Here is a 42,402-nt window from a genome sequence, read left to right as displayed (position 1 = left end):
CTGACCCCATGCCGAACTCAGAAGTGAAACGCTGTAGCGCCGATGGTAGTGTGGCATTCGCCATGCGAGAGTAGGACACTGCCAGGCACCCAATTTTAGATTACGCATTGAGCGTGGTCTTTACCGGTTAGTGTGCTGATATGGCTCAGTCGGTAGAGCGCATCCTTGGTAAGGATGAGGTCCCCAGTTCGATTCTGGGTATCAGCACCATTAAATAAGAAAGCCTCCCAATCGGGAGGCTTTTTTGTATCTGCCTTTCGGCCATCCATCGCAAATTGCAGTTCTGCAATGTCACACCTTCTTGTTGCTGAGATATCTTCCCTTTCTATCCCGTATGCTTTCCGGGCGGCGCTTCTCTCTTAAAGGGATCCGGGCTAAGTTGTGGATTGGCAAAGACAACTACGCTTTTGAAGGGGAAGAACATGCTGATTAGGAATGTGCGTCTGGCGGGCAGGGCAGGGATGTGGCAAATCCTCTGTCAGGGAGGCGTGATCCGCGCCATTGAGCCCATGAGCACTCAGCTGCTCTCTGCTCGCGAGCTTGATGGTGAGCAAGGCCTTGTCATACCCCCCTTTATCGAACCGCACATTCACCTCGATACCACCCAGACGGCTGGCGAGCCGAGTTGGAACCTCTCCGGTACCCTGTTCGAGGGGATCGAGCGTTGGGCCGAGCGCAAGGCGCTGCTGACCCATGAGGATGTGAAACAGCGAGCCATCCAGACACTGAAATGGCAGATTGCCAACGGCATTCAGTTTGTACGGACTCACGTGGATGTTTCCGACCCCAATCTGGTCGCCTTGAAGGCGATGCTGGAGGTGCGGGAGGAGATGAAGGAGTGGGTGGAGCTGCAGATCGTCGCTTTTCCGCAGGAGGGGATCCTCTCCTACCCCAACGGCAAGGCATTGCTGGAAGAGGCTCTCAAGCTGGGGGCCGACGTGATCGGTGCCATCCCCCATTTCGAGTTTACCCGGGAGTACGGGGTCGAAAGTCTGCACTACGTCTTCGATCTTGCGGAGAAGTATCAGGTTCTGGTGGATGTGCATTGCGACGAAATCGATGACGAACAGTCCCGTTTTATCGAGACGCTGGCAACCCTGGCCTACGAGCGCGGTATTGGCCATAGGGTGACCGCCAGCCACACCACCGCCATGCATTCCTATAACGGTGCCTATGCGTCGCGACTGTTCAGGCTGCTGAAGATGGCGGACATCAACTTCGTCGCCAATCCGCTGGTGAACATTCACCTGCAGGGGCGCTTCGACGGCTATCCCAAGCGTCGTGGCATCACCCGGGTGAAGGAGATGCTGGAGGCGAACATCAACGTCTGCTTCGGCCACGACGACGTGTTCGATCCCTGGTATCCCATGGGCACGGCCAACATGTTGCAGGTGCTGCACATGGGGCTGCATGTCTGCCAGATCATGGGCTACGAACAGATCAACGACAGTCTCAAGCTGATCGGCAGCCACAGCGCCCGCACCCTGAACGTGCAGGATCGCTACGGCATCGAGGTGGGCAAGCCCGCCAACCTGCTGATCCTTCCTGCAGAGAATGGTTTCGATGCGGTGCGCCGCCAGGTGCCGGTACGTTATTCCATCCGTCATGGCAGAGTCATCGCCGATACTCGCCCGGCCGAGACGACCCTCCATCTTGTGAATCCAGAACCGGTAGACTTTCGCCGCTAGGGTCTAGCCGGGTCGATTAATTGCCCGGCTGTCCCCTGCTGCCGACATTATTGCATAATGCCAATCTGACACTCTTGGAGCCTGCTTGATGCAAACCTGGTTATTTGTCGCTGCCGGAGGCGCCTTCGGTGCCTGCCTGCGTTTTGGCATCGCCGAACTGATGGCCTGGCTGCTGGGACGCCACTTTCCCTATGGCACCCTGGTGGTCAACGTGGTGGGTTCCTTCATCATGGGGATTGCCTATGCCCTGATCAGCCATGGTCACGTGGTGGAACACCCGATGAAGCCATTGCTGATGGTGGGTATCCTCGGCGCCCTGACCACCTTCTCCTCCTTTGCCCTCGATACGGTCGTGCTGGCCCAGCAAGGGGCCTATCTGAAGGCGCTGCTCAATATCGGTCTCAATCTGTTCCTCTGTCTGGCCATGGTCGTGCTGGGGATGCAGTTGGTCGCAAGCCGGGTTTGAGGTGTCCGCACGCCATCGGCTCTGGTAAACTGGCGGCCATTCTTTGCTCTATGGGTATTTGAGGGATGTCGGAACAGACTACTACTACGCATTTTGGCTATAAAACCGTGGCAGCGACCGAGAAGGAAACCCTGGTCGCCGGTGTCTTTCATTCGGTAGCGGCCAAGTATGATCTGATGAACGATCTGATGTCGTTCGGCATCCATCGCCTCTGGAAGCGCTTTACCATCGACTGCTCCGGTGTCCGCAAGGGCCAGAAGGTGCTGGATCTGGCTGGCGGCACAGGGGATCTGACCGCCAAGTTCTCCCGCATCGTGGGTGAGACCGGCCAGGTGGTCCTGGCAGACATCAACGACTCCATGCTGAAAGTGGGCCGCGACAAACTGCGCAACCTGGGGGTGGCCAACAACGTCTCCTACGTGCAGGCCAACGCCGAGGCGCTCCCGTTCCCGGACAACCACTTCGACGTCATCACCATCGGCTTCGGCCTGCGCAACGTCACCGACAAGGACAAGGCGCTCGCCTCCATGTTCCGGGTGCTCAAACCGGGTGGCCGCCTGCTGGTGCTGGAGTTCTCCAAACCGGTGAGCGAAGTGATCGCCAAGCTGTATGATCTCTACTCCTTCAAATTGCTGCCGAAAATGGGCGAAATCGTCGCAAACGACAGCGAAAGCTACAAATACCTGGCGGAATCCATCCGCATGCACCCGGATCAGCAGACCCTGGCAGGCATGATGGAGCAGGTCGGGTTCGAACAGGTTGAGTTCTACAACCTGACCCAGGGCGTGGTCGCCCTGCACCGCGGTTACAAGTTTTAAGGTCGCCTATGCCGATGGATGCCATGGTCACCGCGATGATCGAAACCAGCCTCAACCAGTTGCTGGCCCTGGACAAACAGAGCCCGGAGCGCTTGCGCAAGCTGACGGGCAAGGTACTCAAACTGGAGCTGCGCGAGCTCAAGCCGCTCTGGTTTGTCTTCTCGGAGCGCCGTCTGGATGTGCTGGCCAGGTTTGAAGGGGAGGCGGATGCGGTGCTGAGCCTCTCCCTGACCGCCCTCGGTTTGCTCAAGGAGCCTTCCGCCCTGACCCGCTACATCCGCGAGGAGAAGCTGGACCTGAGCGGTGACCCCCAGCTGGTGCAGGCATTCAGCGCCCTGCTTGGCGAGCTCGATATCGACTGGGAAGAGGAGCTGTCCCGCTACACCGGCGATGTGGTGGCCCACACCCTGTGCAGTGGTGCCCGTCAGGCTCGCCGTTTTGTGGGGCGAGAGTTGTGCCGTTCCCAGCGTCAAGTGGCCGAGTATCTGACCGAGGAGGCGAGGCTTGCCCCGGGTCCGCTGGAAGTGGCGAGCTTCAATGACGATGTCGAAGAGCTGGCCCAACAGATGAAGGCGATCGAGTTGCGGCTTGCCCGCCTCGAACAGCAGGTGAGCTGATGACCCCGAAGGAGTTCAAACGCCTCTATCGCATCGTCAGCATCCTGCTGGAACAGGGCATCGACGAGCTGGTGCCCGCCCGTTATCAGCCCTGGCCTGGCCGTCTGGCCCGTCGCAGTCTGTTCTGGCTCAAGAACAAGCAACAAGGCATGAGCCGTGGCGCCCGTATTCGCCTCGCCTTCGAGGCGCTTGGTCCCATCTTCATCAAGTTCGGCCAGATGCTCTCGACCCGCCGAGACCTGCTGCCCCCTGACATTGCCGAAGAGCTGGCCCTGCTGCAGGACAGGGTGCCTCCCTTCTGTGGTCAGGCCGCCCGTCGCCAGATAGAAGAGAGCCTGGGTTGCCCCGTCGAGACCCTGTTCGATGAGTTCGACGAGACGCCGCTGGCATCCGCCTCCATCGCCCAGGTGCACACCGCCCGGTTGAAGGAGAACGGCCGCGAGATCGTCATCAAGGTGATCCGTCCCGATATCGAGCCGGTCATCGAGGCCGACCTGCGCCTGATGCAGGCCCTGGCCCGTCTGGTGGCCCGTTTCGTGCCCCAGAGCGGACGACTGCGCCCCGTCGAGGTGGTGGAGGAGTATCGCAAGACCATACTCGACGAGCTCAACCTGATGCGCGAAGCGGCCAACGCCATCCAGCTGCGCCGCAACTTCACCGGTTCCGAGGCGCTCTACGTGCCCGAGGTGTTCACCGAGCACTGCCGCGAGCAGGTGCTGGTGATGGAGCGGATCTACGGCATTCCGGTCTCCGACATTGCGGCGTTGGAAGCCAACGGCACCAACATGAAGCTGCTGGCCGAGCGCGGAGTGGAGGTGTTCTTCACCCAGGTGTTCCGCGACAGCTTCTTCCACGCCGACATGCACCCGGGCAACATCTTCGTCTCTTTCGAACACCCCGAGAATCCGCTCTGGATCGGCATCGACTGCGGCATCGTCGGCACCCTCAACCGGGAAGACAAGCGCTACCTGGCGGAGAACTTCCTCGCCTTCTTCAACCGCGACTACCGCCGTGTGGCCGAGCTGCACGTGGAGTCCGGCTGGGTGCCACCCGATACCAAGGTGGACGAGTTCGAGTTCGCCATCCGCACCGTGCTGGAGCCCATCTTCGAGAAACCGCTCTCCGAGATCTCCTTCGGCCACGTGCTGCTCAATCTGTTCAACACCGCCCGTCGATTCAACATGCAGGTGCAGCCGCAGCTGGTGCTGCTGCAAAAGACCCTGCTCTATGTGGAAGGGCTGGGTCGCCAGCTCTATCCCCAGCTGGATTTGTGGCAGACCGCCAAGCCCTATCTGGAGAACTGGATGCACGAGCAGGTCGGCCCCAAGGCGGTGTGGAATGCCATCAAGGAGAAGGCGCCGTTCTGGGCGGAGAAACTGCCGGAGCTGCCGGAGCTGGTCTATGAGACCCTGCGTCAGGCCCGCCATCAGCAGCACCACTTCGACCAGATGTTTGCCGATTTCCGTCGCCACAGTCGCCGTCAGGGGCAGGCTCGCTACCTCTTAGGGGTTGGAGCCAGCCTGCTGCTCGCGGGTGTATTCTTGCTGACCCAGAAACAACACATTGAGTGGGGACAAATCAGCCTCGCCGGCGCCGGGTTATGCTGGCTGCTGGGTTGGTTGCGAACCCGTTCCCATTAAATAACCTGCGCCATCGGGCGCCTATCCGGAGAGAAAATCATGGGTGGTATCAGTATTTGGCAGTTGTTGATCATCGCAGTCATCGTCGTGCTGTTGTTTGGCACCAAAAAATTGCGCGGTATCGGTGGCGATCTGGGCGCGGCGGTCAAGGGGTTCAAGAAGGCGCTCTCCGATGAGCCGGCCGACACCAAACCCGAGCAGAAAGATGCCGAGTTCCCTACCAAGCAGTTGAACGAGACGGCCAGCAACGCCGAAGCCGCCAAGCAGAAAGACAAAGATCAGGCCTAAGCCATGTTCGACATCGGTTTTTGGGAACTGGTCGTCATCGGCGTCGTCGCCCTGGTGGTGCTGGGTCCCGAGCGGTTGCCGGTCGCGATCCGCACCGCCAGCCACTGGATAAGGCTGATCCGCAGCACCGCCAACTCGGTCAAGGCCGAGCTGGAGCAGGAGCTCAAGTTGCAGGATCTGCACAACGACCTGAAGAAGGCCGAACGGTTGCAGATGAACAACCTGAGCCCCGAGCTGCAGGAGTCCATCGAGCAGTTGAAAGCGGCCGCCCAGTCGGTGAATCGTCCCTATCAGGGGGAGAACGAGATCCGCCCGCCTCGGGAGCCCGCCCAGGCTGAGCCAGCCACTCCGGTGGCGGCCTCGGTGCCCGCGACTCCAGAGGTGCCACCGGTCAACAGCCAGCGAGAGAGCGAGCCTGTGCCCGCCAGCGAGTCCGCAGCCAAAGGGGAGGGTAAGCCATGAGTCAGGCAGAACAACCCCTCATCAGCCATCTGGTGGAGCTGAGAACCCGTCTGCTGCGCGCCATCTCCGCCATTCTGCTGGTGTTCATCGCGCTCATCTACTTCTCCAACAACATCTACGACTTCGTGGCCCAGCCGCTGCTCAGCCAGTTGCCGGCAGGCACCAGCATGATAGCGACGGATGTGGCGACGCCCTTCATCACGCCCATCAAGCTGACCCTGGTGGTCTCCTTCTTCGTGGCGATCCCCTATCTGCTCTACCAGGCCTGGGCTTTCATCGCCCCTGGTCTGTACCAGCATGAACGGCGTCTCATCATGCCGCTGGTCGCCTCCAGTGCCGTGTTGTTCTACGCCGGCATGGCGTTTGCCTACTACGTGGTGTTCCCCCTGGTGTTCGGTTTCTTCACCAGTACCGCCCCCGCCGGGGTGACGGTGGCGACCGACATCGCCAGCTACCTGGACTTCGTGCTGACCCTGTTCTTCGCGTTCGGGGTGGCGTTCGAGATCCCGGTGGCCACCATACTGCTCTGCTGGACCGGGGTGACCACCCCCAGGAGCCTGAAGGAGAAGCGCCCCTACGTCATCGTCGGGGTCTTCGTGGTCGGCATGCTTCTGACGCCGCCCGATGTCTTTTCCCAGACCCTGCTCGCGATCCCCATGTGGGGCCTGTGGGAGATAGGTCTGTTCTTCGCCCGCTTCTACGTGAAGAAAGAGGACGAAGAGCAGCAACAAACGGAAGAGGGGAGCTGAGGCTCCCTTCCTCTTTTCATGCATCCGTTCGAGGCGTATGGTAAGGCCCCATCGAGTAGATGGTTTTCAAATGCCTGATATGCACCTCGTTTGTCCGGAACCCCTGACTCCATGATCGACATCGGTTTGAACCTGACCAGCAGCCAGTTCGCAGGCGAACAGGCCGACCTGGTGGAACGCGCGCGCGCCGCCGGGGTGGAAGCCCTGATCCTGACGGGCACCGATCTGGCCGGCAGCCGCGAGAGCGCCGCATTGGCCGCCCGCTGGCCCGGTTACTGCTTCTCCACCGCCGGGGTGCATCCCCACGATGCCAAAAGCGTCGATGAGGCGACCCTGCCCGCCCTGCGCGAACTGGCGGCCCTGCCCCAGGTGGTGGCCATCGGCGAATGCGGTCTCGACTACAACCGGGACTTCTCCCCCCGTCCGGTGCAGGACGCGGTGTTTGACGCCCAGCTTGCGATCGCCGCCGAGCTCGGGATGCCGGTGTTTCTCCACTGCCGCGATGCCCATGACAAATTCGTCGAAATCCTGCGCCCCTGGTTGCCCCGCCTGCCGGGGGCCGTGCTGCACTGCTTCACCGGCTCCGACGCCGAGCTGGACGAGTGCCTGGCGCTGGGGCTGCATATCGGGGTGACCGGCTGGCTCTGTGACGAGCGCCGTGGCCAGCTGCTGCGCGAGCAGGTGGCCCGCATTCCAGCGGGTCGCCTGATGATAGAGACGGACGCTCCCTACCTGGTGCCGCGGGATCTGAAACCCAGGCCCAAACGCAACGAACCCGCTTTTTTGCCGCACATCGCCCAGGTGGTGGCGGCCTGCCGTGGTGAAGCGCCCGAGGCCTTGCTGGCCCATACCCGGGCCACCTCCGCCGCATTCTTCCAACTTCCGCTTTTGGAGTGATTCATGGCCACAACTCTTCCGGGGGCCTTCCCGGGCCGTCGCCTGCGCCGGGTGCGCAAACATGACTTCAGCCGCCGCCTGGTGCGCGAAAACGTACTGACCGTCGACGATCTCATCTATCCCGTGTTCGTGCTGGAGGGGGAGGGTCAGCGAGAGGCCGTTGCCTCCATGCCGGGGGTGGACAGGCTCTCCATCGATCTGCTGCTCGAAGAGGCCGCCGAACTGGTAGCCCTGGGGGTGCCGGCGGTGGCCCTGTTCCCGGTGACGCCGCTGGAGAGAAAGAGTCTGATGGCGGAAGAGGCCTACAACCCGGAGGCCCTGGCCCAGCGGGCGACCCGTGCCCTCAAGGCTCGCTTACCGGAGCTCGGGGTTATCACCGATGTGGCGCTCGACCCCTTCACCACCCATGGCCAGGACGGCATCATCGATGACGAAGGCTATGTGCAGAACGACATCACCACCGAGATCCTGGTGAAGCAGGCGCTCTCCCATGCGGCCGCCGGGGCCGACATGGTGGCCCCGTCCGACATGATGGACGGCCGCATCGGTGCCATCCGCGCGGCGCTGGAGGAGAACGGCTTCGTCAACGTGCAGATCATGGCCTACTCCGCCAAGTACGCCTCCCACTACTACGGCCCGTTCCGCGATGCGGTGGGCTCCGCCGCCAACCTCGGCAAGAGCAACAAGGCCACCTACCAGATGGATCCGGCCAACGGCAACGAAGCCCTGCACGAGGTGGCCCTCGACATCGCCGAAGGGGCGGACAGCGTCATGGTCAAGCCGGGCATGCCCTACTTGGACATCATCCGCCGGGTGAAGGATCAGTTCGGCGTGCCGACCTTCGCCTATCAGGTGAGCGGCGAGTACGCCATGCACATGGCGGCGATCCAGAATGGCTGGCTCAAGGAGAAGGAGTGCGTGATGGAATCCCTGCTCTGCTTCAAGCGGGCCGGGGCCGATGGCATCCTCACCTACTTCGCCAAGCGGGTCGCCCAGTGGTTGAAAGAGGACGCCCGACGCTGAGGCGGGGAGTGTCCATGCCCTCACAATGCCGGCCCTCGGGCCGGCATTGTCGTCTCTGGCAGATGGAATGCTGGTTTTATGAACAAAATGCCTGAAAAAGTGGGCAACATGCCCGTCTCTTGGCGGCAAAGGCTTGATAAATGGGGTTTCTGCCTACATCTTAGATGGTCCAAGCAGGCTTCTGGACGGCAGGGGCTGCAGAGCATTTAGAGGTACCGCAGATGACTAACCCTTTGCTGACAATGGACTCGCTGCCTCCCTTCAGCCAGATCCAGCCCGATCAGGTGCAACCTGCCGTGACGCAGGCCATCGCCGATTGCAAACAGAAGATTGAGGATGTGCTGGCCCAGAAGGAGCCTCACACCTGGGACAGCCTGATCGCCCCGCTGGAAGAGGTCAACGACCGCCTCTCCCGGATCTGGTCCCCCATCAGCCACCTCAACGCCGTGCAGAACAGCGAGGCGCTGCGAGCGGCTCACGATGCCTGCCTGCCGCTGCTTTCCGAATTCCAGACCTATGTCGGTCAGCATGAAGGGCTCTATCAAGCCTATCTGGCCCTCTCCGAGAGCGATGACTTCCCCCGGCTGGATGATGCCCAGCGCAAGGAGATCCTGAACACCCTGCGCGATTTCCGCCTCTCCGGCATCGGTCTGCCTGCCGAGGCGCAGCAGCGCTACGGCGAGATCCAGGCCCGCCTCTCGGAGCTCGCCTCCCGTTTCAGCAACAACGTGCTGGACGCGACCCAGGGCTGGCACAAGCTGGTGACCGACGAGGCCGAGCTGGCCGGTCTGCCCGCGAGCGCCCAGGCTGCCGCGCGCCAGATGGCCGAACTCAAGGGCAAGGAGGGGTGGCTGTTCACCCTGGACATCCCCTCCTACCTGCCGGTGATGATGTATGCCGACAGCCGCGCCCTGCGTGCCGAGCTGTATGAGGCCTTCACCACCCGCGCCTCCGACCAGGGCCCCAACGCCGGCAAGTGGGACAACTCCGCCATCATGACCGAGTTGCTCACCCTGCGCCGGGAGCTGGCCCGACTGCTGGGCTTTGCCAACTATGCCGAGCTCTCCCTCGCGACCAAGATGGCGGACAAGCCGGAGCAGGTGGTGGACTTCCTCACCGACCTGGCTGCCAAGTCCCTGCCCCAAGGCAAGGCGGAGCTGGAGGAGATCCGCGCCTTTGCCGCCGAGCAGCACGGTCAGGACGAACTGGCGGCCTGGGATCTTGCCTATTACGCAGAAAAGCTCAAACAGCACAAGTTTTCGGTCTCTGATGAGCAGTTGCGTCCCTACTTCCCCGCCGGTCGGGTCGTGAAGGGGCTGTTCGAGGTGGTCAAGCGGGTGTTCGGCATGAAGGTGCGCGAGCGTCTCGGCATCGACACCTGGCACCCGGACGTGCGCTTCTACGACATCTTTGACGCCGATGACGAGCTGCGCGGCAGCTTCTACCTGGATCTCTACGCCCGCGAGCACAAGCAGGGCGGCGCCTGGATGGATGTCTGCCTGGGTCGCCGCTACCGTCAGGACGGCTCCCTGCAAAAGCCGGTGGCCTACCTGACCTGCAACTTCAACGGCCCGGTGGACGGCAAGCCGGCCCTGTTCACCCACAACGAAGTGGTCACCCTGTTCCACGAGTTCGGCCACGGCATTCACCACATGCTGACCCGCATCGATGTGGCCGGCGTGGCCGGCATCAACGGCGTGGCCTGGGATGCGGTGGAGCTACCGAGCCAGTTCCTCGAGAACTGGTGCTGGGAATCCGAGGCGCTGGCCTTCATCTCCGGCCATTACGAGACCGGGGAGCCGCTGCCCGCCGATCTGCTGGAGAAGATGCTGACCGCCCGCAACTTCCAGGCGGCGATGCAGATGCTGCGCCAGCTGGAGTTCGCCCTGTTCGACTTCCGTCTGCACCAGACCTTTGACCCGACCAGAGCGGATCAGATCCCTGCGCTGCTGGCTGAGGTGCGCAGCCAGGTCGCCGTGATGACGCCTCCGGCGTTCAACCGCTTCCAGCACAGCTTCTCCCACATCTTCGCGGGCGGCTACGCGGCGGGCTACTACAGCTACAAGTGGGCCGAGGTACTCTCTGCCGACGCCTTCTCCCGCTTCGAGGAGGAGGGGATCTTCAACCCGGCCACGGGCCACTCCTTCCTGAAGAACATTCTGGAAAAGGGCGGCTCCAGGGAGCCGATGGAGCTGTTCCGTGCCTTCCGTGGCCGGGAGCCCCAGGTGGATGCGCTGCTGCGTCACAGCGGTATCGCCGCGTGAGGTCCCGCCGCCACAGTGAGCCTCGATTGGATGAGCTGCCGCGCCACTGCGGGAGCTTCAAGCAGGTACACATTTGCTGCATAGTGGGATCGAAACGTGATTTTTGATAGAAAAAGGGACCTTTTGGTCCCTTTTTCCAAGCCTTTTTAATATCTTGCGGAGTGCATGTTTGCACTGTCCCCGCCTCTTCAGTAGAGTCGGGTTCTACCTTCCAGGGAGAGAAAGAACCTTGCCATGAGGCGAGCACTCGAGTCTGTCTATCAAATCATCTCCAGCCTGTCTCATTCGAGTGGTCAGGGATATTTTGATGCCTTTGTGAGTGAAATCGCCAACGCGGTGGGGGCTGACTTCGTCCTGGTGTCCGGCAAGGATCAGGCGGGTCTGTTCTTTACCGTGCATGCCGCCTATCCCGCCTCCCTCGACATCAACGCCTACAGCTTCCCCCTCGCCGACACTCCGGGGGAGATCGCCATGCAGCAGGGTGAAGCCTGGTTCAGTGATCGCACCCGCCAGCTGTTCCCCCACGCCGCCGTGCTGGAGCGCTGCGAGGTGAGAGCCTATGCCGGCGTCGCGCTCAAGAACGCCGAGGGAGAGACCATCGGCCTGTGCAGCGTCATGTTCAAGCGGGCCATGCCGAGAATGGAGAAGATAGTGGGCCTGCTGCGTCTGCTGGCCCCGCTCGCCGGTCGTGAACTGGCGCTGATGTATCAGCAGCGCCAGAGCCAGGAGCAGCCGGCGCAACCGGAACATCACCACTTCCTGGACACCATGATGTCCCATGCGCCCGTGGGCATCGGCAAGGTGGATCTGGGCGGCAAGATCCTCTGGGCGAACCCGGCCATCGAGAAGATGCTCGGCTACAGCCAGGAGGAGCTGCAACAGCTCACCGTCGCCGAAATCAACCATCCGGACGACTGGCAGACCAGCATTGCGCTCTACGACGCCCTCAAGCGGGGAGAGCGTCCCGCGTTTACCCAGGAGAAGCGTTATCTCCATCGGGATGGGACTGTCCTGTGGGGACGGGTGACGGTGACCCTGATCCGCAACGAGCAGATGTACCCCGACTATCTCATGGTGGTGCTGGAGAACATCGATCCCATCAGGCGCCATGCGGAGCAGCTCAAGCTCTCCCACCGGGTCTATGACAACCTCTCCGAAGCCATTCTGGTGTGCGATGCCGACAGTCGCATCATCTCGGTCAATCCGGCCTTCGAGAAGATCACCGGTTACAGCGAGGAGGAGGCGTGCGGCCAGCGGCCCAGCATGCTCAAGTCCGGACTGCACGATCAGACCTTCTATGCGGACATGTACCACGCCCTGGAGCGGGTGGGGATCTGGCGTGGGGAGGTGTGGAACAAGCGCAAGAACGGCAAGCTCTATCCCCAGCAGCTGATGATCAGCGCCGTGCGGGAAGGGGGCAAGATCAGTCAGTACATCGCCATCTTCAGCGATCTTTCCCAGACCAAGCTGGCGGAGCAGAAGATCGCCGCCCAGGCCAACTACGACAACCTCACCGGCCTGCCCAACCGCTGGCTGTTCGGTCGCTGTCTGGCCCGCTTCTGCGAGCGGGGGGAGCGCTTCGCCCTCATGGTGCTCGACCTCAACAACTTCAAGGCGGTCAACAACAGCATGGATCACCATGTGGGCGACGCCCTGCTGCGGGAGGTATCGGATCGGCTGGTGAGCCGGGTACGCACCGAGGACCTGGTGGCCCGCATCGGCGGCGACGAGTTTGCCTTCCTGGTGCCCGGCATCGTCAACCGCCGTCAGGCCGAGGTATTTGCCAAGCAGGTGATCGGCGGCTTTGCCCGTCCCTTCATGTTGGCCAACCAGCACCTCTATGTGACCGCCACCCTGGGGATCACCCTCTGTCCCAATGACGGCGGCGACAGCGACGAGCTCTTGCGCAATGCCGAGCAGGCCCTGTTCGTCGCCAAGCGCCAGGGACGCCCCCTCGGCACCTACAACGCCTCCATGCGGGAAGAGGTGAGCCAGCGCCACCAGATGCAGCACGATCTGGCGGAGGCCATCAAGCTGGGCCAGCTGACCATGGCCTACCAGCCCATCTGGGACAACCGCAGCGGCCGGGTCGCCAAGCTGGAGGCCCTGGTGCGCTGGTATCACCCCCACTGGGGTCAGGTCTCACCGGCGGATTTCATCCCGTTGGCGGAAGAGGCGGGACTCATCCAGGGGCTGGGTGCCCTGGTGCTGTGGCAGTCTTGCCGGGATCTGGCCAGATTGCAGCAGTCCGGCTTCCCGGATCTGCAGATGTCCATCAACCGCTCCACCCTGGAGTTCCAGACCATAGACCCGGAGGCCAACGAGTGGCTCAGGGTGATCCGCCACTTCGAGCTGGATCCGGCGGACATCATCATCGAGATCACCGAGTCCCTGCTGATGGAGACCAGCGATCAGCACAGGGTGCGGATCGATGCCCTGCGCGAGGCGGGCTGCAAGCTGGCCATCGACGACTTCGGCACCGGCTACTCGGCACTGAACTACCTGCGTACCTTCCCGGTGGATCTGGTGAAGATCGATCGCTCTTTCGTACGCCATATTCCCTTCAACGAGCAGGACCGCCTGCTGCTCGACGGCATCATCAACATCGTGCACAACCTCGGCATGCAGGTGGTGATCGAAGGGGTGGAGACCCGGGAGCAGCTCAACTTCCTCTGCCAGAAGGGGTGCGCCTTCACCCAGGGGTATCTGCTCAGCCGCCCGCTGCCCTTCGACGATCTGACCGAGTACCTGAGCCTCAACCGTCAGGGAATGAACCTGGCGAATCTGACCACGGTGAGCTGACCCCCTGCTTCTGCTATCATGCCGGCTTCTGCGCCGTGATGAGTCCATGTTATGCCCCATATTCAGGTTTTCAGTGAAGTGCCCGCCCGCGATGGCGAGCTCGACGCCCTGCGCCAGCGCCTTGCCGACGTGGCGTTTCCCGCTCCCTTCGCCCTGGTGCTGACCGAATCGCGGTTGGAGCTGCGCAAGCTGGACGAACCCAAGCTGGGGGCCGTCTATGTGGACTTCGTGGAAGGGGCGGTGGCCCATAGGCGCAAGTTCGGTGGCGGGCGCGGCCAGTCCATCGCCAAGGCGGTGGGATTGAAGTCGGGAGCCATGCCGACCGTGGTGGATGCCACCGCCGGGCTCGGGCGCGATGCCTTCGTGCTCGCCTCCCTCGGCTGCAAGGTGACCCTGATCGAACGCAGCCCCGTGGTGGCGGCCCTGCTCCAGGACGGTCTGACCCGGGCGGGGCAGGATCCCGAGATAGGCCCCTGGGTGCGCGAGCGGATGCAACTGCTGCAAGGCCCGGCGGTGGAGACCCTGCTGGCGCTGGCCGAGCGGCCGGAGGTCATCTACCTGGACCCCATGTTCCCCCACAAGCAGAAGTCGGCGCTGGTGAAAAAAGAGATGCGGGTGTTCCAGTCCCTGGTGGGGGCGGATCTCGACGCGGATGCCCTGCTGCCGGCTGCGCTCAGGATGGCTGACAAGCGGGTGGTGGTGAAGCGGCCCGACTATGCGGGCTGGCTCAACGAGCACAAGCCCAGCATGGCCATCGAGACCAAGAGCAACCGCTTCGACGTCTATGTGATGGCGGCGCTGGCGAGTTGATTGGCGACTGGCAGGGAGTCTGAGCGTCAAACGAAGAGGGCCAACCTGATCAGGTTGGCCCTTTTGCTATTCATTGGCTGCGGGGTGGGGCGAAGTGGATCCGCTTTTCTTCCCCTTGCCAGACGAGTTCCAGGGTCGCCAGGTCCGCCAGGCTGAGGCGCTCAGCGCACTCCAGCAGCAGATATTCGACTCCGTCGCTGGCTTCTATGGTGCGGATCTTGTCCGCCCAGGTTCGTCCATCCCGGTCGGTGATCGTGACGGGCAGCTGCCAGCTGGCGGCGATCTCCAGCCAGTCGTACAGGTCACAGCTGACGGGTTGGTAATCGGCCATGGGGTGTGCGGCTCAGGCTTCCAGCAGTCGGGTGGACCAGCCCATCTTCTGCTGGCGCTCCACCTCGAGGCGCAGCTCGCTGGCGCGCAGGTAATGCTCGTCCAGCCAACCCTTGGGCAGGGTCAGGGTCAGGGCATCTTCATCGGCTTGCAGCATGAACCTGGGCACAGTGCCCTGGGTCCGGCGCATGCAGAGGATGAGGGAGATGCGCAGGATGCGGGCCAGCCGGATCGCCTGGCGACCGGTGACGGCGCCCTGTTTCTCCAGCGGCTCCAGTTTGAATTCATCCCGCTGGTTGAACAGCAGGGCCGACAGCAGCTTCTTCTGCGCGGGGGTGAAGCCCGGCATGTCGATGTTGTCGATGATGTAGGCGGCGTGCTGCGGCGCCTTCTTGTACTCGATGCACAGACCGATTTCGTGCAGCAGGGCTGCGTAGCGCAGGATCGGGCGGCCGTAGCGCTTGGAGAGGCGCCAGGCAGGCTGCAACTGGGTGAACGCCTCGATGGCGGTGTCGCGGACCCGCTCGGCGTGCTCCTTGTCGAGCTGGTAGCGGCTGATCAGGCTGTCGGCGGTGCGATCCCGGGCATCACAGTCATGATTGTTGCCGAGCAGGCCGTAGATGAGCCCTTCACGCAGTGCACCGCCCGCCAGGGTCATGCTCTCGATGTCGAGGGTCTCGAAGATGGCGATCAGGATGGCGAGACCGGAGGGGAACACGGTCAGCCGTTCGGCCGCCAGCCCTTCGAGCTGCAACTTATCGAGTCTGCCGCAGGCGATGGCCTGACCCATCAGCTCTTGCAACTTGGGCAGGGTGACCCGCTCGCTCTTGCCCTGGGCCAGCATGATCTCCTGCAGCGCCTGGACGGTGCCGGAGGCGCCGACGCAGGTGCGCCAGCCGAGGACACGGTAGTCCGCAGCCACTTTCTCCAGTACCGCCTTGGCGGCGGCAATGGCCTGGTTGAAGCGCGCCTCGGAGAGCTCGCCATCACCGAAGTGGTTGTTGAGCCAGGTGACGCAGCCCATGTGCAGGCTGTTGAGCAGCTTGGCTTCGCTCTGCTCGCCGATCACCAGCTCGGTGCTGGCGCCACCGATGTCGATCACCAGCCGATTGCCTTCCCCTGCCGACGTCCAGGAGACTCCTTCATAGATGGTCTTGGCTTCTTCCTCGCCCGAAATGATCTCGATGCTGTGGTTGAGCACCCGTTCCGCTTCGCTGATGAATTCGTCGACGTTGGTGGCCAGGCGCAGGGTGGCGGTGCCCACTACCCGGATGTTGTCGGACGGGATGTCCTGCAACTGCTCGGAGAAGAGGCGCAGACAATCCCAGCCCCGCTCCATGGCGGCACGGTTGAGGCGAAAATCGGCATCGAGGCCCGCGGCGAGGCGTACCTTGCGCTTGACCTTGGTGACGGTGCGCAGGGCACCGGCGACCTCGCGCACCACCAGCATGTGAAAGCTGTTGGAGCCGAGGTCGATGGCGGCATAGAGAGGCGAGTTGTGCAACTTGGCCGATCCCTCAGTTCTTGCGGGGGGGACGACGACGGTTGTTGCTGTTGCCACCGCCCTGGCGATCCCGCATGTTGCGGTTCACCGGCTGGCGGTTGCGGAACACCCGTTTTGGTGCGGTGACGTCATCCAGCAGCGCCTCGCGGTCATACTTGCTGACCGGGATGGGGTGGTGGATGTACTCCTCGATGGCCGGCAGGTTGAAGGCATAGTCTTCACAGGCCAGGCTGATGGAGTGACCGCTTTTGCCGGCGCGGCCGGTACGACCGATGCGGTGGACATAGTCTTCGGCATCGTCGGGCAGGTCGTAGTTGAAGACGTGGGTCACGTCGGGGATGTGCAGACCACGGGCGGCCACGTCGGTGGCGACCAGGATATCCAGGGTACCCTTGGTGAACTCTTCCAGGATCTTCATCCGCTTCTTCTGCGGCACGTCGCCGGTCAGCAGGCCGACGCGGTGGCCGTCGTTCTCCAGCCAGGCGTGAACGTCTTCACAGACGTGCTTGGTGTTGGCGAAGACGATGGCTTTCTCGGGCCACTCCTCTTCCATCAGGGAGAGCAGCAGCAACATCTTGTCTTCGTTGGAGGGGTAGAAGAGCTCCTCCTTGATCCGCACGCCGGTCATCTGTTCCGGTTCGACCTGTACATGTTCCGGGTGGTTCATGTGTTCATAGGCCAGCTCCTGCACCCGCAGGGAGAGGGTGGCGGAGAACAGCATGCTCAGACGCTCGGTGGCGGGGGGCATGCGGCGGAACAGGAAACGGATGTCCTTGATGAAGCCCAGATCGAACATGCGATCCGCTTCGTCCAGCACCACGACCTGGATGTTGCCGAGATCGATGACCTTGGACTTGAAGTAGTCAATGATGCGACCCGTGGTGCCGATCAGGATGTCGACGCCCTGTTCCAGCACGGCCAGCTGCTTGTCGTAGCCTTCGCCACCATAGGCGAGACCGAGCTTGAGCCCGGTGGAGGCGGACATGCTCTCTGCATCGTTATAGATCTGGACGGCCAGCTCCCGGGTCGGGGCCATGATGATGGCGCGGGGCTGGTTGACGAGGCGCGGCCTGGTCAGCGGATGGGTCAGCAAATAGTTGAATGTCGCCGCCAGGAAAGCCAGGGTTTTTCCGGTCCCCGTCTGAGCCTGACCGGCAAGGTCATGACCTTCAACCAGCAGGGGCAGGGAGAGTGCCTGGATGGGCGTACAATAGTGAAATCCCTTTGATTCCAGACCAGCCAGAACTTCGGGTTCGAGGCCCATTTGGGCGAATTTTTCGGTCGTTAGATGTGTTTTGCTCATGGCGGTAGGTTATCAGGTTAGGCTTGCAATAATAAACAGGATCATTTCAAATAGGGCAACTATTGCCTTTGTTGAACCATCAATAAAGCCTTAATTACTGACTGGAGTTGGAGATGAGTGACAAGATTGTTCAGCTGAGCGATGCCAGCTTCGAGGCCGATGTAATCAACGCCGACAGCCCTGTTCTGGTCGATTTCTGGGCCGAATGGTGTGGACCGTGCAAGATGATTGCCCCGATCCTGAACGAAGTTGCTCAGGAATATGAAGGTCGCGTGACCGTGGCGAAATTGAACATCGATCATAACGCCGACACTCCGCCCAAGTACGGCATTCGTGGTATCCCGACCCTGCTGCTGTTCAAGAATGGTGAAGTGGCAGCGACCAAGGTCGGCGCCCTGTCCAAGACCCAACTGAAAGAGTTCCTGGACGGCAACCTGTAATAATCAAGAAGGAGCGCATTGCAATAATGCGCTCCTTGTGTTTTATCACCTAGACGCTCACCCTGATTGGTGCTAGTTTATCGCTCGTTTGCTAACCTTTTTGCCTGACTCTTTGCTTAACTACCAGCCTGGCAAGTCAAATCCGATCAGCATCAATCCAGCAGACTGTCTCCTCATTTCAATCCTTGCTTACAGACTTTCACCACTATGAATCTGACTGAACTTAAGAACACTCCTGTGTCCGAGCTGGTCCAGCTTGGCGAATCCATGGGGTTGGAAAATCTGGCTCGGGCGCACAAGAAAGACATTATCTTTGCAATCCTCAAGGCGCACGCCAAGGGCGGCGAGGATATCTTTGGCGACGGTGTGCTGGAAATCCTGACCGACGGTTTCGGTTTCCTGCGCAGTGCAGACGGCTCTTATCTCGCTGGTCCGGATGACATCTATGTCTCCCCGAGCCAGATCCGCCGCTTCAACCTGCGTACCGGCGATACCATTTCCGGCAAGATCCGGCCGCCGAAAGAGGGCGAGCGCTATTTCGCCCTGCTCAAGGTCAACGACGTCAACTACGACCGTCCGGAAAACTCCCGCAACAAGATCCTGTTTGAAAACCTCACTCCCCTGCACGCCAACGAGCGTCTGCGCATGGAGCGTGGCAACGGTTCCACCGAAGACATCACCGCCCGTGTACTGGATCTGGCATCCCCGATCGGCAAGGGCCAGCGCGGTCTCATCGTTGCACCGCCCAAGGCCGGTAAGACCATGCTGCTGCAGAACATCGCCCAGAGCATCGCCTACAACCACCCGGATTGTGAGCTGATCGTGCTGCTGATTGACGAGCGTCCGGAAGAAGTGACCGAGATGCAGCGGATGGTGAAGGGCGAAGTCATCGCCTCCACCTTCGACGAGCCGGCCTCCCGTCACGTCCAGGTCGCCGAAATGGTGATCGAGAAGGCCAAGCGTCTGGTCGAGCACAAGAAGGACGTGGTGATCCTGCTGGACTCCATCACCCGTCTGGCCCGCGCCTACAACACCGTCATCCCGTCTTCCGGCAAGGTGCTGACCGGTGGTGTGGACGCCAACGCCCTGCACCGTCCGAAGCGTTTCTTCGGTGCGGCGCGCAACGTCGAAGAGGGCGGCAGCCTGACCATCATCGCCACCGCGCTGATCGATACCGGCTCCAAGATGGATGAAGTCATCTACGAAGAGTTCAAGGGTACCGGCAACATGGAACTGCACCTCTCGCGCAAGATTGCCGAGAAGCGCGTCTACCCGGCCATCGACATCACCCGCTCCGGCACCCGCAAGGAAGAGCTGCTGACCGCACCGGACGAGCTGCAGAAGATGTGGATCCTGCGCAAGATCATTCACCCCATGGGCGAGATCGACAGCATCGAGTTCCTCATCGACAAGCTGGCTGCGACCAAGACCAACGACGAGTTCTTCGACTCCATGAAGCGTCAACAGAAGTAACAGTCTCTTCAATGACAAAACCGCGGCCCAGGTCGCGGTTTTTGTTTATCTATTTCACGGCTGGCTTAGTAGTATGAAGCCTCGATGTCACAAGGAAAGGGACGTCATGAAGCTGGTGTTGTTCATATGGATGGGTTGGTTGTGGCTGGCGGCCCCGGTGCATGCCGACTCCCCGCCGCAATTGCAGGCTCCCCTGGTGGCGGACGAGGGACTGGAGGGGCATCGGGCGTACCTGGACGGCCGTATGGCGCTCGGGCAGTTTGATGCCATGGACTCGTTGCTCGAGTCCCTGTCGGTGGGGCAGCGGGAGTTCCTGTTGTTCCAGTTGCTGGGTGAGCTCAAGTCATCGGGCGCACCGAGCCCGGCGCTGCTGGCCTGGGTGCGAGCACAAGCGGCAAAGGCGCCACAATGGCTGGTGGAAGGGAAGGTGGACGGTTTCCTGGTGCAGCTACCCGCCTACGACTTCCCCGCCGAGGCCCGGCTGGTGCTGAGCCACTGGCAGCAGCTGGCCTGGCAGGACAACTATCGCCAGTTGCTGGAGCAGGATCGCTTCGACTTCAAGCAGGTCTACTACAGCCGCAATCCCGAGCTGGCACAGCAGCAGCAGGCCCTGCTGGCGGTGCTCGATCGGCAGCCGGTATCCGTGCTGCGTCGGGAGGCGCAGCGGCTTGCCGCCCTCAATCTCTTCCTGCCGGACAACCAGTTGCTGCTGCACTTCATCGAACAGACCGGGGAGACGGCACTCTACCTCAAGCTGTGGCGTCAGCCAGTGGATCACGATAGCCTGACTGCGCTGCACACCATTTCCCGCTTTTATTCAGGTCAGGAGGCGAGCGATCTGCTGATCGCCGCCAGCCAGAACAGCCGCCTGATGGTCCCCGCCCTGCACCAGCTCAGCCGCCTCTCCCCCTTGCCGGACGGGGCCCAGCAGTTCCTCCTGGCCGAACTCGGCAAGCACCAGTATGGCGGGCTGGTGGCCGGCCTGTTGTTGCAGATGGACGAGCCCAGGCTCCTGGGTCAATTGGCAAACCGGCTGACGCTTCAGGAGCGGCGACACGCCTCGTCCGTCATGAGGTCCGATACGGGTACACCGGATACGCCGCCAGGGTTATAATGCTGGACCACCTGATCCCGCTGGGGTACTTGCATGAAATACAAGGACTTGCGTGATTTTATCGCGCAGTTGGAACAAAACGGACAGCTCAGGCGCATCAGTCGCGAGATAGACCCCTATCTGGAGATGACCGAGATCAGCGACCGCACCCTGCGGGCGGGCGGGCCTGCCCTGCTGTTTGAAAATCCCAAGGGCTACACCATGCCGGTGTTGACCAACCTGTTCGGCACGCCGGACCGGGTTGCCATGGGCATGGGCCAGCCCAACGTCAGCGCCCTGCGCCAGGTGGGGACCTGGCTCTCCTACCTGAAAGAGCCGGAGCCGCCTCGCGGGCTCAAGGAGCTGATGGAGAAGCTGCCCATCTTCAAGCAGGTGCTCAACATGCCGACCAAGCGGCTCTCTTCGGCCCCCTGTCAGCAGGTGGTGCTGGAAGGGGACGCGGTGGATCTGGATCAGATCCCGATCCAGCACTGCTGGCCCGGGGATGTGGCGCCCCTGGTCACCTGGGGTCTGACCATCACCCGCGGTCCCTACAAGAAGCGGCAGAACCTCGGCATCTATCGCCAGCAGAAGATCGGCAAGAACAAGCTGATCATGCGCTGGCTGGATCACCGGGGCGGCGCCATCGATTTTCGCGAGTGGCAGGAGGCCCACCCGGGCGAACGCTTCCCGGTGGCGGTGGCGCTGGGCGCCGATCCGGCGACCATCCTGGGCGCGGTGACGCCGGTGCCGGACAGCCTCTCCGAATACGCCTTTGCCGGTCTGCTGCGGGGCAGCCGTACCGAGGTGGTGAAGGCGCTGAGCTGCGATCTGGAAGTGCCCGCCAGCGCCGAGATCGTGCTGGAAGGCTATCTGGAGCCGGGGGAGATGGCCCCCGAAGGGCCTTACGGCGATCACACCGGCTACTACAACGAAGTGGACGAGTTCCCGGTCTTCACCATCACCCACATGACCATGCGCCGGGATGCCATCTACCACAGCACCTACACCGGCCGTCCGCCCGATGAGCCGGCGGTGCTCGGGGTGGCGCTCAACGAGGTGTTCGTGCCGCTGTTGCAGAAGCAGTTCCCCGAGATAGTGGACTTCTACCTGCCGCCGGAGGGGTGCTCCTACCGGATGGCGGTGGTGACCATCAAGAAGCGCTACCCTGGCCACGCCAAGCGGGTGATGCTGGGGGTCTGGTCCTTCCTGCGCCAGTTCATGTACACCAAGTTCGTGATCGTCTGCGATGACGACATCAACGCCCGGGACTGGAAGGACGTGATCTGGGCCATCACCACCCGGATGGATCCGGCTAGGGACACCACCCTGATCGAGCACACCCCCATCGACTACCTGGACTTCGCCTCGCCGGTCTCCGGGCTCGGCTCCAAGATGGGGCTGGATGCCACCAACAAGTGGCCGGGGGAGAGCAATCGGGAGTGGGGTCAGCCCATCGTCCAGGACGAGGCGGTAAAGCAGAAGATCGATGCCATCTGGGACGAGCTGAAGATCCTCGACTGAGGGATCCCCGATGGGGCGCGGCCATTGTGGCGCAAAAGTGCGGTATTGCCGTGCCGAATTGGGTATGCTCGACGGACCTGACCACCAACTGGTCGCCATAAAAACAGTGAAACCATGAGCGAAGCGGGCCGGGCAGGCCCCTCACAAGGACAAGAATGCAACGTATCAAGTGCCGCGTAGAGGAACTGCGCGAATATGTCGACACCATCTGGCACGTGGCGCTGGCGCCGCAGCAGGAGGTGAGCTTCAAGCCGGGCCAGTATCTGCTGGTGGTGATGAGCGATTCGGACAAGCGCCCCTTCTCCATCGCCAACTCGCCGACCCGCTCCGGCGTGCTGGAGCTGCAGATCGGTGCCACTCCCGAGAATGCCTATGCCGGTCAGGTGTTGGCCCGCATGCGCGAGCAGGGAGAGATCGAGGTCGAGCTGGCCGCCGGCAAGGCGTTCCTGCGCGACGAATCCCCCCGACCGCTGATCCTGATGGCGGGCGGCACCGGCTTCTCCTATGCCCGCGCCATCCTGGAATACCTGATCGGCAGCGGCAGCAAGCGTCCGGTGTTCCTCTACTGGGGGGTACGCCAGGCGCACTGGCTCTACGAGCTGGAGCAGATGCAGCAGTGGGAGCGCGACTACGCGCCGCTGACCTTCATTCCCGTGGTGCAGGAGCCCGAGAGCGACTGGACCGGCAGGACCGGGCTGGTGCACAAGGCCATCATGGATGACTTCGTCAGCCTGCATGACTACGACATCTATGTGGCGGGCCGCTTCGAGATGGCCGGTGCCGCGCGGGAAGAGTTCAAGGTGCTGGGCGCCGAGCCCGAGCGCATCTTCGGCGACGCCTACGAGTTTATCTGACCACGGCCAACCGCAGAGCGTCGATCTGCCCCCTTATCGTCTTGCGAGAGAAGGGGGGATGAGAAACTCGTTGTCCCCATAAAAACGACAAACCCCAGCCTGGCTGGGGTTTGTGCTATCTACGGCGGGTCACGCCGGATCATTCGCCCTTGGCAGCGAGCTGCTGCTCGAGCTGGGCCAGCTTGGCCTCGAGGGCGGTCAGCTTCTCCCGGGTGCGCAGCAGCACCTTGGTCTGCACGTCGAACTCCTCGCGGCTCACCAGATCCAGCTTGTTGAGCTGAGCCTGCAAGACCTGACGGGTCTTTTTCTCCACCTCTTCACCCATGCTGCGAATGCCGGGGGGCAGGGCGTTGTGTATCTGTTTGGCGATCTCTTCCAGTTTTTTCGGGTCGATCATGGGGGTCTCCTTAAGCAATGGCGCCATTCTACCGACAAATCGTCCCCTTTGCCGAGATCGGGGCGGCTTTTTGCGCCATGGATCCCATCGGGCTCTGGTCGGGTCTGGTTGATGCACCCTGGCTGCTACCCTGTGACGCTGGGGATCAATTCCAATTCCTTGATGGTGTACACAAAAAAATCAGATCAGATGACTGACCAGAGGCTTATTAATTGTTGCGTTGCTGTTAATATGATTCGGTCGGGTTTGAACCCTACCCCGTCAGGCTCATCATGGATAACAACATAAAAGAGATAAGGATATGAAGAAAAAGCTAATTTACGCGGCCGTCGTCAGTGCGCTGCTGAGCGGTTGTGGTGGCAGTGACGACAACACAGGCGATACCTCAAGCTATCTCGATTATCTGCTGAGCGGCTCCAATGCAGTCCGACCCAGCGCCCTGGCAGCCCGTGCGACCGACGGTACCCTGAAATTCTCCACGGAAACGGCGGATCTCTCCAACCCGGTGTCCGCCCTCTCCACCCTGGATGGCTGGTCGACTACCCAGGCGATCCAGATAGTGCCGGTGACGGCCTCCGGCATCCAGGTCAAGGCGCCGGCCGCTGCTGAATTCGCAGCCTCCGTGGCACCCCTCTACCTGATGGAGCTGGAGTTTGACAGTGCGGCCCTGCGTCCGAGCGGCGTGAAAAAGGTGCTGACCTACGGGGTGGACTTCGTGGTGGCCGAGACGACCGGCAAGCTGAATCTGGTGCCGCTCAAGCCTCTCAACCCCTCTTCCTACTACATGATAGTGGCGACTGATACCCTCAAAGACAGCACGGGTGCCCCCCTGCGACCGGGTAGCGACTACAGCAACTACAAGACCAGCACCGGCAGCAACGCCCAGGAGCAGACCATCAGCGGCCTGATTGCGCTGCAGGAAGGGCTGTTCAAGGCTGCCACCGGCATCACCAGCGATCACGTGATCTTCTCCGACTGGTTCGGCACCCAGTCCGGCGCCGACGTGCTGGTGGCGGTGAAAGGGGCGGCCGCATCCGTGCTCAAGAGCCCGACCCTGGACGCCGCCGCCCTGTGGAAGCAGGACGCCCTGGGCAATACCAGCCTGCCTGGCACCTATACCCTGTCGGTGAGCGGCGGCAGCCCCTTCCTGACCCAGCTGGACGCCGAGAACTTCCTGCCCCAGGAGCAGAAGGATGCGATTGCCGCCGCTTTTGGTGACGGCACTCCACTCCACAATCTGGCCTTGGGTACCACCGTCTACAGCGGCACCGTCAAGCTGCCCTACTTCCTCTCCTCCCCGGCCACCGCCGGCTCCTGGGACAAGGCGAAGACCCAGTCCTGGCACGGTGCCATCCCCAGCCTCTACGCCATCGCGAACGCCCTGAAGGCCCAGGATGCCGAAGTGATCGGCGGCCTGGTGGGGGCGGGCGTGGATCCGGCCCTGCTGGGCGAACTCATCGCCGATCCGAGCCGTCAGGCCGAGCTGCTGGCGGAGGCGAGCAAGCTGATCGGGGTGACCCTCACCTCCGGCGGCAAGGCGCTGGATCCCGAGATGAATATCGGGCGCTTCAACCCGCTGCCGGCACTGGAAGAGGTGCAGTCCGTCCCGATGCGGATCTTCGCCGCCGCACCGCTGGCGAACATCACCGACGTGATCATCTATCAGCACGGCGTCACCTCCGTGAAGGAGAACGCCTACGCCCTGGCCCTTGGCCAGATTGGTGCCGGTGCCCAGGCGAGCAAGAACGTGGCCGTGGTGGTGATCGATCATCCCCTGCATGGTGAACGCGGCTTCGCCCTGACCGGCAGCATGGACTCGGTGACCACCTCCGACAACCCGACCCCCTACCTGAACCTGAGCTACCTGACCGTGGCCCGCGACAACCTGAAACAGAGCGTGGCGGATCTGCTGGGCCTGCGTCTGGCAGTGGGGCTGGCCAATGCCAAGGGCGCCATCGGCACCGCAGGCAGCCTCAAGGTGCACTTCCTGGGTCACTCCCTGGGTGCCATCGCGGGGGCCAACCTGTTGGCGGTGGCCAACCAGTCTGTTGGCAACCCGACGGCAGACGCCCTGTTCAAGTTCGACACTGGCGGCCTGGCCATGCCGGGTGGCGGCATAGCGCCGCTGTTGCTGAACTCGCCGACCTTCGGTCCGACCATCCAGATGAGCGTGCTGACCGCTGGCAGTGCGGCCCTGAAGGCAGCTTTCACCGCCTACGCCCCGAACTGCAAGACGGCAGTACCGACCTGCTTCGTCAACGAGTTCCTGCCGAGCCAGGATGCGGCCACCCAGGCCACGGCGGCCAGCACCCTGCAGAGCTACAGCTTCGCGGCGCAGTCGGTGCTGGATTCGGCAGACCCCATCAACCTGGGGAGCGGTATCGCGGCGGACTTCCCGCTGTTTGCCACCGAAATCGTCGGCGACGGCGCCCTGAGCCTGTCGGATCGAGTGATCCCGAACAGCATCGCCACCGCCCCCCTGGGTGGCACCGAGCCGCTGTTCAAGGTCCTGGCCCTGCAACCGCTGACCGCCACCGGCGCCGCCAACCACAGAGCGGCCCGTTTCGTGGCCGGGGGTCACAGCTCGCTGCTGGCACCGGACGAGAACTTCGATCCGACCGGCGCCGTCACCACCGAGATGCAGACCCAGTTCGGCAGCTTCTTCGCAAGCGGCGGTACCGCGGTCAAGGTGACCGACGCCAGCCTGCTCAAGCAGTAAGCTGGCCGACCAATAAAAACGCCGCCCCAAGGGGCGGCGTTTTTTTATGGCAAATCGGCTCAGGCTGGCCTGTGGTGCCTGTCCAGCCAGCCCTGGGCAAGGCCGACCAGCAGACCCGCCAGGTGAGCCATGTTGGTGGTCGCTATGGTTGCCGAGCCGTTGCCGGCAACCAGGCCTCACCCTGGCCGATGGCGCCTGTCCAGCCAGCCTTGGGCAAGGCCGACCAGCAGGCCCGCCGGTGAGCCATGTTGGTGGTCGCTATGCTTGCCGAGCAGTTGCCGGCAACCAGGCCTCACCCCGGCCTGTGGTGCCTGTCCAGCCAGCCCTGGGCAAGGCCGACCAGCAGGCCTGCCAGGTGAGCCATGTTGGCGGTGGGGGTACCGAGCATGTCCAAGAAGCCGAGCACCAGCCAGACCAGCATGAAGCCCATCAGGGCCGGCGGCATGGCGAGGCCGCAATCCGGTTGCAGCCTGGCTCGCAGCCAGCTGTAGCCGAGCAGGGCATAGACCACCCCGGAGAGGCCGCCAAAGCGCGGGCCGCTGGCAAAGAACTCGGCGATATTGGGCAGGGCAGCCCCGACGATGAGCAGGATGAACAGCTTGCCGCTGCCGAGGCGCTGCTCTATCTGGCCACCGAGATACCACCACCACAACAGGTTGAACACCAGGTGCACCACCGAGAAGTGGATGAAGGCCGGGGTGACGTAGCGCCAGGCCTGCCAGTCGGTGAACTGGGCCAGGGTGGGGTGGAAGGCGAGCTCGTCGAAGATGGGCAGGCCGATGGCATCCAGAGCGTAGATGGCCAGGCAGGCGATGATGACCACCAGGGTCAGGGGGCCCGCCTGGTGAAGGAAATCGGTGACCGGATCCGTCATCCCCTTGCTGTAGTCGATCCGGGCATCGGCATGGCCGGATTGCCAGGAGGCCTCCATGTAGCGGGGGTGATTGGGTTCGCTCAGGAAGCGTTTGACCTCCTGCTGGGCCTGGGCGAGGCGCCGTTCGTCCGCCAGCCAGACCGAGACGCCGAGCTCGGACTGGGTCAGCTCGCACGGAATGCCCAGGGTGGCGAGATAATCCACCAGCGCCTGGGCCATGCGGGCGTCGCCCAGTACCAGCAGCTGGATCATGCCGGTCGAGGAGGAACGACCCGCCTCTGTCATGCGTCCCCCGCCTGGATGGGGAACTCCCTGCGCCAGGCCTCGAAACCGCCATCCAGGCTATAGACCTCGTCATAGCCTTGTTGCAGCAGGTACTGGGCCGCCCCCTGGCTGCTGTTGCCGTGATAGCACATCACGATGACGGGGGTATCGAAGTCCACCTCGTTCATAAAGCGAACCAGGGTGCCGTTGGTGAGGTGGAAGGCGCCGACCGCGTGGGCCGTCTCGAAGGATTGGGGATCGCGAATGTCCACGAGACGGGCTTCGCCTGCGCTCAGCTTCTGGTGGGCATCATGGGCGCTGATATGGGCAAACTGGTCCATTGAGATGTCCTGAAAATGGAGGGTTGAAGGGCAGTTTACCGCAAGCGGCGGTTTGCGCTAAGTGTGCAATGGGGGCGGCATCCAGGGGATCGCAATTTTCTTCAATATCGGGCCGCCCGGGCCGGGTAGGCTCGGACTTCCCTCAATTGAACGAGCATCATCCATGGAATTCAGTCTGCTGTTATCCATGGCCGGGTTTGCCCTGGCCATGTCCATCTCCCCGGGGCCGGTCAATCTGGTCGCCCTTGGCACCGGCGCCCGGTACGGTTTCACGGCCAGCCTGCGCCACGTGGTGGGGGCCACCCTCGGCTTCATCCTGCTGCTCCTGCTGATGGGGCTGGGTCTTGGCGGCGCCCTGTCCCGCTGGCCTGTGGCGCTGGGGGCCATTCACTGGGGCGGCGTGCTCTTTCTCGGCTGGATGGCCTGGCAGTTGCTGGTGGACAGCGGCGAGGTGGAGGAAGTAGAGGGCGTGCCCCCCGCCTTCTGGTACGGGGCCTTGATGCAGTGGCTCAATCCCAAGGCCTGGCTCGCCGCCAGCATGGGGATGGGAGCCTATGGGATCGCGGGCGGCATGAGCCAGATCGCCCTCTTTACCGGCATCTATCTGGTGATCTGCCTCGGCTCCATCGCCTGCTGGGCCTATGCGGGCAGCCGATTGCAGGGGGGGCTGGTCTCTCCCCGCCGGTTGCGCTGGTTCAATCGGGCCATGGCGCTCTTGCTGCTGCTCAGCGCCGCCTATCTGGTGCGCTCGTCCTGAGGGGCGAGCTGCGCTCTGTACTGGCCCGGGGTGGCTGCCACCCGGCGTTTGAACTGGCGCTGGAAGTGGGCCTGATCGGCAAAACCGCTGGCAAGGGCCACTTCCGCCAGGGGCTGCCCCTGGCGCAGCAGGGTGCGGGCGTGGCGAATGCGCTGATCGAGCAGGTAGGCGTGGGGCGTCATGCCGTAGTGGCGGCTGAAGGCGCGCACGAAGTGGGAAGGGGTAAGCCCGGCCACCGCACTCAGCTGTGCCAGGGTGAGGGCGCAGGCACTCTCGTCCTGCATCAGCTCGGCGGCTCGCTGCAGGTGCCGGGGAGGGCGGTCATCCCACTTGGCCGGGGTGAGCCTGGCCAGAAGCTGGCGGCTGAAGAGGTGGCAGGTCACTTCGCGAGCCAGGGGATCCGGCTCCTCCACCAGTTGCCGGTGAAGCCGGCAGAGCCCCTGGTAGAGCAGGGGATCCCGGCTTGCGGTCATGTCGAAGGGGCGAAACGCGTTTCCGAGCCCGGCCTCCTCCTGCTGGCGCTGCAACCAGAGGTTGTCGATGTAGAACATCAGATAGGACCAGGGCTGGTCCGCGACGGGATTGCAGGCGTGCACCTCTTCTGGGTTCATCAGCACCAGGCTGCCGCGGCCGACCTCTTGCAGGCTGCGCTGGTTGAGGTAGTGGCTGTGGCCGCCGGTGATGGTGCCGATGGAGAAGTGGGGGTGGCTGTGCTTGTCGTAGCAGACGCGCCGGCCATCCTGCACCGCCCTCGCCTCGATGAAGGGCAGGGCGGGATCGTGCCAGAAGTGGTGCTGATCCTGCGTCGCCCGCGCACGGCTCACAATGTGCTCCTCGGCGGGGGGCTGTTCCCCTGCCGGGCTCGGGGAGCGCGGCAGGGGAAGGGTGACGATGGTTGCTGCATCCTCAGCCGCCGAGATAGGCCTGGCGGACGGCGGGGTTGGCCAGCAGGGCCTCTCCCGTGTCTTGCAGCACCACCCGGCCGTTCTCCAGCACATAGCCGCGATCCGCCAGCTTGAGCGCCTGGTTCGCGTTCTGCTCCACCAGGAAGATGGTCATCCCCTTCTGGCGCAGTTGCTCTATGGTGTCGAAGATCTGCTGGATGACGATGGGCGCCAATCCGAGGGAGGGTTCATCCAGCAGCAGCAGGCGCGGCTTGCTCATCAAGGCGCGGCCGATGGCCAGCATCTGCTGCTCGCCGCCGGACATGGTGCCTGCCCGCTGCTCCAGCCGCTCGTGCAGGCGGGGGAACAAGGTAAATATCTGATCCAGCAGGCCGCGCTGCTCCGCCTTGTCGACGAAGAAGGCCCCCATCAGCAGGTTCTCCTCCACCGTGAGGCGGGCGAAGATGCGGCGCCCCTCCGGCACCACGGCGATGTCCTTGCGCATGATGCGGGCGGTGGTGAGGGAGTCTATCTGCTCCCCCTCGAACCAGATGGAACCGCTGCTGGGCTTGGGCTCGCCACACAGGGTCATCAGCAGAGTGGTCTTGCCGGCGCCGTTGGCGCCGATCAGGGTGACGATTTCCCCCTCTTTCACCTCGACGCTGACGTCGTGCAGCGCCTGAATTTTGCCGTAGTGGGTCGATACGTTGCGAAGTTCTAACATCTTTTTGTCCTTACGACTCGCCCAGATAGGCCTTGATCACCGCCGGATTGCTGCGGATTTCGTCCGGTTTGCCGTGGGCCAGCGGGGTGCCCTGGTTGACCACGAAGATGCGGTTGGAGATCTCCATCACCAGCTTCATATCGTGCTCGATCAGCAGCACCGAGACCCCGAACTCGTCTCGCAGGTTGGAGATGAGCTCGTTGAGCTCGTCGGTTTCCTTGGGATTGAGACCTGCGGCCGGTTCATCCAGCATCAGCAGTTCGGGCCGGGTCGCCATGCAGCGGGCGATCTCGAGGCGGCGCTGCTGGCCGTAAGCCAGGTTGCCCGCGGCGCGGTTGGCGAGATCCTTGAGGCCCACCTTCTCCAGCCAGAAGGCGGACTGCTCCAACCCCTCTTTCTCGGCACGGCGGAAAGAGGGGGTCTTGAACAGGCCGGCGATGAAGCCGGTATTGAGATGCCTGTGCTGGGCCACCAGCAGGTTTTCCACCGCCGTCATCTCCTTGAACAGGCGCACGTGCTGGAAAGTCCGCACTATGCCCTTGCGGGCGATGAGGTGGCCGGGCAACCCCTGGATCTCCTCACCCTTGTAGCGAATGACACCGCCACTCGGGCGATAGAAGCCGGTCAGGCAGTTGAAGATGGTGGTCTTGCCCGCCCCGTTGGGGCCGATGATGGAGATCACCTCCCCCCTTTCCACATCCAGCTTGACGCCGTTGACCGCAAGCAGGCCGCCAAAGCGCATCGACAGATCTGAGACATCCAACAATGGTTGATTGTTGCTCATTTACGCAGCTCCATATGGGGTCGACTCATGGGCAGCAGTCCCTGCGGCCGCCAGATCATCATGAATACCATCAAGAGACCGAACATCAGCATGCGATATTCGTTGAACTCGCGGGCGAGCTCCGGCAGCACCGTCATCACGATGGCCGCCAGCACCACCCCGATCTGGGATCCCATGCCCCCCAGCACCACAATCGCAAGAACGATGGCCGACTCGATGAAGACGAAGGATTCCGGGCTGATGAAGCCCTGGCGCGAGGCGAAGAAGCTGCCGGCAAAGCCCGCGAAGCAGGCGCCTATGGTGAAGGCGGTCAGCTTGATGATGGTGGGGTTGAGCCCCAGGGACTTGCAGGCGATCTCGTCTTCCCGCAGCGCCTCCCAGGCACGGCCGAGCGGCATGCGCAGCAGGCGGTTGATGACGAACAGGGTCGCCACTACCAGCACCAGGGCCATCAGGTAGAGGAAGATCACCTTGTGGTTGGCGTTGTAGGCGATGCCGAAGAAGTCGTGGAAGGTGCCAAAGCCCCCATCCTTGACGGTGCGGTTGAACTCCAGCCCCCCCAGAGTCGGTTTCGGAATGCCGGAGATCCCGTTCGGACCGCCGGTCAGGGTGGTCATGTTGTTGAGCAGGATGCGGATGATCTCGCCAAAGCCCAGGGTGACGATGGCCAGGTAGTCCCCCCGCAGCCGCAGCACCGGGAACCCGAGCAGGAAGCCGAAGGTGGCCGCCAGCAGACCGGCGATGGGAAGACACTCCCAGAAGCTCAGACCGAAGTAGGTGTTGAGCAGGGCGTAGCTGTAGGCGCCGACCGCATAGAAGCCGACGTAGCCGAGGTCGAGCAGACCGGCGAGGCCCACCACCACGTTCAGTCCCAGCCCCAGCATGATGTAAATCAGGGTGAGGGTGGCCAGATCGATGGCGCCGCGAGAGGCCATGAAGGGCCAGCTCACCGCAAACAGCAGCACCAGCACGGCGGTGAGGTTATAGAGCTTGGGGGCCTCTTCGGGGCTTGGCAGCACCAGCTTGGTGAAGCCGACGGAGAAGCCGCTGATGGAGGCCTGGAACAGCCGGCTTATCTGGCCGCGCAGCATCTGGAACCAGAAGACGATGGTGGCGCCCCCCAGCAGCCAGGCCAGCGATACATCGAGGCGGCTCACCACCAGCAGGCGGGAGCCATCGGTCTCCAGCTTGAAGCCGAGCAGCCAGAAGGAGAGCACCAGCAGCACCAGGCTGGCGATGCAGGCATGGATAAATTGACGTTTCATCAGACTTTCTCCACTTCCGGACGGCCGAGAATGCCAGTGATGGTCATGAACAGCAGCACGAGGGCATGCATAGATTGGTTTTTCATACCTTCTCGACCTCCGGACGACCCAGGATGCCGGTGGGCATGAAGAGCAACACGAAGATGAGCAGGGCAAAGGCCATCACATCCTTGTACTCGGTGCTGAGATAGCCCGCGGTGAGCGCTTCCACCACGCCGAGCAGCAGGCCGCCCAGTACGGCGCCGGGAATGCTGCCGATGCCGCCCAATACCGCGGCGGTGAAGGCCTTCAAGCCCGCCATGAAGCCGAGATAGGGGTTGATGACACCGTAGTACATGCCGAGCAGCACCCCCGCGACGGCGGCCAGGGCGGCCCCCAGCACGAAGGTGATGGAGATGACCACGTGGGTGTCTATCCCTAGCAGGTTGGCCATCTTGATGTCTTCGGAACAGGCACGGCAGGCACGCCCCATGCGGGAGCGGCCGATGAACTGGGTCAACGCCAGCATGGTGACGAAGGTCACCACGAAGATGATGAGCTGCATGTAGGAGAGGCTGGCCTGGAAGCCATCCTCGCCGCCGAGGGTCCAGCCCCCGGAGATCAGAGTGGGCATGGCGATGTCACGCGAGCCCTGGGCCATCCGCATCATGTTCTGCAGGAAGATCGACATGCCGATGGCGGAGATGAGGGGGATCAGGCGGTTGCCGCCCCGCAGTGGACGATAGGCCACCCGTTCTATGGACCAGCCATAGCTGCCGGTGATGATGATGCTGACCAGGAAGGCGCCCCCCAGCAGCAGCACGGTGCTGTCGATGCCCATCATCATGAGCCCGGCCATCACCATGAAGGCGACATAGGAGCCGATCATGTAGACCTCGCCGTGGGCGAAGTTGATCATGCCGATGATGCCGTAGACCATGGTGTAGCCGATGGCGATCAACGCATAGGTGCTGCCTATGGTCAATCCGTTCAGCAACTGCTGAACCAGATAAAGAAGGTGTTCGGACATACCGCGTTCCCTGTGTACTTGCCCGCAAAGAAAGGAGGGGTGACTCACGTCACCCCGACCGGCAGATTATTTGAGTTGAGTGGAGGTACCGTCGGCGTGCCACTGGAACACACCGAATTCGAAGCCTTTCAGGTCACCGTTCGGCGCCCAGGTCAGGGGGCCCATCACGGTGTCGATCGGTGCGGCCTTGATGGCGGCAGCGACGGCAGCCGGATCATCCTCGCCCGCCTTGGCGATACCGGCCGCCAGGGCCTGCATGGCGGCGTAGGTGGTCCAGACGAACGGACCGGAGGAGTCCTGACCCTTGGCCTTGAACGCTTCTACGATGGGGGCGTTGGCCGGCACCAGGTCATATTTGTTCGGCAGGGTCACCAGCAGGCCTTCGGAAGCCGGGCCGCCGATGGCGGAGATGTCCTTGTTGCCCACGCCTTCCGGACCCATGAACTTGGCCTTCAGACCCTTCTCGCCAGCCTGGCGCAGGATCAGACCCAGCTCGGGGTGGTAGCCGCCGTAGTAGACGAAGTCGACGTTCTCTTTTTGCAGCTTGGCGATCAGGGCGGAGAAGTCCTTGTCGCCGGCGGTGATGCCCTCATAGGCAACGACCTTGACGCCGGCCTTGTCCAGCGCGGCTTTCACGCTGGAGGCGATGCCTTCACCGTACTGTTTCTTGTCGTGGATGACGGCCACGCGCTGGGGTTTGACCTGCTCGATGATGTACTTGGCGGCGGTCGGGCCCTGGTCGCTGTCCAGACCGATGGTACGCAGGGTCAGCTGGTAACCGCGCTCGGTGATCTTGGGATTGGTGGAGGCGGGGGTGACCATCAGGACCCCTTCATCTTCATAGATGTCGGAGGCGGGCAGGGTGTTGTCGGAGCAGAGGTGGCCGACCACGAACTTGACGCCGTCGTTGATCACCTTGTTGGCGATGGCCACGGCCTGCTTGGGATCGCAGGCATCGTCATAGATGACGGCTTCGATCTGCTTGCCCTTGATGCCGCCCGCCTTGTTGATCTGCTCGACCGCCATCTTGCCGCCGGTGAACTGCATGTCACCGTACTGGGCGACCGGGCCGGTCAGGGGGCCGGCGATGCCGATCTTGATGGTATCGGCCGCATTGGCCATGGAAACTGATCCAAACAGAGCCAAAGAAACCGCTGCTCTGACTGCCATTTTGCTGAAGTTATGCATTGATTCGTCCCTTAATCAGTGAATTGTTTCATTTTATGCACGTCATTCCGAGCCTGTGTCCCGCCAGCCCGGCGATAGATAAGGTTCTATCATTCCTCGCCGGGCAATAACAAGATGTTAAAGATACTAACCGGAGCAGGTGTGAGAGGGGTTTTGTGAAACTAACACGCAGTTTATTGCTGTTTACTGGAGTTTAATGTCGCCAAGGTGGTGCAACATACAGATAACAAATTGTCATGGTGACAATTTCCAGAGTAAAAAACTGACGATATTTCATTCTGCGTCCGCTCTCATTTTGACCAAAATCCGTTTGCGCAAAAAGAAATGACCGCATAGATTAGCCAGCATTGATAATTCACTGGCAGCGCCCGTTAAAACCAAGCCTTTATTCGGGAAATCTGCTACTGTTCCGCCTTTGTTATTCAGGAGACAGAGATGGCAACTATCAAGGATGTCGCCTCGCGCGCAGGCGTATCCATCTCCACCGTCTCACATGTACTCAATCACACCCGTCGGGTCAGCGAAGACGCAACCCAGAAAGTGCTTGAGGCGGTGGCAGAGCTGAACTACGCGCCCAACTCGGTGGCGCGCAGTCTCAAGATCAATTCGACCAAGACCATTGGCATGCTGGTGACCACCAGTGCCAACCCCTTCTTCGCGGAAGTGGTACAGGGGGTGGAAGCCTACTGCTTCGAGCAGGGTTACAGCCTGATCCTGTGCAACACCGAGAACCAGCCGCCCCGCCAGCAGCACTATCTGCGCATGCTGATGGAGAAGCGGGTCGACGGTCTGCTGGTGCTGGGGACCGATATCGACACCCAGTTCAGGGACATGCTGCGTATCCACAAAAACGTGCCGCAAGTGGTGCTGGACTGGGGCAACGAGTGCGATTTCGCCAACGTGATAAACGACAACGCCCGCATCGGCGCGCGTCTGGCGGTGCGCCATCTGCTGGAGCAGGGCCACACCAACATCGTCTGCATCACCGGCCATCTCGCCAAGCCGACCACCCAGCAACGGCTGGACGGGGTGCGCGATGCCCTGGCTGAACAGGGGATGACCCTGAAAGAAGAGCAGATCTTCGAAGGGGACTACGAGAGCCAGAGCGGCTTCGATGCCATGCAGCGCATCCTGGCCCTCACCCCTCGCCCGACCGCGGTCTTTGCCTTCGACGATCCCATGGCCATCGGTGCCATCTGCGCCGCCTGGGAGGCCGGGGTCAAGGTGCCGGACGATATCTCCATGATCGGCTATGACGACGTGGAGATGGCGCGCTTCTCCAGCCCGCCGCTCACCACCATCCGCCACCCCAAGGCCGAGCTCGGCCTGCTGGCGGTGCAGCAACTGGTGAGCCGGATCCGCAACAAGGAGCTGGAAGTGGAGTCCATGACGGTGCAGCCCGAGCTCATCGTCCGCCGCTCGGTCAAGTCCCTGCGCTGACGGCGCCACGGGTGCCATGAACAAGAAACCCCCTCGCCAGCGAGGGGGTTTCTGTTTTTGGGCCCCTCTCGTATCTGGGGGCGTCAGGCCTTGAGACCGAGCCGCCTGGCGAGGCGGTGCAGGTTGCCGCCGTCCAGATCCAGCGCCCGGGCGCTGGCGGCCCAGTTGCCGTCATGGGCGGTCAGGGTCTGCTCGATGAGCTGGCGCTGGAACAGATCGGTGGCGGCGCGAAGGCCCAGGCCGGCAATGGCCGGGGAGGCGGGCTGGCTGACGGTGTCGGCTGGAAGGGATGAGCCCGTCGGTCCCAGGTTGAAGTGATGGGGTTTCAGGGTCGGCGAGGGGCTGCCCTGTTCGGCCCTGGCCAGCACGGCGGCGCGGTGGATGGCGTGCTCCAGCTCCCGCACGTTGCCGGGCCAGTCGTGGCGCTCGAGCAGTTGCAGCGCTTGTGGCTGGATACGCAGCTGCTCCAGCCCCAGGCCGAGCCGGCAGCGTTCGCAAAAATAACCGGCCAGCAGGGGAATGTCGCCTGGGCGTTCCCGCAGTGCCGGGGCGTGGATCGGGAACACGCTCAGCCGGTGGTAGAGGTCGGCCCGAAACTGCCCCTCGACCACCGCCTGTTTCAGATCCCGGTTGGTGGCCGCCAGGATGCGCACATTCACCTTGAGCGGAGTGTCGTCACCGATCCGCTGCAGATCGCCGTATTGCAGCACCCGCAGCAGCTTGGCCTGCAGCGCCAGGGAGAGCTCCCCTATCTCGTCGAGAAACAGAGTGCCCTTGTCCGCGAGCTCGAACTTGCCCGCCCGATTGTGGATGGCGCCGGTGAAGGCCCCCTTCACGTGGCCGAACAGCTCGCTCTCGGCCACGGATTCGGGCAGGGCGGCGCAGTTGAGGTAGACCAGGGGGGCATGGGCGCGGGGCGAGCCGCCATGCACCGCCTTGGCGATCAGCTCCTTGCCCACACCGGTCTCCCCCAAAATCAGCACGTTCAGCTCGGAGCTTGCCACCACGTCTATCTCGTGGCGCAACCGGGCCATGGCGGGGGTGTGCCCTATCATCTCCGGCTGCTCAGGGCCGGGCCGGGTGCCGGGGACCAGGGGCTCGCTGCTCTGGCGGGCGAGCCGCTCCAGCAGCAGGGCGTTGTCGAGGGCGGCGGCGGCCAGGGCCCCCACCAGCCGCAGCTCCTCGTCGCTGATGCCGTCGAACTGGGTCGGGTTCATGCCGTCTATGGTCAGGGCGCCGATCAGCGCCTGATCCGAGAAGAGCGGCAGGCCGACGCAGGCGTGTACCTTGAAGTCGTCGTGATCCGGCAGCAGGCCGTCATAGGGGTCGGGCAGGGCGCTGTCGGCAGGGAAGCGCACCACATCCCCGGCGCGGGCGATGGCCTCGAGGCGTGGGTGATCCTTGAGGGCGAAGCGGCGACCCAGCACGTCCTGCATCAGGCCGTCGATGGCCAGCGGAATGAACTGGCCCCCCTCGTAGCGCAGCAGGGCCGAGGCATCGGAGTTCAGCAGGCTGCGCACGCTCTGGATCAGGCGGTGGAAGCGGTCCTGATGAGAGATGCCGAGTTGCAGGTCGAGGGCGATGCGCGCCAGGCTGTCGGTCGAGATCACGATAATTGTCCAAATGACAGTATGTTTGTGATTTTGACTATAAAGGTGTGGTGTCTTAATGACAACGAGTGATATGCGAAGCCATTAAAAACAATGGGTTACAATTTGGCACGTCCGCTGCAATAGCTGGTTCAGTTGAACATCCACTATTGCATTCGAGGAACTGCCTGATGAGCATTCACGTCAAGAACAACATCCACTGGGTCGGCCAACGGGACTGGGAGGTACGCGACTTCCACGGCACCGAGTACAAGACCCACAAGGGCACCAGCTACAACAGCTACCTCATCCGCGAAGGGAAAAACGTGCTGATCGACACCGTCGATCACAAGTTCAGCCGGGAGTTCGTGCAGAACCTGGCGGCCGAGATCGATCTCGCCGCNCCATCGACTATGTGGTGATCAACCACGCCGAGGAGGATCACGCCGGCGCCCTGACCGAGCTGATGGCCCGCATTCCCGGCACCCCCATCTACTGCACCCACAACGCCATCGACTCCATCACCGGCCATCATCACCACCCGGAGTGGAACTTCCACCCGGTCAAGACCGGTGACAGCCTGGACATCGGCAACGGCAAGCAGCTGGTATTTATCGAGACCCCCATGCTGCACTGGCCCGACAGCATGATGACTTACATGACAGAAGATGCAGTGCTGTTCTCCAACGACGCCTTCGGCCAGCACTACTGCGACGAGCACCTGTTCAACGACGAGGTGGATCAGACCGAGCTGATGGAGCAGTGCCAGCGCTACTACGCCAACATCCTCACCCCCTTCAGCCCGCTGGTGACCGCCAAGATCAAGGAGGTGCTGGGCTTCAACCTGCCGGTGAGCATGGTGGCCACCTCCCACGGCATCGTCTGGCGCGAGGACCCCACCCAGATCATCCTGAAATACCTGGAGTGGGCCGACCACTATCAGGAAGACCGCATCACCTTGTTCTACGACTCCATGTCCAACAACACCCGCATGATGGCCGACGCCATCGCCCAGGGCATCCACGAGGTGGACCCCGGCGTGGCGGTGAAGATCTACAACGTGGCCCGCCACGACAAGAACGAGATCCTGACCCAGGTGTTCCGCTCCAAGGGGATACTGGTGGGCTCCTCCACCATGAACAACGTCATGATGCCCAAGGTGGCGGGCATGCTCGAAGAGATCACCGGCCTGCGTTTTCGCAACAAGCGTGCCTCGGCCTTCGGCAGCTACGGCTGGACCGGCGGTGCGGTGGACCGGATCCAGACCCGATTGATGGATGCAGGTTTCGACATCAGCCTCTCACTCAAGGGCAAGTGGCGCCCGGATGGCTCGGCGCTGGCCGAATGCCGCGAGCATGGCCGCCAGCTCGCCCGTCAGTGGGCGTTACACCCGCTGGACGCACCCCGCCCGATCACCACAACCCAGGCAACCGTGACGCCAGTATCCGTGCCAGCCAAGACCCCGCAAGCCACTCCGGCTGCCGCCGAATGGGATGACGACCAGGCCATGCTCTGCACCGTCTGCCAGTGGGTTTACGACCCGGCCCAGGGCGAGCCGGATCAGCTGGTGGCGCCGGGCACCCCCTGGGCCAAGGTGCCGGAGAGCTTCCTCTGCCCGGGTTGCGGCATCGGCAAGGAGGTATTCGAACCCTGCGCCGTGGAGGCCTGTGTATGAGCACAACAACGCAGAGTGACGCCGGCATCAGCCGGGAGATAGTGGTGATCGGCAGCGGCTTCGCCGCCCAGCAGCTGGTCAAGAGCCTGCGCAAGCTGGACTGGGATCAGCCCATCCGCCTCATCACCGCCGACAGCGGTGACGAGTACAACAAGCCCGACTTGAGCCACGTGGTGAGTCGGGGCTGCCCTGCCGCAGCCATGACCCGTCAGAGCGGCAGCGATTTTGCCGAGCAGCAGCGCATTGCGCTGCTGCCCCACAGCCCGGTGCTCGGCATCGATCCAGCCCGGCGGTTGGTGCTGACCGAGCAGGGGGAATTCCCCTATGGCCAGCTGGTGCTGGCCACCGGTGCCAGTGCGGCGCGCCCCGATCTGCCGGGCAGCGAGCATCTGGTCACCCTCAACAGCCAGCAGGAGTATGCCGCCGCCGAGGGGGCAATCCAGCAGGCCCGCCGCATCCTGGTGCTGGGGGCCGGCCTCATCGGCTGCGAACTGGCGATGGACATGGCGAGCGATGGCCGAGAGGTCACCCTGCTGGACCTGGCCGACAGCCCCTTAAGCGCCCTGCTGCCCGCCACTCTGACCCAGCCGCTGCAACAGGCGCTGCGCAGCCAGGGGGTCAGCCTGCAGTTCGGGACAGGTCTCGCCAGGATAGACGGTCAGCCGGGGGATGGCTGGCGCGTCACCCTGAGTGACGGGCGCGTCAGCGAGCAGGATCTGGTGATCGCCGCGATCGGCCTGCGGCCGAATCTGGCCCTGGCCCGGGGGGCCGGGCTGGCAGTGGAGCGCGGCATCCTGGTCGACGATCGGCTGCAGACCAGCGATCCCCACATCTTCGCCCTGGGGGATTGCGTGCAGTGGCAAGGTCAGCTGCTCCCCTTCCTGCAACCCATAGTGCTGGGGGCCAATGCGCTGGCGCGCACCCTGCTCGGCACGCCGACCCTGCTGGCCCTGCCGCCCATGCTGGTGAAGGTGAAGACGCCGCGCTACCCGCTGCAACTGGCCGGCCGCACCCGGGGCGAGGAGCTCGCCTGGCAGTGCCGCTGGAACAGCCACGGCATGGTGGCCGAGGCGCACGGCGAAGATGGCAAGCTGTGCGGCTTCGTGGTGGGGGGCGACCAGATGAGCGCCGCCTTCCCGCTGCTGCGTCAGCTGCCCCGTTGAACCATTGATAACCGAAGGCCGGGCTGACCCGGCCACTCGAGGAGAATTGATATGGCCATGCAACTGATACCGTCTCACTGGGTGGTACGCCGTTCCACCCCCTTTTTCACCCGCCAGAACGTACCCCAGGCCCTGCTCACCCACCACAACACCGCGGCCGGGGTGTTCGGCCAGCTCTGCGTGATGGAGGGCACCGTCACCTATCACGGCTTTGCCGACGAACAGGCCGAGGAGCCCGAGGTGAGCCTGGTGATCCGGGCCGGGGAGTTTGCCACCAGCCCGCCCCAGTACTGGCACAGGGTGGAGCTGTCGGAGGATGCCCGCTTCAACATCCACTTCTGGGCCGAGCAGGCCGAATCCGACCAGCCGCTGTTCCACAGCCGCAAATAACGGGGTTTAAGGCTGAGGGGGCGGAGCGGGCAAATGCCCCCTCTGCCCATGCAGATCAAAATCATCAACTCAGATGTTGGTTATCCTGCCCCCTCGATTCGGATGAGCACAGTGAGGGAAACATGAGCCTGTTGGAAGCCCTGACCATGACCTCGGGTCTGGTCTATCTGGTTCTGTTGTTGTGGCAGGGCCGCAGCGGTTGGGGTTGGACGCTCTCTCTGCTGTTGGCCGCCGCGCTCTGGCTGCTGGTGGCGGATTCGGTACTCTGGCTCGCACTGGGGCTGGTGGCCACGACCCTGGCGCTCTGGCTGCGCTATCGCCCCCTGCTCATGCTGGCCCACATAGACAGTCAACGTCTCAGAACGGCCACCAGGCAGCTATTGCTGCTGTGTTGGGTGTTGGTGGCGGTTCAATATGTTGTTCATATCGGACAGTTGGGGCTGGGGATGACCCCCTGGCTGGTGCGCCCCGACGTGGTGGACGGTTTCCTGCCCATCGCAGGTGGTCTCGGGCTGCGGGCCTGGCTCGGGCAGGGGCTGACGGACCCTCACCACCCGGCGGCCACCGTCACCGTGCTGGTGCTCTCCCTGTCGGCCCTGCTGCTGGGTCGGGCATTTTGTGCCTGGTTCTGCCCGCTCGGGCTGGTGGGGGAGTGGCTGCACGGCCTGCGCTCGCGCCTGTTGCCGGGGGAGTGGACCCCGCCGCGCTGGCTCGATGCCGTGTTGCGCGGCCAGAAGTTTCTGGTGCTCGGCTTTCTGCTCTTCATCATATTGCTGGCGGTACCCGCCGCCGCCCTGCCCGGCTACCTCGCCAGCCCCTACCATCAGGCGGCGGACATGAAGATGGGGGCCTTCTTCTTCAACCTGACCCTGATCTCGGGCCTGTGCCTTGGCTGGGTGCTGCTGCTCACCGCCACCTTCCGGCAAGGGTTCTGTCGCTATCTCTGCCCCTATGGCGCCTGGATGGCCCTGCTCGGCCTGCTGACCCCGCTGCGCATTCGCCGTGACCCGGACCGCTGCCTGCGAAGCCTGGGCCACGACTGCGACAAGTGCAGCCGGGCCTGCCCGTCTCGCATCCAGGTACACCAGCTCATCGCGGTGCGCAGTCTCGAGTGCACCAGCTGCCAGAGCTGCGTGGCCGCCTGCCCCAAGCGGGCCGATGCCCTGCATCTTGGCACACAAGGGCAGCGACTCGCCCCCCGCCAACTGCTGGGGCTGCTCTGTCTGTTGCTGCTGGTGTTGCCGCTGCTCGCTTACGGCTTGCTGGATCTCTGGGTCAGCCAGACACCGATCCCTTACCGCTACGAGCTGTTGCAGCGGCTGCCCTGGTTGAGCCACTGAGGGGGAAAGGGCAAAAGGTGGATGATGGGGGGATCTTTCGGATTGGCGATAATAAGCTGTATAAAAATCCCCCGCCAAATTGTTAGCGCCATCCCACTTTGCTCATATTGCAATTGATCATATAGCGCTCCCCACCATAATGGGTGCTGTTATTTGGCGTTGTTAATATCAATTGGATGAGCAACAACATAAATATCAAGGTCAGCTATCCCAAGTGGTTTACCCTGGACCATAAGATCGCGTTCTTCTTCCCGCTGTAATTCCCCGCGGCGGCGCGGCATGCCTGCCATGCCACGAGCCCGCCTCCATTCCTGAACTGAAATAGCTGCACCTGTCTTCGCCTGTTTATTCTGGCGAGGCGATGTCGTGCATCCATTTCCCAATATTTCCCACCTGCCGGACATTCTATTTTCGGCGGGGGAAGAGACTCATTTTGAATATTTAAATCTGGGGTGTTTATAAATAGCTGTTCCGAATAGTAGATCACCGGAGGAAGGGAACTCAGTCCAGTTTGTGCGATCTGATTAGTCGCTAAACAAAACAAGCCACACCCA

General features: G+C 62.6%; 39 protein-coding genes, 1 tRNA gene and 1 pseudogene. 28 read left to right on the top strand and 13 right to left on the bottom strand.

Annotation, left to right across the window (positions count from 1 at the left end):
* Nucleotides 1-134 precede the first annotated feature (134 nt).
* The 14 genes from AB5Y50_RS01540 (at nt 135) to AB5Y50_RS01475 (ending at nt 14,524) form a co-directional block, all read left to right on the top strand.
* Nucleotides 135-210: transfer RNA gene (locus AB5Y50_RS01540), tRNA-Thr, on the top strand.
* A gap of 212 nt (nt 211-422) precedes the next feature.
* Complete coding sequence (locus tag AB5Y50_RS01535; RefSeq protein WP_319882788.1) at nt 423-1,688, top strand: cytosine deaminase; 1,266 nt, start codon at nt 423-425, stop codon at nt 1,686-1,688.
* Nucleotides 1,689-1,776: 88 nt separating this feature from the next.
* Nucleotides 1,777-2,154: a fluoride efflux transporter CrcB gene (gene crcB, locus AB5Y50_RS01530; RefSeq protein ID WP_010672354.1), complete on the top strand. Its 378-nt coding sequence runs from the start codon at nt 1,777-1,779 to the stop codon at nt 2,152-2,154.
* A 65-nt stretch (nt 2,155-2,219) separates the two neighbouring features.
* Nucleotides 2,220-2,972 (top strand): bifunctional demethylmenaquinone methyltransferase/2-methoxy-6-polyprenyl-1,4-benzoquinol methylase UbiE, encoded by a 753-nt coding sequence (ubiE, locus tag AB5Y50_RS01525; protein WP_010672355.1) that lies wholly within the window; start codon nt 2,220-2,222, stop codon nt 2,970-2,972.
* Nucleotides 2,973-2,980: 8 nt separating this feature from the next.
* A complete protein-coding gene (locus tag AB5Y50_RS01520) occupies nt 2,981-3,589 on the top strand; it encodes an SCP2 domain-containing protein (protein WP_128343252.1) in 609 nt (202 codons plus the stop codon).
* The gene (gene ubiB / locus AB5Y50_RS01515; RefSeq protein ID WP_042879057.1) at nt 3,589-5,229 is read left to right on the top strand and encodes a ubiquinone biosynthesis regulatory protein kinase UbiB; all 1,641 of its coding nucleotides are present in this window, start codon (nt 3,589-3,591) and stop codon (nt 5,227-5,229) included. Before AB5Y50_RS01520 ends, ubiB begins: the two co-directional genes overlap by 1 nt.
* A gap of 39 nt (nt 5,230-5,268) precedes the next feature.
* A complete protein-coding gene (gene tatA, locus AB5Y50_RS01510) occupies nt 5,269-5,517 on the top strand; it encodes a Sec-independent protein translocase subunit TatA (RefSeq protein ID WP_010672358.1) in 249 nt (82 codons plus the stop codon).
* A gap of 3 nt (nt 5,518-5,520) precedes the next feature.
* Nucleotides 5,521-5,979 (top strand): Sec-independent protein translocase protein TatB, encoded by a 459-nt coding sequence (gene tatB / locus AB5Y50_RS01505; protein WP_319882789.1) that lies wholly within the window; start codon nt 5,521-5,523, stop codon nt 5,977-5,979.
* Complete coding sequence (gene tatC / locus AB5Y50_RS01500) at nt 5,976-6,728, top strand: twin-arginine translocase subunit TatC (protein WP_103858683.1); 753 nt, start codon at nt 5,976-5,978, stop codon at nt 6,726-6,728. The genes tatB and tatC overlap by 4 nt, the downstream gene beginning before the upstream one ends.
* Before the next feature lie 111 nt (nt 6,729-6,839).
* Nucleotides 6,840-7,625 carry a TatD family hydrolase gene (locus AB5Y50_RS01495; RefSeq protein WP_182935034.1) on the top strand — a complete coding sequence of 262 codons (786 nt, stop codon included), beginning with the start codon at nt 6,840-6,842 and terminating at the stop codon, nt 7,623-7,625.
* Between the two features lie 3 nt (nt 7,626-7,628).
* A complete protein-coding gene (gene hemB, locus AB5Y50_RS01490) occupies nt 7,629-8,648 on the top strand; it encodes a porphobilinogen synthase (RefSeq protein ID WP_368162391.1) in 1,020 nt (339 codons plus the stop codon).
* A gap of 221 nt (nt 8,649-8,869) precedes the next feature.
* Nucleotides 8,870-10,912: an oligopeptidase A gene (gene prlC, locus AB5Y50_RS01485; protein ID WP_042864699.1), complete on the top strand. Its 2,043-nt coding sequence runs from the start codon at nt 8,870-8,872 to the stop codon at nt 10,910-10,912.
* 234 nt (nt 10,913-11,146) lie between these two features.
* The gene (locus AB5Y50_RS01480) at nt 11,147-13,714 is read left to right on the top strand and encodes a bifunctional diguanylate cyclase/phosphodiesterase (RefSeq protein WP_041214157.1); all 2,568 of its coding nucleotides are present in this window, start codon (nt 11,147-11,149) and stop codon (nt 13,712-13,714) included.
* Nucleotides 13,715-13,774: 60 nt separating this feature from the next.
* Nucleotides 13,775-14,524 (top strand): class I SAM-dependent methyltransferase, encoded by a 750-nt coding sequence (locus AB5Y50_RS01475; RefSeq protein ID WP_069784359.1) that lies wholly within the window; start codon nt 13,775-13,777, stop codon nt 14,522-14,524.
* 70 nt (nt 14,525-14,594) lie between these two features.
* Here AB5Y50_RS01475 and AB5Y50_RS01470 read toward each other — a convergent pair whose 3' ends face one another.
* From AB5Y50_RS01470 to rhlB, 3 genes are read right to left on the bottom strand one after another with little or no spacing between them, the layout of a single operon-like run.
* Nucleotides 14,595-14,855 carry a Rho-binding antiterminator gene (locus AB5Y50_RS01470; RefSeq protein ID WP_182935037.1) on the bottom strand — a complete coding sequence of 87 codons (261 nt, stop codon included), beginning with the start codon at nt 14,853-14,855 and terminating at the stop codon, nt 14,595-14,597.
* 12 nt (nt 14,856-14,867) lie between these two features.
* Nucleotides 14,868-16,358, bottom strand: coding sequence for a guanosine-5'-triphosphate,3'-diphosphate diphosphatase (gppA, locus tag AB5Y50_RS01465; RefSeq protein ID WP_042017418.1), 1,491 nt, complete (start codon nt 16,356-16,358; stop codon nt 14,868-14,870).
* A 13-nt stretch (nt 16,359-16,371) separates the two neighbouring features.
* The gene (gene rhlB / locus AB5Y50_RS01460; protein WP_042879063.1) at nt 16,372-17,661 is read right to left on the bottom strand and encodes an ATP-dependent RNA helicase RhlB; all 1,290 of its coding nucleotides are present in this window, start codon (nt 17,659-17,661) and stop codon (nt 16,372-16,374) included.
* A gap of 113 nt (nt 17,662-17,774) precedes the next feature.
* On the opposite strand from rhlB, the gene trxA reads away from it, so the two are divergent.
* The 5 genes from trxA to fre all read left to right on the top strand — a co-directional run bounded on the left by trxA (nt 17,775) and on the right by fre (nt 23,045).
* Nucleotides 17,775-18,101 (top strand): thioredoxin TrxA, encoded by a 327-nt coding sequence (gene trxA, locus AB5Y50_RS01455; RefSeq protein WP_010672369.1) that lies wholly within the window; start codon nt 17,775-17,777, stop codon nt 18,099-18,101.
* Nucleotides 18,102-18,308: 207 nt separating this feature from the next.
* Nucleotides 18,309-19,574, top strand: a complete 1,266-nt coding sequence (gene rho / locus AB5Y50_RS01450) for a transcription termination factor Rho (protein ID WP_010672370.1) — start codon at nt 18,309-18,311, stop codon at nt 19,572-19,574.
* 106 nt (nt 19,575-19,680) lie between these two features.
* The gene (locus AB5Y50_RS01445; RefSeq protein WP_069784336.1) at nt 19,681-20,688 is read left to right on the top strand and encodes a hypothetical protein; all 1,008 of its coding nucleotides are present in this window, start codon (nt 19,681-19,683) and stop codon (nt 20,686-20,688) included.
* Between the two features lie 33 nt (nt 20,689-20,721).
* Complete coding sequence (gene ubiD, locus AB5Y50_RS01440) at nt 20,722-22,191, top strand: 4-hydroxy-3-polyprenylbenzoate decarboxylase (protein WP_010672372.1); 1,470 nt, start codon at nt 20,722-20,724, stop codon at nt 22,189-22,191.
* Between the two features lie 155 nt (nt 22,192-22,346).
* Nucleotides 22,347-23,045, top strand: coding sequence for an NAD(P)H-flavin reductase (fre, locus tag AB5Y50_RS01435; protein ID WP_010672373.1), 699 nt, complete (start codon nt 22,347-22,349; stop codon nt 23,043-23,045).
* A 139-nt stretch (nt 23,046-23,184) separates the two neighbouring features.
* On the opposite strand, the gene AB5Y50_RS01430 is transcribed toward fre, so the two are convergent.
* Nucleotides 23,185-23,442, bottom strand: coding sequence for an accessory factor UbiK family protein (locus AB5Y50_RS01430; protein WP_010672374.1), 258 nt, complete (start codon nt 23,440-23,442; stop codon nt 23,185-23,187).
* A 301-nt stretch (nt 23,443-23,743) separates the two neighbouring features.
* On the opposite strand from AB5Y50_RS01430, the gene AB5Y50_RS01425 reads away from it, so the two are divergent.
* Nucleotides 23,744-26,161 carry a VolA/Pla-1 family phospholipase gene (locus AB5Y50_RS01425; RefSeq protein ID WP_048209332.1) on the top strand — a complete coding sequence of 806 codons (2,418 nt, stop codon included), beginning with the start codon at nt 23,744-23,746 and terminating at the stop codon, nt 26,159-26,161.
* Between the two features lie 74 nt (nt 26,162-26,235).
* A complete protein-coding gene (locus tag AB5Y50_RS01420; RefSeq protein WP_279976300.1) occupies nt 26,236-26,403 on the top strand; it encodes a hypothetical protein in 168 nt (55 codons plus the stop codon).
* Nucleotides 26,404-26,453: 50 nt separating this feature from the next.
* Here the strand turns inward: AB5Y50_RS01420 and glpG are convergent, their stop codons facing one another.
* Both glpG and glpE read right to left on the bottom strand, forming a co-directional pair.
* A complete protein-coding gene (glpG, locus tag AB5Y50_RS01415) occupies nt 26,454-27,287 on the bottom strand; it encodes a rhomboid family intramembrane serine protease GlpG (RefSeq protein WP_045522602.1) in 834 nt (277 codons plus the stop codon).
* 29 nt (nt 27,288-27,316) lie between these two features.
* Nucleotides 27,317-27,640, bottom strand: a complete 324-nt coding sequence (gene glpE, locus AB5Y50_RS01410; protein WP_005307320.1) for a thiosulfate sulfurtransferase GlpE — start codon at nt 27,638-27,640, stop codon at nt 27,317-27,319.
* A 163-nt stretch (nt 27,641-27,803) separates the two neighbouring features.
* Here glpE and AB5Y50_RS01405 point away from each other — a divergent pair, with 163 nt between their 5' ends.
* Complete coding sequence (locus AB5Y50_RS01405) at nt 27,804-28,397, top strand: LysE family translocator (protein ID WP_368162390.1); 594 nt, start codon at nt 27,804-27,806, stop codon at nt 28,395-28,397.
* Here the strand turns inward: AB5Y50_RS01405 and AB5Y50_RS01400 are convergent.
* The 6 genes from AB5Y50_RS01400 to AB5Y50_RS01375 form a co-directional block, all read right to left on the bottom strand.
* Nucleotides 28,376-29,221: an AraC family transcriptional regulator gene (locus tag AB5Y50_RS01400; RefSeq protein WP_368162389.1), complete on the bottom strand. Its 846-nt coding sequence runs from the start codon at nt 29,219-29,221 to the stop codon at nt 28,376-28,378. The two genes, AB5Y50_RS01405 and AB5Y50_RS01400, sit on opposite strands and share 22 nt — an antisense overlap.
* Nucleotides 29,222-29,303: 82 nt before the next feature.
* Entirely contained in the window at nt 29,304-30,005 is a 702-nt protein-coding gene (locus AB5Y50_RS01395; RefSeq protein WP_010672380.1) for an ABC transporter ATP-binding protein, read from the bottom strand.
* A 10-nt stretch (nt 30,006-30,015) separates the two neighbouring features.
* On the bottom strand, nt 30,016-30,789 hold the full coding sequence (livG, locus tag AB5Y50_RS01390; RefSeq protein ID WP_103244008.1) for a high-affinity branched-chain amino acid ABC transporter ATP-binding protein LivG: 774 nt from the start codon (nt 30,787-30,789) through the stop codon (nt 30,016-30,018).
* Nucleotides 30,786-32,054 carry a high-affinity branched-chain amino acid ABC transporter permease LivM gene (locus tag AB5Y50_RS01385; protein ID WP_039041002.1) on the bottom strand — a complete coding sequence of 423 codons (1,269 nt, stop codon included), beginning with the start codon at nt 32,052-32,054 and terminating at the stop codon, nt 30,786-30,788. Before AB5Y50_RS01385 ends, livG begins: the two co-directional genes overlap by 4 nt.
* An 82-nt stretch (nt 32,055-32,136) precedes the next feature.
* Nucleotides 32,137-33,063, bottom strand: coding sequence for a high-affinity branched-chain amino acid ABC transporter permease LivH (livH, locus tag AB5Y50_RS01380; RefSeq protein ID WP_010672383.1), 927 nt, complete (start codon nt 33,061-33,063; stop codon nt 32,137-32,139).
* Between the two features lie 66 nt (nt 33,064-33,129).
* Complete coding sequence (locus AB5Y50_RS01375) at nt 33,130-34,251, bottom strand: branched-chain amino acid ABC transporter substrate-binding protein (protein ID WP_039041003.1); 1,122 nt, start codon at nt 34,249-34,251, stop codon at nt 33,130-33,132.
* A gap of 435 nt (nt 34,252-34,686) precedes the next feature.
* Between AB5Y50_RS01375 and AB5Y50_RS01370 the strand changes: the two genes are divergently transcribed.
* On the top strand, nt 34,687-35,691 hold the full coding sequence (locus AB5Y50_RS01370) for a substrate-binding domain-containing protein (RefSeq protein WP_010672385.1): 1,005 nt from the start codon (nt 34,687-34,689) through the stop codon (nt 35,689-35,691).
* An 83-nt stretch (nt 35,692-35,774) separates the two neighbouring features.
* On the opposite strand, the gene norR is transcribed toward AB5Y50_RS01370, so the two are convergent.
* A complete protein-coding gene (gene norR / locus AB5Y50_RS01365) occupies nt 35,775-37,301 on the bottom strand; it encodes a nitric oxide reductase transcriptional regulator NorR (protein ID WP_043155422.1) in 1,527 nt (508 codons plus the stop codon).
* A 170-nt stretch (nt 37,302-37,471) separates the two neighbouring features.
* Between norR and norV the strand changes: the two are divergent.
* The 5 genes and pseudogenes from norV (at nt 37,472) to tnaC (ending at nt 42,108) form a co-directional block, all read left to right on the top strand.
* Nucleotides 37,472-38,955, top strand: a pseudogene (norV, locus tag AB5Y50_RS01360) (anaerobic nitric oxide reductase flavorubredoxin).
* Nucleotides 38,952-40,118, top strand: coding sequence for an NADH:flavorubredoxin reductase NorW (norW, locus tag AB5Y50_RS01355; RefSeq protein WP_319882792.1), 1,167 nt, complete (start codon nt 38,952-38,954; stop codon nt 40,116-40,118). The pseudogene norV and the gene norW overlap by 4 nt, the downstream one beginning before the upstream one ends.
* 51 nt (nt 40,119-40,169) lie before the next feature.
* On the top strand, nt 40,170-40,508 hold the full coding sequence (locus tag AB5Y50_RS01350) for a DUF1971 domain-containing protein (protein ID WP_041212030.1): 339 nt from the start codon (nt 40,170-40,172) through the stop codon (nt 40,506-40,508).
* Nucleotides 40,509-40,630: 122 nt separating this feature from the next.
* Entirely contained in the window at nt 40,631-41,848 is a 1,218-nt protein-coding gene (locus tag AB5Y50_RS01345) for a 4Fe-4S binding protein (protein ID WP_319882793.1), read from the top strand.
* A 176-nt stretch (nt 41,849-42,024) separates the two neighbouring features.
* The gene (gene tnaC / locus AB5Y50_RS01340) at nt 42,025-42,108 is read left to right on the top strand and encodes a tryptophanase leader peptide (RefSeq protein ID WP_368162392.1); all 84 of its coding nucleotides are present in this window, start codon (nt 42,025-42,027) and stop codon (nt 42,106-42,108) included.
* The last annotated feature ends 294 nt before the right edge of the window (nt 42,109-42,402 follow it).

The organism is Aeromonas sp. s6 (genome assembly GCF_040907815.1).
GTDB classification, from domain to species: domain Bacteria; phylum Pseudomonadota; class Gammaproteobacteria; order Enterobacterales; family Aeromonadaceae; genus Aeromonas; species Aeromonas caviae.
The sequence above is the reverse complement of the archived record's forward strand: the minus strand, read 5'-3'. Positions and strand labels throughout refer to the sequence as shown.

What these genes read in the sequence shown, in the direction of transcription:
- livH (WP_010672383.1), bottom strand. Translation starts at nt 33,063, where the DNA reads ATGTCCGAACACCTTCTTTATCTGGTTCAGCAGTTGCTGAACGGATTG.
- ubiB (WP_042879057.1), top strand. Translation starts at nt 3,589, where the DNA reads ATGACCCCGAAGGAGTTCAAACGCCTCTATCGCATCGTCAGCATCCTG.
- AB5Y50_RS01345 (WP_319882793.1), top strand. Translation starts at nt 40,631, where the DNA reads ATGAGCCTGTTGGAAGCCCTGACCATGACCTCGGGTCTGGTCTATCTG.
- trxA (WP_010672369.1), top strand. Translation starts at nt 17,775, where the DNA reads ATGAGTGACAAGATTGTTCAGCTGAGCGATGCCAGCTTCGAGGCCGAT.
- AB5Y50_RS01445 (WP_069784336.1), top strand. Translation starts at nt 19,681, where the DNA reads ATGAAGCTGGTGTTGTTCATATGGATGGGTTGGTTGTGGCTGGCGGCC.
- AB5Y50_RS01470 (WP_182935037.1), bottom strand. Translation starts at nt 14,855, where the DNA reads ATGGCCGATTACCAACCCGTCAGCTGTGACCTGTACGACTGGCTGGAG.
- ubiD (WP_010672372.1), top strand. Translation starts at nt 20,722, where the DNA reads ATGAAATACAAGGACTTGCGTGATTTTATCGCGCAGTTGGAACAAAAC.
- tatB (WP_319882789.1), top strand. Translation starts at nt 5,521, where the DNA reads ATGTTCGACATCGGTTTTTGGGAACTGGTCGTCATCGGCGTCGTCGCC.
- AB5Y50_RS01375 (WP_039041003.1), bottom strand. Translation starts at nt 34,251, where the DNA reads ATGCATAACTTCAGCAAAATGGCAGTCAGAGCAGCGGTTTCTTTGGCT.
- AB5Y50_RS01495 (WP_182935034.1), top strand. Translation starts at nt 6,840, where the DNA reads ATGATCGACATCGGTTTGAACCTGACCAGCAGCCAGTTCGCAGGCGAA.
- tatC (WP_103858683.1), top strand. Translation starts at nt 5,976, where the DNA reads ATGAGTCAGGCAGAACAACCCCTCATCAGCCATCTGGTGGAGCTGAGA.
- livG (WP_103244008.1), bottom strand. Translation starts at nt 30,789, where the DNA reads ATGAGCAACAATCAACCATTGTTGGATGTCTCAGATCTGTCGATGCGC.
- AB5Y50_RS01430 (WP_010672374.1), bottom strand. Translation starts at nt 23,442, where the DNA reads ATGATCGACCCGAAAAAACTGGAAGAGATCGCCAAACAGATACACAAC.
- ubiE (WP_010672355.1), top strand. Translation starts at nt 2,220, where the DNA reads ATGTCGGAACAGACTACTACTACGCATTTTGGCTATAAAACCGTGGCA.
- glpE (WP_005307320.1), bottom strand. Translation starts at nt 27,640, where the DNA reads ATGGACCAGTTTGCCCATATCAGCGCCCATGATGCCCACCAGAAGCTG.
- tatA (WP_010672358.1), top strand. Translation starts at nt 5,269, where the DNA reads ATGGGTGGTATCAGTATTTGGCAGTTGTTGATCATCGCAGTCATCGTC.
- AB5Y50_RS01480 (WP_041214157.1), top strand. Translation starts at nt 11,147, where the DNA reads ATGAGGCGAGCACTCGAGTCTGTCTATCAAATCATCTCCAGCCTGTCT.
- tnaC (WP_368162392.1), top strand. Translation starts at nt 42,025, where the DNA reads ATGAGCAACAACATAAATATCAAGGTCAGCTATCCCAAGTGGTTTACC.
- AB5Y50_RS01350 (WP_041212030.1), top strand. Translation starts at nt 40,170, where the DNA reads ATGGCCATGCAACTGATACCGTCTCACTGGGTGGTACGCCGTTCCACC.
- rho (WP_010672370.1), top strand. Translation starts at nt 18,309, where the DNA reads ATGAATCTGACTGAACTTAAGAACACTCCTGTGTCCGAGCTGGTCCAG.
- AB5Y50_RS01425 (WP_048209332.1), top strand. Translation starts at nt 23,744, where the DNA reads ATGAAGAAAAAGCTAATTTACGCGGCCGTCGTCAGTGCGCTGCTGAGC.
- prlC (WP_042864699.1), top strand. Translation starts at nt 8,870, where the DNA reads ATGACTAACCCTTTGCTGACAATGGACTCGCTGCCTCCCTTCAGCCAG.
- hemB (WP_368162391.1), top strand. Translation starts at nt 7,629, where the DNA reads ATGGCCACAACTCTTCCGGGGGCCTTCCCGGGCCGTCGCCTGCGCCGG.
- AB5Y50_RS01520 (WP_128343252.1), top strand. Translation starts at nt 2,981, where the DNA reads ATGCCGATGGATGCCATGGTCACCGCGATGATCGAAACCAGCCTCAAC.
- AB5Y50_RS01535 (WP_319882788.1), top strand. Translation starts at nt 423, where the DNA reads ATGCTGATTAGGAATGTGCGTCTGGCGGGCAGGGCAGGGATGTGGCAA.
- AB5Y50_RS01395 (WP_010672380.1), bottom strand. Translation starts at nt 30,005, where the DNA reads ATGTTAGAACTTCGCAACGTATCGACCCACTACGGCAAAATTCAGGCG.
- norW (WP_319882792.1), top strand. Translation starts at nt 38,952, where the DNA reads ATGAGCACAACAACGCAGAGTGACGCCGGCATCAGCCGGGAGATAGTG.
- fre (WP_010672373.1), top strand. Translation starts at nt 22,347, where the DNA reads ATGCAACGTATCAAGTGCCGCGTAGAGGAACTGCGCGAATATGTCGAC.
- AB5Y50_RS01370 (WP_010672385.1), top strand. Translation starts at nt 34,687, where the DNA reads ATGGCAACTATCAAGGATGTCGCCTCGCGCGCAGGCGTATCCATCTCC.
- crcB (WP_010672354.1), top strand. Translation starts at nt 1,777, where the DNA reads ATGCAAACCTGGTTATTTGTCGCTGCCGGAGGCGCCTTCGGTGCCTGC.
- AB5Y50_RS01405 (WP_368162390.1), top strand. Translation starts at nt 27,804, where the DNA reads ATGGAATTCAGTCTGCTGTTATCCATGGCCGGGTTTGCCCTGGCCATG.
- AB5Y50_RS01385 (WP_039041002.1), bottom strand. Translation starts at nt 32,054, where the DNA reads ATGAAACGTCAATTTATCCATGCCTGCATCGCCAGCCTGGTGCTGCTG.
- glpG (WP_045522602.1), bottom strand. Translation starts at nt 27,287, where the DNA reads ATGATCCAGCTGCTGGTACTGGGCGACGCCCGCATGGCCCAGGCGCTG.
- rhlB (WP_042879063.1), bottom strand. Translation starts at nt 17,661, where the DNA reads ATGAGCAAAACACATCTAACGACCGAAAAATTCGCCCAAATGGGCCTC.